We start from the raw sequence: 53,623 nt of genomic DNA, 5'->3' as shown, positions 1-53,623 counted from the left end.
CTGCCCTGAGGGATGTTGCGATGACCAAGCCGCGCCGTTCCCGTGGGGCCGACAGACTCGTTCAAAGCCACGTCCGCGACCACCGGGCGATCGAGGCCCTGCACCACGTCCGCGACACCACCGTCGCCAACGACGCCTCCCAGGTACGGACCGGCAACGCACCCCGAGCGATGGCCACCTGGCGCAACCTCGCCATCGGAGCCCTCCGAGCAGCCGGCGCGAGGAACATCGCGGCCGGCCTCCGCCGCAACGCCCGCGAACCCCGTCGCCCCTCGCACTCCTCGGCTTCGGATAATCACAAACCGGGCGTCAGGCGACAACGCCGAAGCCCTGCCCCACACCGTGGCCGAGCGCCTGACAATCACCGTCAACTGGGACTTGCGAAGAGCCCGGTGCCCGGAGACGGGCACGCCGGGTTCGGGAGGCGGCTCGGGGAAGCCCACCGGTGGAGACACCGGCAGGGCGCCCCGAGCCGACCTCACACCTATTCGGTTCGCGAAATAGACCTTCGGCCGGACCAGCCGAAACTCCGCACCCCGAAGCCGCGGACCTCTTCCTGCGGTTGCGTATCCACAGATCGAGGGAACCTACGCGAGGCGCAGTCTTCCCATGCTGCGTCCGCGGTCCGCGGGATGGTGCCGGCGGAGCGTGCGCGACTGCCGCAATCGACCACCGCTGCGCCGCAACGACCTACAGTTCATCAGCCCGCACGAGCCGGGGCGACGGACCATGCCCGACGCCCATCGTCTGGCTCGAGGGTTGGCGATCACGGTCGACGTGGGCTTGTTCAGTTCGGGATGGCGGCGTCGACCAGGGTGGTGGCTACGGTGCGGCCCGATGTCTCGGCGCTGGGGTCGCGGTCCAGCCAAGCGCTTATTCCGGCGCCGTCGTAAGGACCACCAGTTGCTGGGCGAGTGACTTCGCGTCCTTGGCGCCTGCCTGCTGAGCGAGGTCGAAGAAGAGTTCGTGCGGCCAGGTGCGGTAGTCCTGCGCGGCCTGTTCGACGACGCCGCTGGGCGGGGCGGGGCGTCGGCGCTCGCGCTGATGAACGCGCAGCCACGGAATCCCGGCTCGGTGAACGACAGCCCCTGTACCTCGAACGCGCCGACCAGGCGCTCCTTCGGGGTGTCGTAACGCGCTTCGAGCTCGTGTGCCATGCGCTCGGCGGTCGCGGCATGCCGTGCCTGGAGGCAGGCCCGGACCAGGCCGTCCTTGCTGCCGAACGCGCTGCACAGCGTTGCCTTCGCGACTCCGGCGTGCTGGATGACTCGATCAATCCCGACCGATTGGACACCCTCGGCGTAGAACAGCTCGTTGGCGGCAGCCAGCAGCCGCGCCCGCGCGGCCACGCTGCGTTCCCGTGTGAGGGCACATTCGTGGACATGCGGAAGGTGCATCCGATGGCTGTGGAGCATGAAGACAACCGGTGCTACGTCCGGCATCGGCCGGGCGGTCGCCAAGCGGCTGGCCGCCGACGGAATGTCCGTCATCGTGACCGGGCGCAACGCCCACCGCGGAGCCGGGACCGTCAGTCGAGGCGGGTGGGTTCGCCGTGGAGGCAACCTGTGATTGAAAGCGGGACCGCCCTCAGCTGCGCGAGGTGGCGCGCAGGCGCAGGCCGACAGTTGCGAGACCTTCGAAGGTGGCGAGCCGGTAGCTGGGTTCTGGTCCGGGCGGCTCGCTCAAGTGGTAGCGGCGGGCGGTCTGCGCAGTCAGGAGCGTCAGCATCGCCATGGCCAGAGCGGCTCCCTCGCAGCCATGCGGCCCGGTGCCGAAGGAGAGGAAGACCCCGGGTTTCGCCGGCGAGCCCGAATCATCGAGCCAGCGCTCGGGCTGGAACTGGTCCGGCTCGGGGTGTTCCCGTGCGTCGCGGTGGGCGGTGTAGGGGCAGACGAGAACGGTGGACCCGGCGTCGATGGTGTAGTCGGCGAGCTGAGTCTGTCGCCTGGCGCGCCGGGTCAGTAGCCAGCTCGGGGGGTGCAGTCGGAGCACCTCGCGTACCAGTGCCTGGGTGTATTGCAGGCTGTCGAGGTGGGTGCTGGTCGTCGCGGCCGGGTCTGCGGGCAGCAAGGCGGCTTCGGCCGCGACGCGGCCCGCTGCCTGGGGGTACCGGGCCAGGTGGAGCAGAATCCATCCGGCTGCCCGGGAAGGTGTCTCGAAGGTGGCGACGGTGATTCCGGGGAGAGGGTCGAGGACGGCCTCTTCCGGCAGTAGGCCATAGCGGGAGGAGGGCCGGAGCATCTGTCCCAGCACGTCGTCACCGAGCCGGCCCGATGAACGGCGTCGGCGGACGATGGGCCGCAAAGCGTCAACGAAGGCGATTTGCTGCCGTGTGCGGAACCGCCGTGCCGGTGTGGGGACCCAGGGCGGCCATACCCAGCGCGAGGGGCGTACGAGCACCTCCCGGGCCAGGAAGAGCTGTGAGGCAAAGGGCAGCAGGGTGGGAGCGTCTTCGGAGAAGAGGTAGCGCACGCCGATCTCCGCCAGGGCGTGCCGGACCGGGGGCAGAATCTCGACGTCCTGGCCCGTGGGCCACTGGTCAGCAAATTGAGCGGTCCTGGGCGCGATCTCACCGATCCGGGCTGCAACCGCCTGCGGGCGTAGTCCGCGCATGCGGGCGGCGTGAGCGTGCGCACGCTCCTCGGGCGTCGGTGCTCCGCTCGACCGCTTCAACGGCGGGAAGAGAGGCGAGGGTGGCTTGGGGAAGTCCTGCGCGCGGTGCAGGACTGCTTCACACGGCCCGGCCGTAGCGGCTACGTAGACACCCGGCTCCAGCTGCCAGACGTCCCCGCACTCCTCGGCGCCACGGCGCGCCAGCCCTAGCCGGTCGCGGCTCCAGGCCGCGAAGCTGCCTTCGGGCAACCGCGGCGGCTCATTCATTCGGCCCATGAGATCGCCCCTGACTCTCGTACCTGGCCAGGCCGAAATCGTCGGCAGCGTGACTAGGAGCCGGCGGGCGCCCGGGGGCTCCCGTCGGCAGTGCGGTCAGACCCGGTCGTCGCGGCCTTACGCACCCCAGTCGTGTTCCCCGTACGCACCGTAGTGGCGGGTGAAGGACAGCTTGCCGAGCAGCTTGGCGATCATGATGCACTCCTCTCGTCTGGTTCGAGCCCTCCCAGCCGAGGGTTCAGCAAAGAAGTTCTCGCCAGGACCAACGACCATGCATCCCATTTTTCCACGCATGCCATATGTGTCATATTCAGAGCATCAGTCGCACGCGTGGATATGAGGCGCGTGCTTGCGGGCTGGGCCTGCAGCCGGCCATCGTCGCCCCGGTGCTGGAGGTCAGTGCCGCCCCGGCCGCGAGGTGTGGCGACGCCGGTCACTTCAAGACCGGGGGCACCAACGCCCCGCACGGCGGCCGACCCCCTGTCATCACCGACGACATGCTGCACACCGTGCTCCGCCGCCGCTCCGGCGGCGAGTCCGTCGAGCAGATCCGGCCCGACCTGATCATCCCCACTTGCAAGCGCAAGGGGAAGAGTCCCGGCGTCGCCGGCATCTGCCGTGCCCTCGCCGAACACGAGCAAAGCCCAGGCCCACCCCGAAGCGATCGAGACAGCGCACAACGACTTCGTCGCCCTTCGCCGGCACCCCCACCAGGACGCCGCCCTGGCCCGCTTCCGCACCTGACCCGGGCAAGTCGGCAGCGCAGGCAAGCCCAAGGGAGCCTTGGGAAAGCCCGCGCTGTCGCCGGCGTCCGGGAGTCTGGACGGATGAACGTGGATGAGCAGTTGCTGCGCGGCCGGGTCTACGGCCACGACTACGACGACCCCGACCCGGGCCCCGGGGTGCGCTGGATGCAGACCATGGCGGCATCGTCGCCCAGGTGCCCGCCCACATGGGCCAGAAGGTCGGCGCGCAGGTGGTGGATCAGGGCCCGGGGGCTGTCGGGTGCCTGGGAGGCTGCACGTTCGGCCAGCGGGTAGAAGACTCTGCCGGAGTCCCGGGCTTCTATCACGCCGCCGGTGTAGAGCAGCAGCAGGTCTGCGGGCTCCAGGGCGAAGGTGTCCACCTGGTACTGGGGTGTGGTCAGCTCGCCCAGGCCCAGTGGCAGCGCGGGGCGGGTGGCGTCGAGTGCGATGACCTGTCCGTCGCGTAGGAGCAAGGGGGGCGGGTGACCGCAGCTGATCATCTCCACCCTCTCACCTGCGTCGGGGATGTCGATGATTGCGGCGGTGATGAAGCACTCCCCTTCCTGCTCCGACTCGGTGGGTTCGACCATGCTCCAGCACACGCTGTTCTCCAGGTAGGCCATGAGGTCGGGCAAGGAGGACTGCCGGTGTGCAGCCGCCCGGAATGCACCCAGCAGCAGCGCGGCATCTCCGATCGCGGTCAGGCCCTTGCCCCTCGCGCCCCCGATGATCAGCCTGGTTCCGGCCGAGGTGCGGGTGGCCGCGTACAGATCGCCGCCGATCTGTGCCTGTTCCTCCGCCGCGGTGTAGTACGGCTCTCAGCTGCTATGCCCGAGCGGGAGCCAGATGCGGGCGGCGTGCGCGTCCCGGCCCCGAGCGACGAGCGCCGCCAACGGAACGCCGGGCGGCGTCCACTACTTCGTACGAAACGCTCGGTCCGGCAGCTTCAATGGGCTGTTGATCCAGTCAACAATGATGGGCGGGGGCAGCCGAGGTCTGGCTCGCCCCTCAGGAGGTCCGGCTCAAGCGTCCGGCAGCCGTGCGGGCAGCATCGAGGGCTTCGGCCAGGGCGGCTCGGGTGTCCAGGTTGCGTGTGGAGCCTGCGTCGAGCGAGTGCGCATGGTTGTTTCCAGAAATACGGCTCAGTGCATCCAGGGCGCTGTCGTCGGAAGCCAAGCGGTGGAGTGCCTCAGCTTCAGCGAGTGCGGCGTCCACTGCACGCACCCGGCGCGCGCAGGCCTCCAGCGCTTCCACCCGTGCCACGAGGCTGCGTTGAGCGACGTCCAGCGGCTCCCGGCGGCGCTGGAGAGCGCCGTGGCCCTCCGGACTGGATACGTCGTGTGCCACGCTTGACAGGAGGTCCAGCGGCTTCTGGAGGGCGGCCAGGTCGGAGGCGATCATCCATACCCCGTTGGAAAGTTCCGTCGCGTCCCGGGTCAGATCGAGGAGCTCGCGCGCGTGCGCCTGGCGGGGCCGGAGGCGATGGTCGAGCCGACCCGGGAAATGGAGATCGCCCTCCACCACATCCCTGGGGACCTTGGTGCCTTTCCTGATTACGAGGACTTCGAGGGGGTCTGCGAGTACCGGAACCGAGTCACGGTGGCAGTAAGGCAGTTCGTCGAGGCCGCGCGCACCGTGCTCAACGATGACGACCTCGACGTCCCTTCGCCCGCGTAGTGATGCTCAGCTGTGGTGTCCCACGCGCGCAAGGTGCGCAGGCCGGGGGTGGCGGGGCACTTTCTCGGTCAGCCGCTCGCGTGCCGCCCAGGGACGGCGTGTGCGCGCTTCGGCGACGACCGTGACGGTTGGGGGGCTCACCTGCGGGCGGCCCGCCGCCGGGTCATCCGCCCCTTCGCCGAGTGGTCCGTGCTCCGTGAGGCACGTCGGGAGGCCGCGCAAGGCCGATACAGCGCCAACTCGGCTTCCGCCAACCGCAACGACGTCCGACCGCGCAGTGACCGCTCCTGTCAGCCTCCGTTTCCGGTGCTGACTGTACCCACGGCATGGCTCAGCACGAAGTCGCGCGCCAGGCGTGCGGCCTGCTCACGGGCCTCGAAGGTGATGCCGTGCCGAGTACGCGGCAGGATCACCAGACGTGCGCCAGGGATCTCCGATGCCATGAGTTCGGCGACCTGAGCCCGGACGATGGGGTCCTCCGCGCCATGCAGCACGAGAGTAGGAGCCGTGATTTCATGCAGCCGGGCAGTGCAGTTGTGGTTCTGAATCGCTGTCATGCGGCGTGCGTCGGCGTCTACGGGACGCCCCCGCAGGGCGCGCTTGGTGTCGGCGACGAGCTGCGGGTCGTTCGCCTGCCCCTCGGGTGTGAGGAGCAGGTCCAGCACGAACTGCGCCCGCGCGTCCGGCCCCATGGCGGCGATGCGGTCACCAAGGCTCTCGGTCATGGTCCAGCTCGGGGTGGCGCCTGACAGTATGAGAGACGCGACCCGCTGGGGGTAGTGGATCGCCAGCTGCATGGCGATCGCTCCGCCGTACGACACTCCCATAACATGCGCGCGCTCAAATCCCAGCGCGGCAAGGAAGTCGGCGCAGTCAGCAGCTTGCCGAACGATGTCGTACGGCTCGGGCCCGTTGAGTGTGTCGCCGGTGTCACGCTGGTCGAAGCCGATGGCCAGGATTCCAGCGCCTAACAGGGGGCGGAAGGCATCAAACTGCCCCCTATGGCTCTCCCCGCCATGCAACAGAACCAGCGGTTCACCCTGGCCGGACTCAACGTAGGCAATATCGATGTCGCCGACTTTGACGTGCTGAAACCCCTCAGAACTCACGCGCTCACCTCCACAGGCGTGCATCCATCGCCTCGGCGAAGACGGGATCGGCACAGGACGGCGGACTCGCTGCCACCGAGCGGTGGGAACGCTCGATCATCTGGTCACTCACTCTCCGATCGCCTCAAAGCTGAGTACAGCATGGGAACCGGGTATCGCCCAGTCGCTGGTTCACCTCTGCCCCGACCACTACTCCACAAACAAAGGCACCCTCAAGTGATCAACGCACCACCCCCGGTGATCACGTGGTCGTGGAGGCACAGGTGCGTGACTACGGGTTCTCGCCGGCTCAACAGGATGAGATCTGGCGACGCTGGCGCGAGGGGCAGTCGTTCAGCTTGATGGGGCGGGCGCTTGGTGCGCCGATGCACCATGTCCGCCCGGTTTCTGTACCAGAGCGGCGGGGTTCGCCTCACTCCGCAGCAGCGGTCAGAGCTCCATCTGACCAGCAGCGAGCGCGAGGAGATATCCCGAGGGCTTTGTCAGGTTGAGCGAGTGCTCGAGGGTGTGAGCCGGTTCGACGCGTTTCGGCTTCGGTGGTGACAGCGGCTCAGGCTACGGCGGGCAGGCTGGCGACGTGCCGGTGATCTGGTCCCAGATCACGAAGCGGTTGATCATCTCGGCGCGGTAGTTCGGGGCGGTGAGGAGGTGACGGCGGGGTCGGAAGTGGGGTGAGATGCCGCTGAACGCGGCCAGGAACCGTTGTGCGGCACCCACCGATCGGAAGCCTTTCATCGCGCGCTCGCGTTGCCTCGTCGGCTGGCGGGAGTTCTCGGCCCGGTTGTTCAGGCCCTTGTGCGAGCGGTGCTCGACCGACGGCATCTCGTGGCGGTGGGCGGCGCCGTAGGAGCGGAGCTTGTCGGTGACGATCACCCGGGGCACCGACCGGGTCTTCTTCATCAGCTTCCGGAAGAAACGCCTGGCCGCGGCCTCGTCCCGCCGGTTCTGCAGCAGGATGTCGAGCACGTTCCCGTGCTGGCCCACGGCCCGCCACAGGTACCGCTGCACGCCGTTGATTTTGACGAACACCTCGTCCAAGTGCCACTTGTCACCAGGCCCCGGACGGCGCCGACGTAGAGCAGCGGCATAAGCCGGGCCGAACCGGCGCGTCCACTGGTGGACTGTCTCGTGGCTGACCTCGATGCCGCGCTCGAGCATCAGCTCCTCGATGTCGCGCAGGCTCAGGTTGAAGCGGTGGTACAGCCACACGCAGTGGGAGATGACCTCCGGAGGGAAGCGGAAACCCCGGTACGACGGCGTCACCACGGACAGCCCCTCCAGCGATTCGACCAGACGGTGATCACGCCGCCTGAGAAGGCCACCAATCAACCTGACAACGCCACCTGACGGGCCGTGAGCCGCTGTACGACGACCTGCAGGCCGAACACGAACCGCCCCGGGCCCGGACCCGCGGTGGCTGACGTGCGCTCAGATCGGCGTACAGACGGCCGTCAACACCACCCCCGACGACTGACCGGGGCGGCGTGCGCGTTCGGGGGCGATATCAAGTTGGACGGCGCCGGGCAGGTAGGGGCCGGAGAGCCGCCCGGTTCAACGGTTGTGGTGTGAGATACGCGACTCTTCCGGGCGGAACCGGCACCGTGTTCCCAATGCACCGTCAGGTGACTTTGCAGGCAGGGGCCTTGCCGCCCCGTGACGGTGACTCATTTGATCTTGTTGTTCTACTCAGAGTGGCACTGCGTGTCGCGTGTGGGGTGCTTCGGCAGCGATTGGAGGGAGCGGCACCCCGGTCCGAGCGCGGGCACTCTGTCGCCTACCCCTGGGGTCCAAGCCCCCTCGTTGGCCTCCGCGGAGTTCGCGAAGGTCGCGGACCCAGAGAGGGGCAGCCCCATGACTCACAAGCCTGACGGGTACTGCTGCTGCAGCACGAAGGCGGATCGCCACTACAGGTGGATCCGCTGGCTCGGTCCGATCGGCTCGCTCATCAAACACGGATGAGACTTGCTGGGCTGACAACGCGAAGGCCCCGACCTAAAGGCCGGGGCCACGCTGCAGACGGTGCAGAGAAGGCCTCGCCCCAAGCGTCGCGAGCGGTGGGTGGGGCCTTCGCCTTGCCGTTGCTTATTACTGTCGCGTACACAAGCTAAACGTCGCTATGTGACGTGCGCCACATCTCCCGTAGTGCGACGTTGCCCATCTTGCCTGCCATGACTCAAGAACGCGACCAGCGCCCACATGTTGATCTGCGCAGTTTTCCGGCGAGAACGTGCAAGGTGGCAGCTCACCCCCCTAATTCATGACTCAACAAGTGGCGGATATCACACTCAAGAGTGAGGGTTGGCACACCCGAGTGAGTGTCAAATAGGCCGCCTTTGTCGCGACTTCACATGCGGCGAACACGCACGGACAGCGGCAGCCTCCGTGAGCGGAGGTACTTTACCGCCCCCTACTGACAATCCACGGTGAGCGCCCTTCTCTGACGAAGTCGGTCACGAGCAGTCGATGTCGGTGAACTCCACCGTTCTCCTGGTTCGTTGCTGGTGGGGGTGTACGGCGGGTTGACCGCTACCGGACGATCGTCCGTGCTGGCCGCTGGGCGCCGATCTCCACCCCGGACGACCGGGATGGACTCCGGAGTGGCAGATCGTCAGCGAGAGAACCCCTCAGGGGCTTCATGGGCTACTGGTCGCGGCGAGGCCGGATCGGTCATGTAGGGTCTCGCCGCCGATGACATGTCGATCTTCTGTGACCTGCTGGTTCTCTGTTGTCTCACCGCGATGCCACCCAAGATCAATCTCAGATCGCTGCCATTTCCTCGGCGGAACGATGAGTCTGCGGCTGAGCCACCGAGCACGAGGACTACATGTGGGCTCAGATCGCGCACCGATGAGTTTCCCGCGCCGCGCCGGTCTGTACGCGTGAGACCGTCTCACGGAAGGCTGGCGCCATGCGGAAACTGATCTACGGCATGAACCTGACCCTGGACGGCTACATCGCCGCGCCCGGCGACGACATCGGCTGGAGCGTGCCGAGCGACGAGCTGTTCCAGTTTTGGTCCGACCAGTTGCAGGCGACCGACCTGTCGCTGTACGGGCGCAAACTGTGGCAGACAATGAGCTCCTACTGGCCGACCGGCGACCAGCAGCCAAACGCCACCCCGGCGGAGATCGAGTTCGCCCGCCGCTGGCGGGACATGTCGAAGGTGGTGTTCTCCTCGACGATCGACAAGGTCGACTGGAACACCCGCCTGGTCACCAGCGACGCGGTCGCCGAGATCACCCGGCTCAAGGCCGAGGACGGCGGCCCGATGGACATCGGCGGCGCGACGCTCGCCGGGGCGGCCATGCGGGCCGGGCTGATTGACGAGTACGTGCTGGCCACCGCGCCGGTCCTGGTGGGCGGCGGCACGCCGTTCTTCACCGCGCTGGACAACTGGGTGAACCTGAACCTGGTGGAGACGCGGACGCTTCCCTGCGGGGTGATCCTGACCAGGTACGAGACGAGGCGCTGAGCGCCCGTCCGGGAGTCACGGGCCATATGCTCCGCGGGTGACACCCCCTGGGTGACCCGGACTACCGCCCGAGCCACCCAAACGAGTGAAGCCCCTGAACTGCAAGTCTCATGGCAGTGGCATTTCTGCCATCCATCTGCCAACTGCCGTGAGATTCTGCCAAGGCTTTTGAGACCCTACAGGTCAGTCGTTCTCCGGGGTCATGTCGCGCAGGCGCGAGCAGTGGAACTGGTGGGCGACGGTGATCGTGCAGGTAGGCCCGTTGCGGTTCTTGCTGAGGATGAGGTCGCTCTCGCCGGCCCGAGGGCTCTCGGGGTCGTAGGCGTCTTCGCGGTGCAGCAGGATGATGCCGCTCGCGTCCTGCTCCAGTTGCCCGGAGTCGCGCAGGTCGGATGTCTGCGGGCGCTTGCCTTCCCGGTGCTCGGAGCCGCGGTTGAGCTGTGCGCAGCAGATGATGACCGCGCCGGTCTCCTCGGCGATGATTTTCAGTTCGCGGCTGACCTCACTGACGCGCTCGTACGGGCTTTGCCGGGAGTTGCGCTGGTCGGTGTACATGAGCTGGACGTAGTCGGTGATCACCAGCAGGGCCTGGCCGGTCTGGCGGATCAGAGCCTTGATGCGGGTGCGGACGAGTCCCGGAGTGACACGGGGGGGGTAGTCCATCCACAGCAGCAGGGCTGTGAGGTCGGGCAGGCGGCGGGCGATGCGGATCCAGTCGTCGTCGGTGAGGACGATGTCGGCCTGGGCGGCTGCCCGAACTTCGGGCGGATCCTCGGCGAGCTTGGTCATGTTCGGCTTCGGGCGCAGCATCGCGATCACGGTCTCGTTGACGGCCATGGGGTGGGAGGCGCCGGAGGAGCCGGCGCCGCGTGCGGTGGAGCCCCATCTCCGTCACCGGACGCCCCAACTCGCAGGAGGCGGCCTCCAAGCCCTTGGCGGTCAGGTTCCGCAGCCTCTCCCCCGTCTCGGTGGAACCGCCGTTCTCAGCGAGAGCGTGCTTGCGCATGACCGGATGGTGTCCCGCCATGGGTGCAGCCGATCTTGCAACCGAAGGGCTGCGGATCACGACGACCCAGGCTGGGGCTCCTCGCCGTCGTAGGCCGCCAGCGCAGCCTGGCGGCATTCCAGCAGGTCGCCAAGGGCCTCGTGGGACACGTGCTCCTGGGTCAGTGCCACCATGGCCCTGGCCTCGACCGAGGCCCATGCGTGCCGGGCGCGTTTGTTGGCGCGGCGCCTGGCGTCGCTGCGCAGGAAGCCCGCTCCCGCCGCGAACCCGGCAGAGGCCAGAGCGGCGAGGGCGGCGGGAACGCGCACGTCCGCCGAGGCCATTCCTGCCGCTCCCGCCGCTCCCGCGAGCAGGGCCGCGGGTAAACCGAGGGCGATGTCCGCCTTGGCCCAGAACTCGGCCCGACGGTGGGCGATTTTCCTCTGGCGCGTCGCCTCGTCTCTCAGCCGCTCGATCTCGGCACGCAGGCGGTGCGCGAACTCGTCCGGGCTCAGGCGCGTGGTTCCGTCAGCGGAAGTGACCATAAAGGCATTCCAACACGCCTGCACCAGAAGGTACTTGGCGAGCCCAGACAGCCTTCGGGCGCGGCAGACGTGAGCTTCCCACAATGGTGTGCCCGGACGGCCCTGCTCGCACAGCGGGCACCCAGACAGCCCGCAGTACCCGGACCAGGCTTCCGATGAGACGGTTCCCGGAACAGACGACGACAGCCTCGCCGATCACATGACCTGGCGCAGCGTGACGCCGCCCTTGTAGCCCTCCACGATCTGGCGGGCGCGATCCACGACGGCGGGCCACCGAATCTGTTCACGTGCCATACGGGTGCATGTACCCGTTGCTGTGGCACTGGGTGCGGGGCCACGTCGTGCGTCGTCGTATCCGGGCCGGCACGGTGCCTGGGCGGCGGGCCGGTCCTGCAGGACCTTAAGCGAATGGGGACAGGTGTTCGGCGGCGAGGTCTTGGCCATGGCCATCCTCGACCGCCTCCTCCACCACTGCGGAGTCATTCCTGTCAACGGCCCAAGCTACCGCCTCAAGAACCGACTTACCGCGATCGAACGAGAGCGAGACGACGCAGCATGAGCTTGGTTCAAGCGGTCCTTGTCAGACCCCGCGTTTAGAGTTGGGCGAGATGGGGCCGGTTCCGAGGCCGTCAGCACTGGAGAACGGCAGCCTCCCTGGTCTGCGCGGGGGTGGTTTCGGCCCAACCGGCGTCCAGGCATGTTGAGGGCCACAAGCGCAGCCTGCCGGCCCGGCCCCATCTCAGCCGACCGCCTGTACTGTCCTTCGCGTCAAGACTGGTGCACATAACTCTGTACTCCGCGGAGCGCTTGCGGGGCTCCGGCAAGATTTTCGTAGCCGGAGATCATCTCGGTGTGAGGGTCGGCCGGTCCGCGTAGCGGGCAGCCTGTGGCTGTGCTCTGTTGAACTGGCAAGTCTGTTACCACAGTTGGCCGATGTGCTGGTGGTCTCGGCCGACGTCTCCGATGCTGTCGTGGCGGTCCGCGCCCGCACGAGATCCGGTGCTCCCGCGGGATGTACGGGCTGCGGCCAGCTCAGCGCGTGGTGTCACAGCCGTTATGTTCGGCGCCTCGCCGACGTCACTCTCGGAGGCCGGCCTCTGCGCATCGAGTTGTCCGTACGGCGCCTGTACTGCGAGAGCCCGACTTGCCCGAAGGTGACCTTTGCCGAGCAAGTGCCGGGGCTGACCGTGCGCTACCAGCGGCGCACACCCCAGTTGCAGGGCCGGGTGGAGGCTGTCGGCGTGGTGCTGGCCGGCCGCGGCGGTGCCCGGATGCTGCGGATCCTGAACGTCACGCTCTCACAGTGCACGGTCCTGTCCCAGCTGATGCGGGTGCCGCTTCCACTACTGGATACACCCCGAGTGCTGGGGGGGTGGACGACTTCGCGCTCTACAGCGGCACCTACGGCACCCTCCTGGTCGACGCCACCACCCGGCTCCCGCTCACCCTCCGGGAGGGACGCGACGCGGAACAGCTCAGCCGCTGGCTCCGTGAGCACCCGGGGGTCGAGGTCGCCTGCCGCGACGGCTCCCTCACCTACCGGCAGGGCATCACCGCTGGCGCACCCGACGCCGTGCAGGTCAGCGACCGCTTCCACCTCTGGCAGGCCCTCTCCCGCCGCGTTCAGGACATTGCCTCCGCCCACCGCGGCTGCCTGGCCGCAGCCCTGCCACCGGACAGGGAGACCGGTCCCGCACCGGTCGAGGAGGCCACCGGGAACACCGCGGCGGACACCCGGGCCGGGCGGCATGCCCGAAGGCTGTTCGAGGCCGTGCACGCCTTGGCCCGCAGCGGCCGGAGCCACAGTTCCGTGGCCCGGGAGCTCGGCCTGGACCGCCGCACCGTACGCAAGTACGCCCGAGCCCGTACCTGGCAGGAAGTGATGCGCCGCCCGCCCCACAAGCCCTCCACCCTGGACCCCTACCTCGACCACCTGCAACAACGCTGGGACGAGGGACAGCACAGCGCGAAGATCCTGCACGAGGAACTCCAGGGCAAGGGTTACCTCGGCCACTACCAGCGGGTGAAAATGGCCGTCGCACCCCTCCGACGGGGCCTGCCACTGGATGAGCCACGCGAGCGGCCGCCCTCCCCACGCGAAGCCGCCCGCTGGATCACCACCCACCCGCACCGCCGCAACCGCCACATCAACGACCGCCTGCCCCGGCTCCTCGATCACTGCCCCGAGCTCAGGCACACCCACGACCTGGTCCGCCGATTCGCCACCATGCTCGACAACCGCGACGCCACACCCATGCCAGGCTGGCTGAACGACCTCGCAAACAACGGACTGGCCCCTCTCGCCGGCCTCGCCCGAGCCCTGCGCGAAGACCGCCATGCTGTCGCCCAGGGCATCACCACCCTTTACAACTCCGGAGTCAACGAAGGACGCATCACCGACATCAAGCTGCAAAAACGCCTGATGGCCGGACGCGCCGGCATCCCACTACTCCGCCAACGCGTCGTCCTGATCGCCCAGCTCCGCCGCCGCTACGCGGACCGGCCGACCAGGAAGGTGGGCCCGTTTTGACCATTCACCCCGGGATAGCTCCCACCCAATGTTCCGCACGTGCAAAAAACGCGCACTGGCAACAGGGCGTGCAGGGATGAAGGGTGACTCGTTAGTTCGAGAACCCCAGACTGGCGCCGCGGAAGCTATTCTGAACATGTTCATTTCTGCTGGAGTGGCATCGAGCTGGGGGCATGATGGGCAATCGCAGGCGGGGAAGATGGTTGGCAATGGGCCCGGCGATGATTCTTGTCATGGTCGCCAGCGGCTGTGGGGCGCTCTTCTATCCCAGTCTGCCGACCGTCCATAACGTTTCGGCCAGAGAACTCGCTGGAGACTGGAGCGGCCCCGACGGCGCGGAGGTGGCCCTGGAGAGGGATGGCCGAGCCGTGGTGAGGAATCCCGGAGGCGAGGACTGGGATTTCGACGAAGGCTGGGGTCTGTCTGGTACCGGGACCTGGCAGCTGATCAAGGGGGCCAGCGGAGAGACGATTGGTGGTGCCCCGGCAGTCCAGATCTCCATCACCAATGTGACGGGGCAAATACAGCGTCCCCCCAGGGACATCGACGAGTGGACGACCACACCGCACACTCCGATAGGCCGTTACACCTGGAAGTTCTGCATGGAGCGGACCAAGAAAGGGCTTCAGCCCTACTACCTTGCTGGGGACCCGGACGCTCCCAACCTCTATCACCTCAAGCGAACGTGACCGGGTCGGCACCCAAGCCAAGGTGATCTCCGGCTACGAAAATCTTGCCAGAGCCCCGGATATGCCCGGACGTACAGCTGAGCGTGCCCAGGACGCCTGCACTGGATTCAGCTCCGCCGTCTGAACGTGCCGGGGGCTGTCCCGTGCGTGCGCTTGAACGCGTTGGCGAAGGCGAACTCGGAGGCGTAGCCCACCTGGGCGGCGACGGATTTCAATGGTGCGTCCGATGCCCGCAGCAGGCGCGCGGCCGTGGTCATCCGCCACCAGGTCAGGTAGCTGAGGGGTGGTTGGCCGATCAGTGTGGCGAAGCGCCTGGCGAACGGTGCGCGGGACAGCCCCGCTTCCGCGGCGAGTTTCGCCACTGTCCACGGTGCTGCCGGGGCCCGGTGGATGGCGTGGAGGGCGGCGGTGACCGGCGGGTCGTTGAGCGCGGCGGCCCAGCCGGTGGTGTTGCCCCGGGCGGGTTGTTCGTTGAACCAGATGCGCAGGATGTACAGCAGCAGTGTGTCCAGGAGCGCGGGGACGGCCGCGTCCGTGCCGAGGCGCGGGTGCTCCAGTTCGGCGGCCAGCAGCCCCACGGCCGAGCGCAGTTCCGGGTGGCGATCCGGGTGCGCGGGGAGGTGGATCCGGTCAGGCAGGTCGCGCAGCAGCGGGTGGGTGCGGGACGGGTCGAGCTGGTAGGTCCCGCAGAGCACGACGGTGACCGGACCGCCGTCTCCGGTCCGGTCGATGCTGTCCGACGCATAGGGCTCGGACAATCGGGGGTCGTCGGGGCCGCAGGCGGGGGCCGTCGCCAGGGTTTTGGGCCTGTCGGCCAGGGTGTGCCCACTGCCGTGGGGCAGGAACACCACGTCGCCCACGCCCAGCGGGACGGGCTCTGCGTCTGGAGGGAGCAGCCAGCAGGAGCCTTGCAGGATCACCTGAAAGCCCGCCGACCCCGGTACGGAGGCGAACTCCTGCCCCCACGGGGCATGCCACCGCACGTGCGCCGACCGAGGCCGGCCGGTCCGCATCACCGCGATGACGTCACTGAGCACATCCATGCGGTGAGACTACGCGGCGAGACGTACGCGCATGAACTGGGCACTCTGCCGCATGGATCGTCTCCAAGTGAGGTCGTAGATTCGCGGCATGAAGATGAAGACCGCACGTATCCACGAGTACGGCGACGCGTCGGTGATCCGCTACGACGACGTTCAGCGCCCTCAGCCTGCATCAGGTGAAGTGCTCATCCGTGTCGCCGCGACCTCGTTCAACCCCACCGAGGCCGCGTTGCGGGGCGGACTGCTGCGGGCGTTCTTTCCCTTGGACCTGCCCTACACGCTCGGATGGGACGTCGCCGGCACGGTCGCCGAGATCGGCGCGGGTGCGGAGGGGTTCACCGTCGGCGACCGGGTCATCGGGCGGCTCGACAGCGCGGGTGCGGCCGCCGAGTACGTACGGGCGCCCGTGGCCACGCTGATCGCGGCTCCCGCCTCCATCCCTCTTGCGAACGCTGCGGCCGTTCCCGTGGCCGGTCTCACGGCGTGGCAGGCGGTGTTCGAGCATGGGCAGGTAGCCGCCGGTCAGCGGGTACTGGTCAACGGTGCGGGCGGAGGCGTCGGTGGCTTCGTGACGCAGCTCGCCAAGTACGCGGGAGCCGAGGTGATCGCCACGGCCGGCGCCCGCAGCGCCGAGGCAGTCCGGCGGCAGGGGGCGGACCAAGTGATCGACTACACCGCCACGCCGGTGGTTGCCGCGCTCGATGGCCCAGTGGACACGCTGCTCAACCTGGTCCCGCTGAGCCGGCCGGACGCCACAGCTCTGGCGCCGCTAGTACGGCCGGGCGGGCGGATCGTCTCGATCGCCACCCCGATCGAGCCGCCTGCCGATGCCGAGGTGACTGCGATGCACATGGTCGCCCGCAATGATGTGGAGCATCTGTCGGCGCTGGTGGAGCTCATCGACGCGGCCGTGGTCACCATCGACATCAGCGAGTCACGCCCGCTGGCCGACCTCGGCGCCATCCACCGCCTCAGCGAGGCTGGCCGGATCCGAGGCAAGGTCATCATCCTTCCTTGAGCCGCCGACGGCCGGACCTTGCCTTCAGCCTCCACGCCCACTTCCCTGTGGGCACGTTTCCCGCGTACCTGGCCGAGCAACTTTGGCGAGTACGCCGACACCCTGCATGTGGTTCGTGATCATTGATGCGGGATGATGGCGGTATACGTGGTGGGGATGGGCTGTTCGAGGTCGAGCCGGTCGAGAAGAAGCAGCCGCAGGGCCGTCCGGCGGCGGTGGACAAGAGGTTCAGGGCGTTCGACCCGCACCAGGTCCTGCTGCTGCCCCCGTCGCTGGACGACTGGCTTCCCGAGGGCCGCCTGGCCCGGTTCGTCGCCGACCTGGTCGACGACGTGCTGGACCTGACGGCAATCCGGTCCGACTACACCGAGAAGCGCGGCTACCCGCCCTACGACCCACGCCTGATGCTGCGCCTGCTGATCTACGGCTACACCACCGGGGTGCGCTCCTCACGGGCGATCGAGCGCAAGTGCGTCGACGACATCGCGTTCCGGTTCCTGGCCGCCGACCAGGCCCCGGACTTCCGCTCCACGACTGCATGGACGACCCATTCGGCACGCTCGGCCTCAAAGGGGCAGACCCCTACCTGCTCCTCGGAACCGTCGAAGCCCACCTGACAGAAGTATCCGAGGAGCAAGTGAAAGCTGACCCCCGCTTCTGTGAACTGCTCAACGACCCCGAGCACGAAGGGCCCTGGCTCGTCTCGCTCACGGACACCCTCCGTGACGCCCTCGCAGCGGCCACCCCGGAGCGCCTGCTGGAAACCGCCACCGCATGGACCCACACCGAAGACGGTGGCGGGCAGGACCCAGGGCTCTTGGCCGACTTCCTGGAACGCCTCGGCGAACTCGCCCGCGACGACGCCTGTACTGCGGCATGTCCCTGTGGGGAACTGCACATCGGGAACAAAGTCGGCGGCATCAGTACCGCCTCGGTGATCAGGGACTCGACACCTCGTGATCACCCGGAGGCCGCGACTGCCTCCGTTCGATCCCGGTCGACGAACTCAACAACCACACCGGCTATCTGAACCAGTATCAACCCGGACAGATCCTCTGAACGACGCCGCCCTGGACCTGTACCCCCTCGCGTGTTGCCATGCACGGTCAGCGATCAGTGGCCGCCCAGTGGGCGACCGCTACCGCCGACCGCACCACCCGCGACCCGGGTCAGCCTGGTGTCCGGCTGCGCTGCTACGTAGACCTGCGCCAGGACGACACGCCTGGCAGAGGACCAGTGGCCGGGACCGCCTAGAGAATGCTGATCAGCTGCGCGCTGCCGGAGCCGAGCTCTAGAGTCCCGGAGCAACGCGCCTTCTCGCGGTAGAGAGCTCCTGGGATGCGGGCCTCGGAGCGAGTCAGCAGCTCGACTACGCGGTCGTGGTCCGTGTCGAAGTGAGCATCCCAGATGAGCCGGTCCGGGCGTGTGGGGTGGCCTGTGACCCAGGCAGGCTGAAGGTCGAAGCGATACCACAGTGGCATGGAGCGCATCAGCAGTGCGCTGCGCAGCGGCGTGCTGGCGGTGTACGCCCACCACGCAGGGTGCGCGGCTTCCTCGTCGGTGAGGCCGTTGTGACGCCACAGCGGCGAGCGCCCGTCTTTCTGATGCCAGTCGGTCTCCTGCATGAAGACCATGCGTGCGATGTCCATGCCGTGCCAGCGCTGTGAGTCCACGAGGTCGAGGCGCCCTCCTGTGGGGACGTGGATCAGGCGCATCCGTCGGCAGGTGAAGTCGATCAGCCGGAGGCCGGGGATCCCACACACCGTGGTCTTCGTGGAGGAAAGGCAGGATGCGGCTGGCGACGCGGTAGGCCGTGTTGGTGTGGATCTCCAGATGGCCGGGCTGGTGGCAGATGACGTTCAGGTAGCCGCTGGTGCTGGCCATCGCGCTCTTTCGCGGCTGTTCCAGGGGGTGCGGGTGCTCACGGTTGCTCATCAGGCACTCGAAGAGGAGGGCCTGGAAGGCGAGTTGCCCGCGGTCGGTGGGATCCAGGATGGGACGGCCGCCCTTCGCCTGGAGTCGTCCCAGGTACAGAAGGCGCGCGAGTTCCTTACTGATCCGCTTGTCAGTCGTGTGCGGCATGGGGGTTCCTGCTCCGGCTGCCCCCGGGCGGCAGCCGTGGAGGAAGGGCATGCGCGGACACCGAGAAACGCACGCTGCGGGACCGGGCATCCCACCCGTGAGACATCTGCGACTCCACCCGGGCGGATCGCTCGCCTCCAGACCGTCCCTGGCCTGTCAGGTTGACGGTACCGGACCACGCGCGGCAGACCACGCGACGCGCCGGGCGACGCGCGGCACCATGCCCTCGCGCGGATCGGCGGTGACCTGGTCGTGGACGACGTCGGCGTACGACTGGGAGCAGAAGCCGCGGACCACCAGGACCGGGATGCCCGCGTGTCCGAGCCATCCGGTCAGCTGCTGGCGCAGGGTGTCCTTCTCCGCGGCGACGTATAGGGCGTGCTCCGCAGCACTTGAGAGTGGTGATTCCGGTCGGGAATCGCGTCCCGCCAAGCGGTGTAGGCCGTGAAGATCTGTGCCGCGGGGCTGGCATTGGCGGGCAGCGTGAGGTCGCCGCGCGGATGATTCGTTTCGCGGGGTTCATGGCCGCCGGCACCCCGGCCGTCGGCCAGCGGTCCGGGCTCAGGTTCAGGCCCGCAACCGGGGTGTCTGCCGTTTGTGGATCACGGGCGCCGATGCGTGTTGTTGCCGGCGCGTGCCTCTGTCCGTGGCTGCGGGTGAAGGGTGCACGGGTGTGGTGTCGCGGTCGGCCGGCAGGTGTTGCCCGGCCTTGGTTCCGAGCGGAGAGGCCGGGTAGCAGAAGGCCTCAGACTGCGACGGAGAGCAGGTCCACCACGAAGACGAGTGTCGAGCCCGCCGGGATCAACGGCGAGGGTGACTGGTTGCCGTAGCCGAGGCGCGGGGGAACGATGATCTCGCGGCGGCCGCCGACCTTCATCCCTCTGACCCCGCGGTCCCAGCCCTTGATGACCTTGCCACCGCCCACGGCGAACTTGAACGTCTGGCCCCGGTCCCAGGAGGTGTCGAATTCCCTTCCGGACTCGAAGGTGACCCCGACGTAGTGAACCTGGACAACCCTGCCCGGCTTCGCCTCAAGCCCGCCCCCGACGACGAGGTCACGGATTGTCAGCTCGGTGGGAGCGTCACCCTCCGGAAGGTCGATCTCGGGCTTCGTCAGTTCACTCATTGCAGCCTCATTCGCTCGCCGCCGGAAGCCCTCATACAGACCAGCCAGGCGCATGGTCACTCCATGCAGTAGATCATCATGCTGCCGTGAACGCTGATCTCCTGGAGTGCATCAAGCCCAACGAAGCACGACGCTCAGCGTGACTGGGCGTGCTACGTCATCGGAACGCTGCCCCCGTACTCGATGATGGCGAGGCCCTGCTCCCCGCGTCCGCGGGTATGGCCCCTGGGCGTCGCCTGGTGGCGCGTGGCCCGCTGCGCGGAAGGTCCTTCAGCCTGCGCTGATAACGGTCGTGGACTCGGTCCGAGAAGCGCCCGCAGCCCGGACACGCCGCCCGGGCCGCGCGGCCTCTCGCCACCACCTCGACCGTGCCGAACGCAGCCGTAACCGCCTCGACGTCCACAGCGTCGATCCCCTCGAACACCAGCGAGTCCCAGAACGGTGCACCGGTCTGCATGACCAGCACCATCACCGCTCACAACCGGCCGCAGCAGAGACCAGAGAGAGCGTCACTTCCGAACGTCAACGGACAAGGCGTACGCCGCCTCACACGAGCCAGTCCCTCGCAATCGAACGTCGGGGTAACGCTCCGCAACGGCTCCCCAAGATCTGTGCCAGAACCCAAAACTCGGCGACACCACTCTCCATGCGAAGCGGGTGCTCTCGCGGCTGAGCTACAGGCGCTCTCGTAACTCGGTTCTGGCACAGATCTTGGGGAGCGGTCGCGGAGGGTGACGATGTTGTTCGATTGAGGGTGGTCACGAACCCCGGCTGCCCGATTCAGCCGCTCACCTCGTAGCCTCCGCACATGACTGATGATTCGTTCCAGTGCCGCTGTGTCCTCTGCCATGACTACGGTGACCGAGACGAGGCGGACCGCGCGGATCTGACGATCATCGAGAATGTGCAGCAGCACGGATGGCACGTCCAGATGGTTCCCGAGGACGAGATCGGTCCTGGATTCGCCTACACGGTCGGCCTCGCGCACACTCACGGCGGTCCTGAACTCGCCATGTTCGGACTCGATATCCACGCTATGCACCGCATGCTGAACAGGCTCGGAGCGAAGTCCGCCGCGGGTGCTGTAATGGCTGAAGGCCAGAGGCATCCTGAGGTTGTCGACGGTCACCAAGTCGCGCTCAGGCAGGTCGATGTCCGCTGGTACCGAACCTTCTTCGGGCGGGCTATGGGGTTCTACCGGCGGCCTCCGTTGCCTGTGCTGCAAGTTGCGTGGCCCGATGTGGATGACCGTTTCCACTGGGAAGATCAGGCTGAGGAGAGGCATCGGGAGTCGCAGCCTCAGTTGTGGCTGCCGCCGAGGGAGCACCCTGTCGGGGTCTGGACGACCGAACTCTGACCTCTAACGTGCCAACCAGCGACAGACCAACACTGTCGCGCAAGCTACTGAAGCAAGATCATTTTGCGGAGCAGTTCGAATCCGGCTCGGCCGTAGAGCTGCCGCTTGATCTTCTTGATGCGGTTGACGGCGCCCTCGATGCTGCCGGAGCTCCAGTTGAGAGTGAGCCCGGCTGTCACGGCGTCGAGGTCTCGGAGCAGGTGGAGTGCGAAGCCTGTGACGCCGGGTAGCTGGCTGGCGTCGACTGCGTCGATCCAGGTGGGGAGTGTGGAGCCGAGGCGGTCGGTGAGTATCTCGCCGAAGTCGCGGACGTGTCCGGCCGCCTTGTCCAGTTCGGGGCAGCGGGCCAGGATCTCCTTCAGGCTGGCCCGGTCTTCCTCGGTCAGGGTCGCGGGGTGCCTGGTGAGCCAGCCGGTCACCTGCCGCACCGTTGGTGGCCGGGGCGTTGCGGCGGACGGAGCCCCGCGCAAGGTGGCGATGTGGGCGCGGACCATGGCGTAGGTGACGGGAGCGTGCTCGGCAACCAGCTCGCTGTGCAGTCGGGTGACGCTTGTGCATCCCTCGGCGAATCGCCGCTCCAGGTAAGGCTTGTAGGGGTCCAGCCTGCTGGGCCGGGGCCGGTTCTCGCGGATGGTGTCCTGCCAGCGTGCGGCGTTCGCGTACCGGAGCACGGTGTTGAGGCCCCAGCCCAGGTGCCGGGCGATCGCCCGGCGTGAGTGGCCTTGGGCAAGCAGCTCGTGGACCAGGGCGTGTGCGGCCTTCTTCCGCTCGGCCCGTCGGCCGACGGGCTCCAAGTTGTCCTGCGGCCGACCGGAAGCCGGTCGGGTGGCCTGTGGCAGCATGCCGCTGGGCGAGGGCCCACGCAGGCAGTCGCGGTGGTCGGCGACGCAGGTCTCCACCGCCCGACCGAGGCCCTGCCACAGATGGAACCGGTCGGCGACCTGCAGAGCGCCGGGGGCACCGCGCCGGGCCCCCTCGGCGTAGGCGCCCGCCCGGTCCCGGCAGATGATCTCCACGCCGGGGTGGCGGATCAGCCAGGCGGCCAGCGGCCCGGCTTCACGCGTCGGGAGCACATCGACCACGCGATGGTCTTCGACGCTGGTCAAGACGGTGGAGTAGGTCTGGCCGCGACGGATCGCGAAGTCGTCCACACCCAGCACACGCGGAGTACTGAACCGTGGATCGGGCAATGCCATGACCCTGCGTAGCAAGGTCATCCTTCCCGCGCCGAAGCCCAGCCGGGCCGCCAGCCGAGCGCCGGCCCGCCCGGCCAGGGCGAGCCCTACTCGCTCCAGGGCGTGGTTGAGCCGAGTGGTGAACCGTGCGTGCGGGGCGGCCAGCCGGGAAAACGGATCGGCGAACGTCCGGCGCCGACAGTCCGCCGACCCGCAGATGAAGCGCCGGACCGTCAGCCGGATCACAAAGCCCTGATCAACGAGCGGAAGGTCCTTCAGCCTGCGCTGGTAACGGTCGTGGACTCGGTCTGAGAAGCGGCCGCAGTCCGGACATGCAGCCCCGGCCACGCGGCCTCTCGCCACCGCCTCGACCGTGCCGAACACGGCCGTGACCGCCTCGACATCCACCTCGTCGATCCCGTCGAACACCAGCGAGTCCCAGAACGATGCATCGGCCTGCATGAACAGCACCATCACCGTCCACAGCCGACCACGGCATCGACCGACAAGCACCTGAGGGAGCGTCAATTCCGGCTGTGAGGCGACGGGCGTACGCCGTCTCACATGAGCCAGTCCCTCGCAATCGAACATCGAGGTAACGATCCGCGACGGCTCCCCAAGATCTGTGCCAGAACCCGTAACTCGCTGACAAAGCCACCCGGGCGGACTGCACACGCGGCCTGTATGCGGCCCGTGGTTCAGCCGACGTCGGGATCGAATCCGATACTCGTAAAGGTGGGATGCGCAGCGCTGGCGAACCGGTGAGAAGACGACCGCGTCAGGATGAGGCATGGAACGGATCAACGCGCAGCACGTCAGCGAGCCCGGTCTGGTGGTCCTGGACATCACCGCCGCCGATGAGGCAACCGCCCAAGCGGTGATGGCTGACCTGGAGCAGCGGTGGGCCACCTCCGGCATCATGCCCGTACAACGCGAACCCGGAACGCCGGGCGTGAAGGCCCGTATACGCGGACACACGCCGCAGCCCCGCCACCTCCGCATGAGAATCAGCGGCCGCGTGCTGGAGATCGGGACGGCCCGATCTCCAGGGTCAGCGGCGGAGGGCATAGTGGGTCAGGCGGGAGCGGGCTGCCTGTTCGCTGATCCCGAGCGCCTGGGCGATGGTGTCCCACTGTGGTCCGTCCGCGGTGTCGACGCTGAACGAGGCGTCGGTTGCCACCCGTTCGGTGAGGCGCTTAAGGGCGGCGACGGCGCGGAGTGCGGCCAGTGGTTCGTCGGCGACCAGAGCAGTGAGGCGTTCCTCGACCTGGTCGAGGAGGGCGGTGAGGTCGGCGGGCACGGGCACGGTGCGGGCCTGTACTTCGGTGACTCTGCTCCAGGAAAGAGGACACAGGCAGGGCGGGAGCGGGGCCAGGTAGAAACGGACCCCGGTACTGCCACGGCCGGTCCGTCCGCCTGCACGACTGGACCCTCCCGTAAGGGGAGGCCCTACGGTCCCAGGTCATGAGGATTGTTGTCCATGACACGGCGTCCGCCATGCTCGATCTCCTGCAGGGCCCGTTGGAGGAGCGGCCCGACGCCCTACGAGAAATGCTCGGCCCTCTACAGAGCGTGATGTCCATGATTGGCGATATGGACATGGTCCACATGCACCAGATGGGCAGTGGCTTCAGGATCGACGTCGAGGACCCGCGCTACCTGACAGCCTTGAGGCAGATGCGGGACGCGGAGGTGTGGAGCCAGATCGAGAACTGTCTCGCCGCGGCGTGGAAGCGACTGAGCGGAGCGGTGCCCGGGGTCCGGACCGCCGAGACCGTGCATGTCGTCCTGGCGCTCGGCGACCCCGACGACGACCTCCTGACGGTCCGTAACGCCGGCTACTTCGGCATGGGCGGCATTCCCGGGGCGATCCAGCTGACGATGTGGCCAACCGAAACCAGCCTCGCGAAGATCGGTTACGCCGCCGCGCACGAGCTTCACCACAACGTGCGTTACGCCAATGTGGTCTGGAATCCGACGACGGTCACAGTCGGCGAGCAGGTCGTGGCCGAAGGGCTGGCCGAGGCGTTCGTACGCGAGCTGGCGGGCGAGCGGGCCATGGGGCCCTGGTCGACGGCACTGTCCGGCGCGGAACTGGACGACGTCTACGAGAAGGTCGCGGCCGGGATCGACGTGGCCGGGATGCAGAACCTCCCCGCGTACGTGTACGGCGACGCCACCGCGCAGCGCATGGGGCAGCAGCCCGTCGGACTGCCAGACTCGGCCGGATACGCGGCCGGCCTACGGATCGTGGATGCCCACCTGGCGGCCTCCGGTCTGACCGCCGCCCAGAGCACCGCGCTGCCGGCACGCGACATCCTTGCGAATGCGGGCGTGCCGACCAGCGCGTGACTCCCCCGCGGATCGCCCGCAGCGAGGCCACGGAGGACGACTGGTGCATCCCGGGTATCCGCAGGGCCCGGACCGGAGTATTGAGGGACACCGCCCCGAGATTCGAGACTGGAGCATTACGCTGAGCCACTTTTCACATCGCGGCAGCTGCGGGGATACGGGGCAAAGATCCGAGCCTGGCAAGGTGAGCGACACTGAGCTGATGACGAGTGTTGCCCGCGAGCAGGAACCGATTATCACCGGGGAGAGCGCCGAACCGCTCGCTCCCAACGGCCTTACCGTTGGCCGAGCGGCTGCGCTCGTAGGGGTCAGTGTGAAGACGCTCCACCACTGGGACGCGATCAGCCTCGTGCGCCCGAGTGGGCGCACCTGGGCCGGGTACCGGGTGTACTCGGACGACGACGTCGCCCGGATACACAGGGTCCTTGTCTACAGGGAGCTTGGGTTTCCGCTCGCCGAGATCAGCCGGATCCTCGATGACCCGGACACCGACGCACGCGGCCACCTGCGTCGGCAGCGGTCGCAGCTTGTGGACCGCATCTCCCGCTTGCAGAACATGGTCTGCGCAGTCGATCGCATGATGGAGGCATCGAAACCAGGGATGCGGTTGACTCCGGAAGAGCAGGTCGAGATTTTCGGTGCCGACTGGCAGCCCGTCTGGGGCGAGGAGGCCGAGGAGCGCTGGGGCGACAGCGCACAGTGGGCGCAGTACGCCGAGCGGGCCGCCAGGATGACGCCGGAGGACTGGAAGGAGGTCGCGGCCACCACCGATGCCCTGAACGTCGACCTCGCTACTGCGAAGCGCGCCGGCGTCGCGCCCGGTTCCGATGAGGCGAACGCCCTCGCGGAGCGGCACCGCGTGTTGCTCTCGAGGTACTTCGACTGCACGCACTCGATGCAAGCGTGCCTTGGGCGGATGTACGTCAGCGATCCCGGGTATGCCGACTCCTATGAGGCAGTCGCCCCGGGCCTACCCGGCTGGCTGCGCGACGTGATCTTCGCGAACGCCGAGGCCCAAGGCGTCGACCCGGAGTCCGCGATGTGGGAGTGATCGCGGAGGCCAACCAGTTCTCACAAACGACCATCCGTGAGAGTTCCGCGACAGCCCTCGGAGCGATCGCGTTTCCGCAGGTCGCCGTTCTCAAAAGCCCTCTCGAAACCCGCATGTTGTGCGAGGCCACTTCTGAGGGCATGCCGCGATGGATCTCACGCCCGATCAGGCTGCACTGGCGCGGTCTCGCGGAAGCTTTCGCGGATTCCGTGAGCTCGTCCGGGCGGCCGTTCACGCGCGTTGGTTCAGGGCCCGTGTCAGCTCGCGGTTGGCGGAGCGGGCGGCCTCCAGCTCTTCGGTCCGTTCCTCGAGTTGGCCGCGTGTGGTCACGAGTTCCTGGTCGAGCGTCGTGATGTGTTGCTGGAGCTGGTCGATGTCGGCCGCGGCCCCGAGGCCGGAGTCGGTCCAGGCGGCCTCGCCGAGCATGGCGGATAGGCGCTTCTCCAGTTGCCGCACTTTGGACGACAAGCGGCTGTTGCGCTCCAGCGCGTTGGCCAGGTCGGTTTGCATCGAGACTCGGCTGACCGTCGCGATCCGCCCCTCTTGTGGTGGGGTGATGGCGGCGGCGTGGACGCGTTCGAGCAGGTCACGGTGGCGGTAGAGGAAGGTGCGGTCGACGCGTGCCGCGCGGGCGAGACTGGAGACGGTGATGTCCTGGTTGTTTCGCAGGAGGGTGTCGAGGGCGGTGAGGACGCGTTCGCGGCGGCGGGCCGAGTCGGCCCGTCGGCCGTTGGTCATGGGGTTGGTCATGCGGTCCTTCCGGGACGCAGGTCGGGCAGTGGCTGGCGGATGCGGGGCATGCCGAGGGAGACGGTGCGGGTGCGGCGGACCACCTTGATCGCTTTCTGGATCTGGGAGCGGTCCTCGTCGGTGAGGTCTTCGAGGTCTTGGCGGACACGTTGCACCAGTCGGCGGACGCGGGTGATTTCGTCGTCCTACGGCATCACTTCGCTTCTCGCCCAGCTGTCGGTGTCGGCAAAGGCTGCCAGGCGTTCGCGGTTGCGCAGCAGGTCCGCGAGGTATGCCTCCAGGTCGGGGAGGTAGGAGACGTCAGTGCGGAAGTGTCCGCAGCCCACGCAGCGAAAGCGCACGGGCAGTCGTGGCCGGCGGCGGCCACGTTCGAGGGTTCGGTGCACGTGCCGTAGGGGACTTGGACCGAGCCCATGGCGCGGCGTGCGTGTTCGGAGTCTAGGAGGGTTTTGGCCTGGCGCCAGATGCGTGTGCCGTGCCGGTCGAACTGCATGGTGGTGACGCGGTCGACGGCTTCGCGGCGGCGTTGCTCGCCGACACGTAATGGTGCACTCGGGTATTGGAACTCTCGGAATGCCTGCCTCACGCCCTGTGCCGTTGAAGGTTAAATCGTTGCTGCTGAAGGCTGATGATCAGTAGGTTTGCGCCATCATGAGGACGCGAATTCTGAAGTTCGGCTTGTATGCAGACGAGCAGGGGCTGGCATGGGTCAGGGAACTCGTCGACCGGACTGCAGATTCCCGGTGCGCCCGGATCGTCAAGGCCGACGTTGAACGCATCTATCCCGATAGCGACCTGACGACCGCTGAAATGTACGAGTTTCTGGCGGAACAGTGGGACTTCGAACATCCTGGCCAGAACAGCGGCGAGCGGGAAGCGGTTGAGCTGCGCGTCCACCTGGCGTGTTCCCTGCGGACATGGCGAGCAATCCGCAAGGCAGTGATCAAGGCTTTGTGTCCTGAAGGAATGGCGCCCCACGCTTGTCGTGTTCCGTGGTGCGCTGCCTGAGCTGGTGCACGGTTCGGCGCTGGCCACAGGCCACCAACCCGCATCTGCTCATCACCCACCTCCCAGACCTACCGCCACCCGGCATCCCCGCCGATCAGCTACTGCGCGCGCAGGACCGCCTTCGACCAGATCGGGCTGCTGCCCCGCCAGGTGTGGGCCGACCGCATCCTCTACGAGGCCCAGGAGACCGCCGACCCGGTCCACCTCGCCCGGCTCTTCGGCATCCACCCCGGTGTCGCGGTGAAGTACGTGCAGGCCGCACACCCGGACAAGGCCCTGCCACCAATCCGCTGACCGGGCGACACCCCCGACGCCGCCTACTCACGGTGGAACACCTTCGACCATGTCCTCGACCTGGTCCCTGCCTGAGCCGATACTCGCCACCCCCACACCCGATCCCACGCTCCACCCGGGGCACGCGGCCGAACCCAAATGGGACGGCTACCGGGCACTGCTGGGCCGGTGGCCCAGCGACCGGGTCCTGATCCGTTCCCGCCGCGGCGGGAACCTGACGGCGGCCTTTCCCGAGATTGTCGCCGCGGCCTCACACTTGCCCGACGACACCGCGCTCGACGGGGAACTGGTGGTCTGGGAGGACGGCCGGCTGGCCTTCGAGCGCCTTCAGCAACGTGCGCACCGCAGGGCGGCGACCGCCGTCCGCGCGGCCGAGCAGTGGCCGGCCCACTTTGTCGCCTTCGACCCGCTCCGGGCGGGCACAGACCTGACCGCGCAGCCCTACCGGACTCGCCGCGCGGCACTGGAACGGCTCTTCGCCGACCACAACCTGCAAGCTCCATGGACTCTGTGCCCCTCCACCACCGACCCCAAGCAGGCCGCCGAGTGGCTGGAGTGGTCGGCGGTTGGGCTGGAGGGGCTCGTCTTCAAGCGCCTTGACCAGCGGTACGTGCCCGCGTTCAGAGCTTGGCGCAAGTACCGGTCCCGGCACACGACCGAGGCCGTGGTCGGCGCGGTCACCGGCACACTGTCCGTCCCGATCACGGCCCTGCTCGGACGCTTCGATGCGAGCGGTCGGTTGCGATACATCGGCCACACCACCGTCTTGAACCGAGCCGCCCGCCGAGCCCTGGCCTCCGAGCTCCAGCCCGGCCACCCCGGTCATCCATGGACCGGATGGACCTTCTCTGCCGGATGGGGCTCGCGGCAGCGACTCCAAGTCCAGTTGACCGAACCGGCCATCGTCGCCGAGATCGCCGTGGACGTATCCCTCGACTCATCGGGACGATGGAGGCACCCTGTCCGACTGATCCGGGTACGCACTGACCTGACACCTTCCGAGATCCCCTTGTTCGGTGAGGGCACCTAGCTGCGGTGCCGGTCCACTAGACACTGACACCGACGCCGGCGATCCGTGAGGTCCAAACCTCGGGGCGGCCAGTGGCTCATGTGGCCCGTGACCTCGGAATTCACAAGGAAGCCCTGCGGAACTGGGTCCGCCAGGCCGAGGCCGACCAGGGCAGCCGGCCCGACCTGCTGACCAGCACCGAGCGAAGCGAGCTGACTCAACTCCGCAAGGAGATAGCCGAGTTGCGGCGGACGAACGAGATCCTGAAGGCCGCCTCGGTGTTTTTCGCGAAGGAGCTCGACCAGCCCCGCACGAGGCTGACGCGGTGATCAACCACCTCCGCGATGACTTCGGGGTCGAGCCCGTATGCCGGGAACTGGACCTGTCGGTCTCGGCATTCAACGCTCGCCGCAAGCGGCCCAAGTCCGCCCGGCGACTGCGCGACGAACAGCTCATCGAGCACATCCACCGCATCCACGTGGCTTCCGGCGAAACCTATGGAGCCCGGCGGATTCACCGCCAGCTGCGGCGCGAGGGCATCGCCGCGGCCCGCTGCACCATCGAGCGGCTGATGCGCGAGGACAGCCTGGACGGTGTGATCCGCGGGCAGCGGCGCCGCACCACCATCCCCGAGCCATCCGCCCCCAGGCCGCCGGACCTGGTCAACCGGCGCTTCACCGCCCATCGCCCCAACCAGCTGTGGGTCGCCGACCTCACCTACATCCGCACCTGGTCAGGCTGGGTCTACGTCGCCTTCGTCCTGGACGTCTACTCGCGGTGATCGTCGGGTGGCAGCTCGCCGCGCACATGCGAACCGATCTCCCCCTGGACGCCCTGGAGATGGCGCTCTGGCGGCGTGGAATCAAGAAGGGCTCGGGCCTGATTCATCACAGCGACCGCGACTCGCAATACGTGTCGATTCGCTACGGCGAGCGACTGTTGGAGGCTGGCGCGGCAGCGTCCGTCGGCTCCGTCGCAGACAGCTACGACAACGCCATGGCCGAGGCCCTCAACGGCCCGTTCAAGGCTGAGCCGATCGAGCACCAAGGACCCTGGCAGGACGCTGACCAGGTCGAACGTGCCGTCGTCCAATGGGTCGGCTGGTACAACACCGAGAGACTTCACTCCGCCCTCGATTACCTCCCACCCGAGGAATTCGAGGCCCAGCACTACCGATCCCAGGCGACCACGAACGCCGCCTGAAACCACACAAACCGGCCGTTACGAGACTCGGTACAGCTCAATCAGCCCCACGCCGGCATTCGTGTCACCACTCGAATCACCAACCACAACAAGCTGAACAGAAGAAACCCCCTACCTGACGCACTGACATCACGATGCCGAACCACCACCGACAAAACCCCGCAGATCATCACACGCGCAAGACCCGCCTTGGGAGGGGCGGGTCTTCGGTGCACGGAGGCGGGGCGAAGGCGTGCCTACGCCTCGGCGACGGCATCCATGGCGGCGGACAGCTGCTCCAACACCCGTACGGTCTCCGCGAATTGCTCCTTGCCCAGCTCGGCGGCGAGCCGGGCGGCTAGCGCGGCGTGGCCGGGATCGATGCGCCGGACCGCGGCGCGCCCCTCGTCGGTGGGGCGCAGCAGCTTGGCGCGGCGGTGGGCGGGGTTGGGCGCGTACTCGGCGAGGCCCTTGCCGACCAGCAGGTCGGCGACGCGCTGCACGCCCTGCCGGGTCATGCCCATGGCGCGGGCGATCCCGGAGGCGGACAGGGGCTCGCGGAGCACGGCCCCGAGGACCTGCCACCAGGAGGCGGTGAGTCCGGCGGGCTTGGCCAATCGCTCCGAGACGGAGAGGAATTGGCCATTGAGCCGGAAGACGCCGAGCGCGGTACGGCTCAGCAGTTCCCCGTTCGCGGGCTCCGGGGCGGTGGGTTGCTGGTTCGCGGGTTCCCCGTTCGCGGGTTCCTGGCTCATGAGTCGGCGTTCAGGATCTCGTAGGCGGCCAGGTCCGAGTCGTGGAACAGCCGGTACCAGGCGTCGAGCTTCTCGCCCTCGTACACCCCGAGCCGTGCGAAGACCTCGCGGGCGAACGCGACCGGTTCGGTCGGCCCGGCCGTGATGAGGTCGCCGTCCGTCACCGCGTCCGCGTCGACGTAACGCTCGCCGCCCTTGTACCCCGTGGCGGCGAGGTAGAAGGAGACCGCGCTCGTGTGCGCGCGGTCGTCGAGCAGACCCTCGCGGGCCAGGCCCGCCGTCGCACCGCAGATCGCGGCAACCGGCACCCCGGCGTCCAGGAAGCCGCGCGCCGCCCGGGCGAAGGGGGCGAGCGTGTCACCGGTGTCCCAGAGCCCGGCACCGGGGAGCACCAGGAGCGCACTGTCCTCGGGGCGCAGGTCCGCGAGCGCGAGGTCGGGCAGGATGCGCAGCCCGCCCATGGTGGTGACGGGGCCGGTGGTGGGGCCGACCGTCCGTACGGTGAAACTGGCCTGCGCGAGATGGGCGGTGGTGTGCCCCGTCTCCCAGTCGGCGAGGGTGTCGTACACGGCCAGGTGCACGGTCCTGCGGATGTCGGTCATGACGCCTCCTCGGCGGAACTGTCCCGTCGGCCTCGCTCTCCGACGACGGCCACGAGTGACCGTCGAGAGCACGCCAACATGCTGTCATTATGACAGTTTGCTGTCAACTCATTCCGGCGGTCCGGCCGTGTGCCGACCCCGTGTGCCGACAACCCGACACCCTGCCCACCAAAGCGCCCCACGGGCGCTGTCACGTTGTTGAGTGTGTGCGTGCCTGACAGTGTGTCGGGTGTGGTGGGGCCAGGTCCCGGCTCCGTGCTCAGGCCACGGCAGGCAGGCCGGCGACGCCGGTGATCTGATCCCAGATGGCGAAGCGGGTGGTCATCTCGGTGCGGTAGTGGGCGGCTGTCATCAGGTGGCGGCGGGGCCTGAAGTGGGGTGAGATACCGCTGAACGCGGCCAGGAACTGCTGGGCTCTGCCGACGCTACGGAAGCCTTTCATGGCGCGTTCGCGCTGGCCCCGGGTGAGTAATTGTCAAGACCTGTGGATGGCCGCTCGACGATTGTCCCGATGACGGAGGTCGTGACCGCCGCGATCTGACGGGCTGTGGCTCGTTTTTAGCTGCTGCAGCGGTTGCCCCTGCGGTGATCGAAATTGGATCGTCTGCGGCTCGTGGTCAGTCGTAAGGTGCGGCAATGGACTGGAACGCCTGGCATGGCAAGTACGACGTAGCAGACTCCTGGATGGAACGGAGGCTGCGGACCGTTCAATCGCAGACCCGGGCTGCCCTGGACGATGCCCCGGCCGGGCCGCTGAAGCTGATCAGCCTGTGCGCCGGGGACGGTCGCGACCTCCTCCACGTCCTGTCTGATCATCCGCGCCGCCACGAGGTGCGGGCGCGGCTTGTCGAGTTGGACGCCCGCAACACCGCCGCGGCTTCGGAGACGGCCCGCCTGGCAAAGTTGGACCAAGTCGAGGTAGTTACGGGCGACGCCTCCCTCATCGACCAGTACCGGGATATGACCCCCGCGGACCTCGTTCTGGTCTGCGGTGTCTTCGGAAACATCACCGACAGCGACATCGAGGGCACCATCGGCGCCTGCAACCAGTTGTGCAAGACCGGTGGCAGCGTCATCTGGACTCGCAACCGTGCCGCCCCCGACCGAGTGCCCATGATCTGCGATTGGTTCGACGAGCAGGGTTTCGAACTGCAGTGGCTGTCCGAACCGGGTGCTGGCTACGGAGTCGGTGTGCACCGGTTCACCGGCACGCCTCGACCCCTGCGCACCAGCACCCGACTGTTCGAGTTCGTGGGCTACGACGTGCTCCGTCAGCGTGAGACTGCACAATCCAGCTGACCTCTGTCATGACAGCCCCACTCCTGTCTGAGTAATTGCCCTATCCGGCCAGCCGCCACAAGATCAGGCAGCGCCCCGCGAACGTTCGACCAGGACACCACTCTCGAACCGGGCGCCCGTGCGGACCAGCATGGACCCTCAGCAGCGCGCCCACTCTCCGCAGCGATGGATCACAGCGCATCTCCGGCTCGCTGACACCCACGCCACCTGGCGCACCGCGGTCGAGGAAGACGTTGCCGAGGCGAAACGCTGGGGGCTCCGGCTCGGGGCGTGGATCGGGAACCAGCGCTCGCGAGCAGCGACGCCGACCCCGGAGCGGATCGAGCAGCTGTCCACGATCGGCATGCGCTGGGCGTGAGCACAACGCCGCGACCAGGGCCGTCCCACTCGCGCCGTCTACCTACCCCAGGCACACGCAACCCGACGCGCCATGTCCATTCGGATTGACCCGGGCTCGATCACGCGGCTCCTCTGAACAGATACGCCCTCGCGGGACCTACTCTTGATCACCCATGGACGTTGTCCGGCCGCTAGGTGAAGCGCTCAAAGGCAGGCGAGCAGTGCAAGCCGAACGGCCGGCAGAGCGATCGGTAGGCAGAACGTGGCCAACGCCGACCTACGCAAAGCTCTTGTCCGCGGGCGTGAGGCCGTCGACGAGACCACCCGCTTCTGGCTAACCGTCAACGGGCGATGGGATGAGGAAGCCGCTACCGCTCGACTGTGCGAGCAGTCCGCGCCGTACCTTCAGCCCATCACCTTCAACAGGGCCCAGGAGGCTCGTCTCGGTGCGGACCGGCTGTGGTGGTTCATCGATCGCGAGAGTGAGACCTGCTTCGGAATGCTGTGCCAGGCCAAGAATCTGAAGAAGGACGGCTCTCGCTGGAAAATAGGCTTTGACCAGGCCAACAAGACCGGCGCACAGATGAAGCTGCTATCCCGGGCCGCTGAGAGCCTCGAGGTTCCCGCAGCGTACATCCTGTACTGCGGAGACGAGCAGTACAGAGGCGGGCTCGCGTGCCGGACGCATTCAGCGTTCGAGTGCGCGACTTGTCCCCGCGCGGGCGTCTCCGTGCTCAGCGCGCTTGGCGCCCAGTACCTCTGCGACAGCTACTCAACCGACACCAACGCGTGTGCCATAGCAGCCTTCCAACGATCCCAGCCCGTGGAAGACCTGGTCGCACCGGAGGCGCCCGATGGTGCCCTCTGGGACATGAACTTCCATGAATGTGTCGGCGCCCTCAAGACATTCCTCAGCCAGCCCCAGTACGGTGCAGCTCGCGTCGCAAAGCAACTCTTCGACCAGCTCTCGTCCCTGCGCGGAACCCAGTTCAGCCGGATGCCACCCGCGCTGGAACTCACCACACTCCCCAAGAACGAGTGGGTCCACCCCATCCTGCCAGCAGATCGAGGGCACCTTCCTCGCCCGTATTTTCGGGACGTCCTGCAAGGACTACGCAAGGCAGTACCCACATACGTACGCGACGCGGAAGCCGGCCGTTTCGATCGGCTGCCCGCCAAGGTCACTAGCGCCGTCAACGGAATCATCGTCACCTACGTTTGATCACTTCCTGTGCTCGGTGAAGGTCCTGGGCGAGGGCGTCGACACCAAGCACTGCGACTCCGTCTACTGGGCCGACGTGCGCGGCTCTTGCCCGACCTCGCCCAAGCCGTGGGCCGGGCACTGCGGATGCAGCCGGGCGAGGGGAAGATGGCCAGCCTGGTCGTGCCGGTCCTGCTCGGGCCGGGCAAGACGGCGGACGACATTCAATGACGCACCCACGATCGAGTGGCTGCTACTGGTAGTGCTTGGTCATGTTGGTGCGGGGTCTGGCATGGGGAGGTGACAGGTGGGGCAGGCGCCGGTCCAGATCACGAGGAGTATTTGCAGCTCGTGGACGACTCGGTAGAGGCTCAGGCCGACGCCGTCTCTTTTGGGGATCGGCTCAGTCGCTGCAGGGTGCAGAAGGCGTGGGCGACCGAGACGAGGGTGACGTGGTGGTGCCAGCCTGGCCAGGTTCGGCCTTCGAAGTGGGCCAGGCCCAGGGTCTGTCTCATCTCGCGGTAGTCGTTCTCGATGCGCCAGCGGAGCTTCGCGGTGCGCACAAGGACGGGCAGCGGGATGGTCTCAGGCAGGTTGGAGAGCCAGAACTGCACGGGCTCGTCCTGGTCGGCGGGCCATTCGGCCAGCAGCCAGCGGACCGGAAGCTCGGTGGCGGCCGTGGCCTTGCGGATCCCACGTCCGGCGGGCCGGATCCGCAGGGTCACGAAGCGCGAGTACATGCGCTTGTGCCCGCTGCGGCCACTGCCCGGCCGTGATCCCTCCCTCCACTGCACCGGCCGCGCGGAGGATTTACCGGCCGCGATGACCAGGCTCTTCACCCTCTGGGCCGGCTCGGGGTAGGCAGGAACCGGCCGTCTGCCCCGGCCGGGGTGGACCGGGGTGCACGGCTGTGCGTCCTCGGGTTGCGCGGTGGTCGTGGTCGAGATGCCCACCACGTAGTCGAGACCGCGTTCTTCCAGGCCAAGCCGGAAGGCGGCGGTGTCCCCGTAGCCGCCGTCGGCGATGACCTGGGGCACCTCGATGCCCCAGGACCGCGTCTCGTCGATCATGTCGAGGGCCAGCTGCCACTTCTCGACATGGCCCACCTGGGCGGGGATGGCGCACTTGTCACGACGGACCACTTTGACCGGGTCGGCCTTCGGCGAGGCGGGATCCCAGCTCTCGGGCAGGAACAGACGCCAGTTCACCGCCGCCGAGGCGCCGTTGGAAGCCAGGTGCAGCGAGACCCCGGCCTGGCAGTTGGTGACCTTGCCCGCGGTGCCGGTGTACTGCCGGGTCACGCACGCGGAGGCGTCCCCGTCCTTGAGGAACCCGGTGTCATCGATGATCAGCGCGGTGGGCTTGATGACCGGCTGCATGCGCCAGGCCAGACGGGCCCGCACATGCGCCGCATCCCACGGGCTGGAGGTGACGAAGTGGGCCAGCGCCTGCCGGTTCCCGTCCTCGCCCAGGCGGGCGGCCATCGGCTCCACGGACTTGCGTCCGCCGTCCAGCAGCAGGCCCCGCAGATAGACCCCACCCCACCGACGCTGATCCGCCCGCGCGAACGGCTCGAACATCTCCGCCGCGAAGTCCCCCAGATCACACCGGACCGCAGCCAACTCCTCACTCAGCACATCCGGTCAACGACACAGCCGATCAAGAAGACACGCCACCACAAACCGCACATGACCAAGCCCTACTAGTACCGATGCGGCGCATCGGCACGCTGGTCACGCCTCCCAGCCTGCCCCGGCCGGTTCGCGCGGCGAGTCGGCCAAAGAGGTCAGGGAGCTTCGCCGGTCCGGTCGAAGCGGGCCGGGTCGCCGGGGCGCGGAACATACATCCCCGGCCGCCAGCTCCGAACTGCCCCAGCTCGGCCTGGAGGGCGACGCCGGTGTCACCCAGGCCGAGAGATGGTCGCGGTCTTGTCCGTAGACCCGACCGCGCAGGGACCCCTCGTCCCTGCGTCCCAGCCGCCACCGACAACGCGGGCTTGCCCACGCAGTCGGCGGGCGGGTTGCCTGGGTCGGGTACGGAAGGCGCGAGATCCAGGTACCGCTGGCCTTCTGCTCGGGCACGGCCTGGTCCTGCTCTTGGTGCCCGTGCGCGGTGTGCTCGGCCTGGCGTTCGGCGGTGATGGCGTGCTGCTTGCAGTCGTCGGACAGGTGCGGATGGGTCCGCACGCCCGCCCGTTCAGCAGCCCTGCCTCGCCGAACGCCGCGGCCCCGCTGCACACCGACGCCATCCTGGCCCCCGCGTCGTACGCCGTACGCAGCCACCGCACGGCCGCTTCCGGCACCAGCTCCCCTCTTTCCGCCGCACCCCGCCCGGCTCCGGCCGCCGCAGCCGGGGACCCGGAACCAGTACCAGATCCCCCGGCCCCACGACCGCCCCGCCCAGCGGGCCGAGCCCTGCCAGTCGCAACCCTTGGGCCGACACCGTCTCCGGTGCGTCCGCCACATACTCCAGCCGGTAACCGGCGCCCAGATGCGCGGCCGCGTCGAAGACCTGCACCGGCCCCCCGAGGTCGAGCAGGTTCACCTCCGGCAGGACCAGCACCACGATCCGGCCGGTGCTCACCACGGCATGCTCGTTCACCTGCCCCACGATAGGAGGCATGGACGCCCCGGCATCAGGTCCGCAAAGGATCGCTGCCGGACGGATCAGGCACTCGGCGCCGCGAGGCGAGTTGTCGGGATGGGGAAGCCCAGCTCGGCCTTCACCGCGTTCGCCGAGTCCCCGGTCGACGCCCTCGAAGCCTCCGGCGCGCACCGGCTGTTCCAGGAGCAGATCAGCACCCGGGTCCGGAAACACCCCGAGATGAAGGCGGCCCTGGCGGCGGCCCGCGAGTACCGCTCGCTGGGCACGAAGGTCACCCTCGTGGTGCACGAGATGAAGCGTCTGGGCCGTGGCGCCCTGGAACTGCTGGAGGTCGCCGAGGAGCTGCGGGACGCGGAGATCGAGCTGGAGTTCCTCACCGGCCCCCTCGCCGGGAAGCACGACCCGGCCGGCCACGGGGCCGCCCTGTTCGCCTTCTTCGCCGCCATGGCCGAGTCCGAACGCGACTACATCCGCGACAAGACCCTCGAAGACCAGGAGACCGCACGCACAAAGGGCAAGGCGATCGGCGGCGTCAAGGACTCCAACGAGGACATGCACGCTCGCCGGCACGCACGGGACTTGCGAACGACTCGTCCAGCACTCCGAAACGTTGATCACGCGGGCCGACATCACACTCATGACCAGGCGGCCTTACTCGCAAGGCGGCCCGTCGGACCGGACCACCGGCAACCCGGCCAGACCGACTCGCGCGGACCACCTGATCTGCTCGCCGGGATCTTGCCGGGCCTCGCTCTCGCGGGACTCTCTCAGCATCTGCCGCTGAAGTTGAGAAGATGACGGTGCCTCACTATCTGCGTTGCAGGGACTTCCATGCCTCTGACCGAGACAATCACGGTGAGGGATCAAACCCACAGGCGGGAGACGACCGGATGAATGCATCGACGGCCACCCTCACTCGGGACAGCCTGCGAATGAAGATCACCGTCCAGCAGGTGCGACTCGGGGATGAGGAATACCGAGTGATCAGCCCATTCAAACCACTGAAGAACGGAGCCCTCTACAAATACAAATCTAACCAATACAACATGTATATGGACCGGACGGACGGCCGACGCATCGGCGCCCTGTGGCTGCTCGCGGCGCGATCCCCGCGGTCCTTGGTCTATCTGCCGATGCGCACCCCTGCAAAGGAGTTCGGGGGCGTCCACGACGACGAGACGCCGCTCGACCTCGTACTGGCCCACCGGGCATTACAGTTCCGGCCATCCCGATGGAAGAAGCTGCGGACGCATATTCGTGCAGGGAACGCTCCCCGTGAAATACGCACCGCAAGGCTGCCGGAGGGAGACCTGCCGGCCGACACCTGCGAGATCAATTACGCGGCACCAAGCGATCCGAAGAACAGGAACCTGCTCCACCAGCACGTCCACGCCGAGACCCTGTTCCTGACAGGCAGTACGGCGGCGTTTCGGGAAGCGGCCCCACACATATTCACCGTCACGAAGGAAGGTCCTCCCGCTGCCGCTACAGAGCTGTATATTTCCGGCGGATGCAACTACCACGTCTGCCGGAGCATCTACCACTGGCCAGATTTGGATGCACACGGGTGGGAACAAATCCACGTGGAGTTCTGCCCGCCGTGGTCGAGATGATCAGACGCGGACTGACCAGGCAGGAAGCCCCCCGAGGAACCCACTTCCGCCTCGTCCAGAACCACGTCCAGGCCGACGGCGTCTCCCCCGACAGCCGCGTCCGACGCCGTCGTCCAGAGCGAAGGCCCCGGACGGTGAGTGAGCGTGCAGCGGCACGGCTGGGATCAGCTCGTACCGGCCCAGTAGTGGCTCCTGGAGAACGGCCTGCAAGACCGTCAGGACGGCGCTGTCGGGCCTGTGGTGGTCAAGCTCGCGCACCTGGCTCGACAACGTCCGCAAACGCGCCGACAGACTCAGAGCGGAACGGCGTGCCGAACTCGACAAGCACGACATGCGGTGGGGCGGGACTGGTTGGGGCCGCTGGTAGCGACTGATTACGACGGTCCGCCGATCACGTGGATAGGGACCACCATCCGTCTACGCCGCCATCCTGAGGGCCGGTCCGGTCCGTTCGCGCGGTTCGACGAGGACCTGTGGTGGGTGCGGCAGGAACACCAGCCCGCCACTGTGGCGGCGCAGTTGCGGGTTCTGGGCAAGGAAAGTGCGTCGCCCGGTTCGGGGACCACGTGGCGCTCGGTGGTGCCGGCCGAGCGGCGAACGCTGATCACGGCCCTGGTCGACGAAGCTGAGGAGCAGCTGGTCCAGCTGCGCGGTGCCCAGTACGGCAAGACCGCCGATGCCGCACAGCAGTTACTGGGCGGTCTCGGTCAGGCCGCCACGCTGATCGACCGGGCCGTGCGGGAATCCGCAGCAGCGGCGTTGCGGGCCGGGGTGGCGTTGGAGGATCCGGCCCGGTGGACGGGCCTGCCTGCTGATGTCCTGGCCGAGTACTCGCGGATGACAACGAGCGGCCTGGTAGTGAGCGGTGAGACCGTGTCCGGCGGCGCAGCCGACACGGTCTGCGGTCTGCGGTCTGCGGTCTGCGGTCTGCGGTCTGCGGTCTGCGGTCTGCGGTCTGCGGTCTGCGGTCATCGTGCGGTGCTGTGTGATCGGAATGCCGAAACACAACCCGCACCACTTCGGGACCCACATCGTCTGCGACAGGGTGAGGCCTCCGGCCACGGTGCCGGAAGACGGTCTTCAGGGACCGATCGGGGGCCGTGCCGCTGTGACCAGGCCGCTCTCGTACGCGACGATCACCAACTGCGCGCGGTCGCGGCAGTCGAGCTTGGTGAGCAGATGGCCGACGTGGGTCTTCACGGTGGCGATGCCGAGGTACAGCCGTTCGGCGATCTCGGTGTTGGACAGGCCGCGGGCGATGAGGGTGATGACCTCGCGCTCGCGCCTGGTCACACCGTCCAGGGTGTGCGGCAGTGGTTGCGAGGGTTGTGGGCGACGGGTGAACTCTGCGATCAGGCGCCGCGTCACGGCCGGTGCCAGCAGCGCATCGCCTCCGGCGACGACCCGTATCGCCGCGATCAGTTCGCCGGGCGGCGTGTCCTTGAGCAGGAAGCCGCTCGCGCCGGCCCGTAGCGCGGCATAGACGTACTCGTCCAGGTCGAACATCGTCAGCATCAGCACCTTGACGTTCGCGGTGCTGGGAGAACCGCAGATCTGCCGGGTCGCCTCGATGCCGTCCGTCCCGGGCATCCGTACGTCCATCAGGACCACGTCCGGCGGATCCTGCCGGGCGCAGCGCACCGCCTCCGCCCCGTTCGCCGCCTCCGACGTGGCCACCAGGCCGGGTTCGGCATCGACGAGCACGCGGAGGCTGCCGCGAAGCAGCGCCTGGTCGTCGGCGATCAGGACCCGGACCGGATCGGACGGGGCGGCGGGCCGGGTCATGTGCTCTCCTCGTACGGCAGGGACGCGTGCACCGCGAAACCGCCATCCGGACGCGATCCGGCGCTGAAGGTGCCGCCGTACATGGCGACGCGTTCGCGCATACCGACGATGCCATGGCCGCCGGTCGTCTTCGCCAGGGGCGCCCGGCCGCCGCCGTCGTCGGTGATGTCGATCCGGACGTCGCGGCCGTTCGCGGCGACCTCCACCCGGCAACGGGAGTCCGGGTCGGCGTGCTTGGCAACGTTGGTGAGCGCCTCCTGGACTATTCGGTAGACGGCCAGAGCGACTCCGTCGGGCAGGTTCTCGACGCCGCGTGTCGTCAGCTGCGCACCGGCCTGCTCGACAAGTTCGGGAAGTGCGACGGCGCCGGGGACCGGGCCGAGGGAGGCCGGCTGCCGCTCGCCCTCGGGGGTGCGCAGCACACCGAGCATCCGGCGCATGTCGTTCAGCGCGGTGCGGCTCGTGCGTTCGATGACCTGCAACGCGTCGTGCGCCTCCTGCGGTCTGACGTGCAGGACATGGTTGGCGACACCGGCCTTGATCGCGATCAGGCCCATGCTGTGGGTGACGACGTCGTGCAGTTCGCGGGCGACCCGTAGGCGTTCCTCCGTGACGGCTCGCTGGGCGAGCTGCTCCGCCGCGCGGATGGCGAACGCGCGCCGCTGCCGCGCGGCCCGTCCCAGCTGCCAGGCGCCGAGCAGCGCGGTGAAGCCGAGCAGTAGCAGCCCCGGGCCGCCGCGCCACCAGTACGCGTCGCCCGCGTGCGTCGCTCCGGTGGCACCGGCCAGGGCCAGGGCCGCCAGCGCCAATCCGGGCAGCCATCGCTGCCACCAATGGTGTGACGGCACCGTGAGGGCGACGGTGTACATGGCGAACGCCGCCGCCAGGAACGGATCCCAGGTGGCGTCCCGTACGACGGCGACGACGGTCACCACCAGCACAAACACGAACACGGGCAACGGCCGGATCCGCCGTACGGCGACGGGCGCGGTGGCCGCGGCGATGAGCACGAGCCGCTCCCACGGCACCGGGGCCGGGGAGGGTGCCGTGGACGATGGCGCATCGGCTGTCGATCCGGTCAGCAACAGCGCGGCCGCGTAGACGAACACGAACGCGCAGTCCAGGGCGATGTGCTGGCGCCGGCTCAGCCGCCGGGCCAGGATCGGATGGGCGTCCGGGTCCACCTCAGTAGTACTTGCTCGCACCTCTCGACCCTATCCAGGCGCAGGGCCCGCCACCTCCGTCCGGCAGTTGAACCTGGCGCTCCCCCCAGGGTCGGAGGCGCGGGCTCCTGTGCCTGCCGTCTCCACCCGTGGGTGGAGGAAAGGCGGTGGGCCCCGAGCCGGATGTGGCGGGGGCCTCTCGTCCCGGACCATCGCCGACATGATCGAAGTGACCGACCTGACCAAGCGTTACGGGAACACCACGGCGGTGGACGGGCTCAGCTTCCGGGTGCGGCCCGGCCTGGTGACCGGGTTCCTGGGCCCCAACGGCGCCGGAAAGTCCACCACGATGCGCATGATGCTGGGCCTGGACCGGCCGACGTCCGGCGAGGTGCGGATCGACGGCGCACCGTACGGACAACTGCGCGATCCGCTGCGTACGGTGGGTGCGCTGCTCGACGCCGGGGCCGTGCACCCCGGCCGGACCGCGCTGAACCATCTGCGGTGCCTGGCCCGTAGCAACCGGATCCCGGCGCGCCGCGTCCATGAGGTGATCGAACTGGCCGGGCTGGAGGGCGTCGCGCGCCGGCGGGCGGGGACGTTCTCACTGGGCATGGGCCAACGGCTGGGAATCGCCGCGGCATTGCTCGGCAAGCCGGCCGTCCTGGTGCTCGACGAGCCGGTCAACGGGCTCGACCCGGAGGGTGTCCTGTGGATCCGGCGCCTCCTGCGGGACCTGGCGGCCGAGGGGCGCACCGTCCTGATCTCCAGCCATCTGATGAGCGAGGCGACACTCACCGTCGACCACCTGGTCGTGATCGGCCGCGGCCGGCTCCTCGCGGACACCGGCATGACCGCGTTCATCGACAAGTACACGGAAGCAGGGGTGCGGGTGCGCACACCGGAACCGAAGCGGCTGCGCGACGTGCTGGCCGGCGCGGGCATCGAGGTCACCGACTGCGCGGACGGGAGCCTGAGCGCGGCCGCCCGCCCGGAACGGATCGGCGAACTCGTCGCGGCCCACGCGGTGCCGGTGCACGAGGTGACACGGACCAACGCGTCGTTGGAAGAGGCGTTCATGCGGCTGACCGCCGACGCGGTCGAGTACCGGGCGGAGCAGCCGGGAGGAGCACAGCGATGACCAGCAACTCGCCCCGGGCGGTTCTCGCCGCCGAATGGACCAAGGTGTGGACCGTGCGCTCGACCGGTTTCACCCTGCTGCTGGCCTTCGTGCTCAGCACCGGCATCGGCACGCTCGTCGCATTCAACTGGCGCAACAACATCGAGCACGTCGTCAACTTCGATCCGCTGGTCGCCGCCCTGTACAGCGTGACCCTCGGGCAGCTCGCCCTCGTCGTGCTCGGCGCCCTGCTCGTCGGTGCCGAGTACTCGTCCGGATCGATCCGTACCTCGCTGACCGCGGTACCGGGGCGCGGCCTGCTCTACGGCGGCAAGGTGCTGGCCGGTACCCTGACCGCGCTCGCCGCCTCGACGGTGATCGTCGTCGTCACGTTCGTCGCGGCACAGGCGGCGCTCGGCCCGTACGGCACCGACCTCACCGCGGACGGAGTCCCGTCCGCACTCGGCGGGGCCGTCGTCTACCTGACCCTGATCTGCGCCTTCTCCATGGGGATCGCGACCGCCGTACGCAGTTCGGCGATCTCGATGGGCATCCTGCTCCCGCTGCTGTTCCTCGGTTCCCAGGGGCTCGGCAACATCCCCGCTCTGAAGCCCGTCCTGCAGTACCTGCCCGACCAGGCCGGCCTGGAACTGATGCACATCGCCGGGCCGTCCAGCGATGGACGCTACGGACCCGGTTATGGATCGGGGGCGGCTCTCGCTATCCTGCTGGCCTGGACGGCCGCCGCCCTGATCAGCGGCTGCCTGGTCCTGCGCCGACGGGACGTCTGACGGGACAAACGGACGGTCCCACGTGGCCAGGTCCTGTGGGGAAGCCCATCAGCAGGCCGGCCGATACGACCAGGCCATCACCGACCTCACCGCCGCACTCGACCTCGACCGGCACGAGGCCGGCCACGCGTCCGCCTCGATCGAGTACACGCCGATCGGGCGTACTCGTCCCGCAAGAACCGTGCCTACCTGCGCCGCCGTGGAATCCGCTGCACCATCTCCTACAAGGCTGACCAGGCCCGCAACCGCAGGAAGCTCGGCTCCCGTGGCGGCCGACCGCCGCGTTTCGACGCGGTGGATTACCCGCGAGCGCCATGCGGTCGAGTGCGGGATCAACCGCCTCAAAAGGCACAGAGCAGTGGCCACGAGGTACGACAGGCTCTCCGTCCGCTACGAGGCGACGGTGCTGGTCGCAGCCGTGAACGAGTGGCTGTGACCAGCACCGTCGCAACGGCCCTCAGACGACATCGAATTCGTTGCCCTCGGGGTCCTGCACGGCGGCGGCGTAGAGCCCCATGTCCGGGTCATCCTTGATCCGCAGCACGGTGGCACCAAGCTTTGACCAGCCGTTCCACCGTAGCCTTGACCCGCTGTGTGCGGACGTCCAGTGGGACGTCACGGCTCCCACCGACCTTCAGGTCGAAGTGCCACCGGTTCTTGGCGACCGATCGACTCCGGAATGTCCCCGGCACCGGCCGGCAACTCTGCCTCGGGCACCCCCATCGACGCCCAGTGAGCACGCCACGTGGCGTGCCCGCCCGGCACCGAGGGTCGGCGCCGGCCGCTTGCTTCCTTCGCGCGGCCGGGCAGGCGGGCTTGGAGTTCGGCCGCACGTATGCCGGTGCCGATGCGTCGCGCGGTGCCGCTACTCGGCCCTGCACGTGAGCGGGCGGTCGATCAGGTGATGGGAGCATCGGGATCGGGAGGAAGGACCTGGCGGTTACGGCCCCGGCGGGCGAGCGCGGCGGCCGTGCGCCAGATGTCGGCGCCGGCGAGCGCGCCGATCACCGGCGCGAGCAGGTAGATCCACAGATGTGTGGTGTTCCCGGACAGTAGCGCCGGGCCGAGTTGCCGTACCGGGTTGGCGGATCCGCCGCTGCGGGGACCGAGCAGCGCGATGATGAGTGCTGTGGCCAAGCCCACGGCGTACGGCAGGAGCCGTCGGGTGGAGGGGCGGCTGAGGACGGCGCCGAGCATGAGTGTCACGGCGACGATGGCTCCGGCCTCTGCCGTGAACACTACGGTGGCGTTCCATGTCGGTGCAGGTCGCACGACCGCGTAGGCGATGGGGGCGTGGCGGGCGGTGGTCCCCCAGGCAAGGCCGCCAAGTGCCGTGCCGGCCAGTGATCCGGCTGCCTGGGCGGTGATGTACGGGATGACGGCCCGTCCGGGAAATACCTTCAGGCGCCACAGGGCTACGGTGACGGCGGGGTTCAGATGTCCGCCGGAATACCGCCCGGAAGGCGACAGGATGAGCAAGGCGAGCAGCCCTCCCATGAGTGCGCCGAGTACGGCCAGGGCGAGGTCGGGGTTGGCGATGACCAGGGGTGAGTCGGGCGCAAGCAGCCATCGCACTGCAGTGACGACAAGGAGGAGCAGCAATCCGGTCAGACCGAACTCGTGGGCCGCGCGCCGCAGGACGCGCACAGGCAGGTCGGCGGTGGGGGTTCGACCGGCGGCGGTCGCTCGTATCGGGATGGTTGTCGTCGAGAGGGGTGTGCCCGGATCCGTGGGCGGCTTTCTGGTCCGCATGAGGGATGACCTCGATGGTGTGAGTGCGTGCCTTTGGGACCGCGGGTGGGGAACCCGGCAGCGCAAGGGGTTCCCCACCGCCGTTCGGCCGTCGTCACTGGGCTGCGTGTGCGGCTTCCAGCCAGTTGAGGAACTCACACGCGAAGTGCCACTTGTGGCCGGTGAAGACGTGCTCCGGCGCGCACGCGGGGAACTGGATCGTCAGCCGGATGCGCAGTCCGCGCGGACCGTCCCCGAACTCGTGCATGACGCGCGCGACCTCGGTGCCGTCGGCGAGCCTGCCGGTGCCGCCGATCCGGACGGGATACGTCTCGTGGCCTTCGCCCTCGATCGCGACGCCGTCGTGGAAGGTGAGGAAGAAGCGCAGCGGTCCGGAGCCGATGGTTTCGATGATCTCGACCACGCCGTCGGCGGAGTCTGCGAGGTAGTGCTCCGGGTTGGCCGCGAGCAGCGCACTCCGGTCGGCGCTCGCGAGCCGGCCCTGCCACCAGGTCAGGAATCCGTCGGCGTCGATCCCGTCGATTTCCATCTCGGTGACGGCGGACCGCCATGCTCCGTCCGAGGCGCCCGGCAGCGGTGTCATCGCCCGGTCCGCCGCCCGGAGGTCCTCGGTGAGCAGTTCCCGCATCAGCTCGTCCCCGATCCGGTTCTTGAGGAGGGTGAGCGCGGTGCGGGCGCGGTCCAGCTCCCATCGGCGGATGTCGTCCTGTGAGTACTCGGTGCCGTCGATCACGGTCCGGACAGTCAGCGCGCCGCTCATGGCGTGCCCCTTTCACGAAAACCTTAAGCGGAGAGCTCTTCTCCGTATTCAGGACGATAGCATAGCGGAGAGAAACTCTCCGATTAGGTTGGACGACGAAAGGTGGTGTGCCATGAGGGCGGATGCGGCACGAAGCAGGCGACGGATTCTCGACGCGGCCCGTGAGGTCTTCCTGGAACGCGGCCTCGACGCGCCACTGGATCTGATCGTGCGCCGGGCCGGAGTCGGACCCGCCACGCTCTACCGGCGCTACCCGGACCGGGAAGCGCTCGTCAGAGACCTGACCGGCGACCTGCTCACGCGACTGGAGAGTGCTGCGGAAACAGCCGCGGCAGTGGATGACGACGCCTTCGCGGCGGTACGCCGCTTCGTCCACGCGGCGGCGGACCTGCGGATGGGCGCGGCCATCCTCGTGCTCCTCGAAGGCCTTGTGGTCGACCAGGAGCTGGTACTCATCCGTACTCGGGCCGCGAACACCGTCGAAACCCTGATCCAGGCCGCACACGAGACCGGCCAGCTCCGCCGCGACGTAGGCATGGGCGACCTCGTCCTGCTCTCGATCCGGCTCTCCCGCCCCCTTCCGGGCGGCCTGGACCGCCTCGACCCGGACGGCGCCCTCCTCCACCGCCACCTCGACCTGGCCCTCGACGGCCTGACCACCGCACCCTCGGACGAGCCCGCAGCCACCACGGGACCGGGCGTCCCGCTGACGTTCGCCGACCTCATCACCGCCGCCGACCGCCCGACCACCACCGACTGAACAACGGCGGCACCTGCACCGCAAGATGATGAAGGTCGCGGCGGCCATCGGCCCGTGCCCGGTAGAGACGCCCGCTTCAAGCCCGTTCACGAACGGGCGCGTTGTCGAGAGAAGCGACCCGGGTTCGCCTACGCACCGCAGCTGGCCGACCTGCCGGACCAGAAGATGTGGCGCATCGACCGCGCCGCCGACCACGGCGCCTTCCAGGACGCGGCCCGCGGCCGGGGCGGCCTCACCCGGATCGAGCGGCACTGGGAGGACATCCTGCGGATCATCGGCTCCATCCACACCGGAGCCGTCCGCGCCTACGACGTCATCCGGATGCTCGCCCGGGGACGGACGCCTCACAGCGACTCGCCCTGCTTGCGGAGGTGGAGCAGGGCGGAGTGAGTCTGGCCCCGGCGGTTACGCCAGGCAAGCCTCGCAAGCAGATCGCCGGGGATCGGCATATCGAAGCGTACGGGCGTCGCGTCCACGTGCACCGCCACGGCGCCGCAGCCACCGGCATCGGCATCGGGCGGGGCGCGCTGTCAGCGGCGTCGTCACCCGTCGCCGGGTTGCACGGAAAACTGGTGCACATGAATCGAGGTGACATAGAGTCATCTGCGACGCATGGGGGGGTGGGTCGGTGATGACCGGGCGTGTGGATCCACAGCACATCGGTCCGTACACGGTGTTGCGCAGACTCGGCGGCGGCGGAATGGGCTTGGTGTATCTCGGCGTCGGAGGAACGGGGCGCGCCCACGGTCTCGCGGCTGTGAAGGTGATTCGCCCCGAGTACGCCGAGGACCGGCAGTTCCGGCGCCGGTTCGCCCACGAGGCGCGGACCTCGGCACGGGTCTCCGGCCCCGGTATCGCAGCGGTGCTGTCCGACGGAGTGGACGAAAACCCGCCATGGCTGGCCACCGAGTTCGTCCCCGGCCCTTCGCTGGGCGAGGCCGTCCGTACGTACGGGCCGCTGGACGTGCGCCGACTCGGCGTCCTCCTGGCGGCGGCCCTGCGGCAGATCCATGCGTCCGGGCTGGTGCACCGCGACCTCAAGCCGTCCAACGTGATGATGGGTAACAGCGGCCCGGTGATCATCGACTTCGGGATCGCCCGGGCCTACGAGGACACCCGGCTGACCCGGACCGGTGTCGTCGGTACGTCCGGATACATCGCTCCGGAGTACCTGCGGCACGGCCGGTTCGACGCCCGTTCCGACGTGTTCGCGCTCGGCGCGGTGCTGGCGTTCGCGGCGTCGGGGCGGTCACCGTACGGCACAGGCCACCCGGCGGCCGTCGATGTCCGGGTCCTGTCCGAGGACCCGGACCTGACGGGGATCGATCCGCCCGTGGCCGACCTGCTGCGTGCTTGTCTGGCCCGGGACCCCGCCGAACGCCCCACACCGGCGAGACTCGAGACTGCGCTGTCCAATCTGCCCGGTGGGGCCCCGCCCTGGCCGCCCCCCGCGCTCTTAGCGGAGATCGCCCGCCAGACCAGGGAGGCCGCCGAGCAAGTCAGTTATGTGCCGACGGTGGTGGACCCGGCCGCCGACCCTCTGCACGGCACCCGGACCCGTACCGCAGCACGGCCTGTGCCGCCGGTGTCGCAACCGCAGCCGTCGTCGCAGCGGAGTCTTCGGCCGGACCCGCCCGTGCTGCAGGGGTTTTCGCCGACCGCGGGCTCCGGTCGTCGGCGGCTGCCCCGCCGAAAGCTGCTGCTCGGCCTCGCGGCGTTGTCGGCGACCGGAGCCGGGGCCTACACATTGGCCGGAGTCTTCCAGGAGGAGCAACCGGACCCGAGGCAGAACTGGCACTTCGCACCAGGGAGCGAGATGGGCGAGGCGGTGATGGCGGACGGCACGCTCTATCTCGGGAGTTACAAGAACAACAACCTGTACGCGGTCGACGCGGCCACCGGCCGCCGACGGTGGGTCTACACCGCGAAGACCGGCATGGCCGACAAACCCGCGGTCCTCGGTACCACGGTCTTCGCGGCGAGTTCGGAGGGCAGGCTCCACGCGGTCGACATCGCCACCGGCCGCCGTCGCTGGTCCGTACCGCTGGCCAGTCTCGGAGGGGTCTCGGTGGCGGCGGGCGACAAGCTCGTCTACGCCCGCGCCACAGACGGCTACCTGTACGGCCTCGACCCCGCCACCGGCCGCCGGCGCTGGCGCTTCCAGACAGGGGAGGGCATGCCGACGGGCCGGACCCCCGTCGCGGAAGACACCGTTTTCGCCATGACGAACAGGGGCGTACTGCACGCCGTGGACGGCTCCACGGGCAGGCGCCGGTGGAAGTTCTCCGTCACCGGCGACACGACCAGCGGCTCGCCGGCCGTCCACGGCGGTACGGTCTGCCTGGGCACCCGGGAGCACTGGGTGCACGCCCTGGAAACCGCCTCGGGCAAGCAGCGCTGGAAGCGCCGGCTCGGGGGCAGCATCAATGACGTCCAGGTGCAGGGCGACGCCGTCTACGTCCACTGTCAGGACCAGTTCCTCTACGCCCTGGACGCGAGAACGGGCAAGCAGCGCTGGCGGTGCGAGATCGGTGCGGGCACCGAGGGAGTCGCAGTCGTCGGGGACACCGTCTACGCGGGGAGGTCCCATCCGAGTAAGCTCCTGGCTCTCGACTCCCGTACGGGAAAGCCGCGCTGGGAGGTGCCGCTGAGGGATCCGTCCGCCCTGCCGTGGAGTGAGGACGAGGCCCGGATCTCCTCAGAGATCCACATCAGCGGTCGCAACGCGTACTTCACCGCTCTCGGTCTGTACTCGTTCCGCATCGGTCCCTGACGCGCCGGCTCCGGGTCCCGGACGCTTGCTGTCACCCTTCGCACGGTGCACCGCGGGACCTGTGGGGATCGAAAAGTCGTCGTTGCAGGTCACGCGGCGTATCGATACTCGTTGATGAGGCCGCCGAGGACCCTGGTGCGGAGCAGGCTTCGGTCGTCGAGGTCGTGCACGAATGCGGGCTGCTCGGTCGCGCCGGGCGGTAACTGCTGCCGGGATCGGTGCGGCCGATGTCCGTTGTAGTGGTCCTGGTAGTCAGTCAGGACCTTCCTGGCGTGGCTCTCGCCCAGGATCAGGACGTGGTCGAGAGCCTCGCGGCGGATGGTGCCGATCACGCGTTCGCAATGCGCGTTCATGCGCGGTGCCCGGGGCGCGCTGAGCAGCACCTGAGTGTCCTCGGCGGTGAAGACGGCATCGAAGGCGTCGGCCGGCTCGTAGTACACCCTGCCCCTCACATGCCTGCGCAGGATGGCAATCTCGAGCCGCAGCACCAGCAGTTCGGCATCCTCGGCGGTGCCTCGGCACAGTAGGACCACAGGAACGGACAACAGCGCACGGGCGGTGCGGTAGAGCAGCGACACGATCATCAGGGCAGCACTACAAGTCCCCACCGACAAGCCTGGAAGCGGGTGCTGACCAGCAACAATGACTTTACGAGCCCCACACGCGTCACAGACGTTGAGCCAGAGCCTTTGAAGTGAACAAAGCCAGTGGGGGTCAGGTGTTGGCGCATTCGTCGATGACGGCGCAGGCGAGGCGGATGCCGCCCAGGTAGGTGGAGATGCCGTCATCGCCGTGCATGTGGGGCGCGTCCTGGAACCACTGCGGCCACAGGCCGCCTTCCTGAAGGAAGTGGCTGGCCCGGTCGCCGTGCAGGACGGAGTCGGTGTACGCGAGGGCGCCCATGGCTGTGGGCTGGTCGTAGGCGAGGTCGGGCAGACGCAGGTAGCGATCCAGGTAAGCGGCGAGCAGGTCGGCGTCCCGTGCGGTGCCGAAACTCGCCAGCGCCACGCAATAGGCCCCGCCCGCGCAGCAGACCTCGCTCTCCAGCAACAGTGCTCCCAGACGGTCGCGGAAGTGGTCACGGCGCGAGACGGCGGCGAGCCATGCCGCGGTCCGCCGCTCGCGCCAGCTGCCTTCGAAGAGGATGGTGAGCTCGGCGTCGGAGACAGCATTCGCATCAGCGGCCAGGGCATGAACGAACGGCTCGTACTCCTCGTGCGACATACGAAGTACCGCTCCGCCGAGCTTCAGGTAGCGGCGCGCGGGGGCGCAATAGCGGCGGAACAAAGCCTGTATCTCAGGGTCGTGGCGGATCACCACCTCATCCTCTCGCAACAAGCACGCAGATGAGGGCGTGGGGCGGAATACGCCTGCGGTGATCCCGGGACGGGCGGGACGCCACCTGGGACCCGGGGCGGGTGAGCGGGGTTCGGCAGCACTCAGCGTTACTGCTCCACAGAAGTTGAACATCCGCAGCGGCGGAGATCACCAACTGCTGCTGAAACTCAGCAACGAACGCTGTCCCTGAACGTGAACGAAGCCAGATGGGGAGGAGGGACGCGTCTGGTGCCCGGACCCGGTCAGTCCAGTTCGTGTTCGGGGCCTCCGAAGTCGGGGCTGGTGAAGTCCGGGCTGGTGAATGTCGGGCGGGGGCCCGCCGCCGGGCCGTCGTCCGGGCTGGTGAAGTCCGGTCGGCTGTAGCCGATCTTCGGGATGCGGTTCGCCGAACGATGCGGTGTGCGCGACGCGGGGCCGGCGCCGGGGTCGGCGAGCGCGTCCCGCAGGAACGGCAGGATGCCCCGTTCCAGCAGTGCGTGGCGCCATGCCTCTCTGGCGCGCGCCACGTCCTCTTGTAGATCCTCGTCCTGCTCCGCGGCCGCCACTGCCGTCCAGCCGTTGCGCGGGGCGGTGATGAGGAGATTGACGGCGGTGACGAGGATGGCTGCCGCAGTGACCGCCGCGAAGGACCAGCCCGCGCCCACCATGGTGCTCGCGAGCGATGGTGGCGGATTGAGCATCTTCAGGAGGTAGCCGACCAGCAGGAAGATCACCGCGGCGGTGCCCGCCAGCACCGGCACCAGGACGGCGACGACGGTGAGCGCACCGGCTCCGGCCGCCTCCGGAGCCGGTGTCTCGCGTCTGGCCCGCCGCGCGCGATCGGGCATGCGGCCGGCCAGACCCTGCTCGGACGTGCGCGGTGTCCGCGTCCCCGCCGCCTTCGGTGCCTCCGGGCGTACGCGTAGCCCAAGCAGCGCTGCCAGCAGACGACGGCCGAAGGACATCCCGGCCCACCGCCGCGGAACGACTCCGTCGCTGATCCGCCGGCCGCCGGGTTGTCCGGCACCCAGCACGGCAGCGCCGAACCGATGGCCCAGACCTTGCGAGGCATGGTGGTCGGTGGCCCGGGTACCGGAACCGGGGAAGGCGGACGAGCCAGAGGTGGACGCCGAGCCCGAGGACGAGGACACCATGCCTGAGGACTCGTATGTGGATGCCGAGCTACGGAGTTCCTCGCGGACCCGTACGTAGTGGTCGTACTCGCCGGCGGCCGCCGCCGTGATCAGCGCCGCGGCGTTCAGTGCCATGGTGCGCAGTTGCTCGGCATTGAGCCGCTCGCCGGCCCCGGCCAGTTCCGGTCGTTCATGGGCGTGACGCAGCACGTCGTCGAGGATCCGCTCGTACTCGGGGCGGTCCTCGGTCAGCAGGTGCGGAGCGCTGTTCACAGCCCCTCCTCCCCGAGCGCCGGCCCCTGCCGCAATCGTGGCGCGCTGCGACCATCGAAGCCAGACCCGGTTCCGTCGGACGGGTTCGCGGGGAAGGGAGTGTCCCTGGTGCGCGTGGGATCCGGGAGTTGTGTGCGGTCCGCGGGAAGCTCGCCGGATGCGGGCTCCGGCGTGCGAGCGTCCGCGGCTGTGGCGGGCCACCTTGGCGAAGGCATCGGACGCGCGGGGGACGGCGGTCCTTCTGCAGGGCCAGAGGGCTGGACCGGATGATCCGCGGAGGGCGTGGATGGCTGCGCCACTCGGGGCGGGGGGGGAAGTCCATGGCGCCCGAGTTGTCCGTACCGCCCACGCCCACGGCGTTGTCGGCCGCAGCCGGGGGCGACTCGGCTTCCGCGGCCGGTTGCCGTTCGCCCGTCACCGCCTCGTTCACCGTCTGGATGCGGCCGAGTTGGGTGAGCAGCATGGGCGCCGATATTCCGACGACTAGGGCGGCGTACCCACCGCTTATCTGTCCTGTGGTCCCGAACAGCACTGCGGCCCCGGCGCCCATCACGCTGTGCACGACGGCCGCGACGGTGTCGACGGCGGGGTCGAAGTATGCCTGGAACTGCGGGGCTACTCCCTGTGCCGTCCCTGCCGCGTCTAACTGCCGGTGGGTGTGGCGGTCGGCCTGCCAGGAGACGAATCGGGTGTACAGGTCCAGGGCCCCGCGCAGCAGACCACCCGCCGCCCCCAACAGGATCAACGTCGGGACGTCCACGGTCTCCCCTGGGTAATGGTGCTGTCACCTGATCGCGAGCTTCCGGCCACGGGATGAGCGTAGAGCCACTCGCCAGTCACGGGGAAGGGCTCGCTCGTGGAGGAGAGCGTGCTCGCGTATGTGGAACCCGGGGTGACCGTGCACGGGATGGACATCGGGCGGTGGCTCCAGAAGCAGCGTCAGCACACGGTCTGGGCAGGGCTGATGGACAGACAGCGCGAGCACCTGGAGCAGCTCGGTTCATGCCACTGCCCCCGGATCCGGCGGCGCCCGGGAAGCCGTCCAAGGCCGCCTCAGGTGCCTTCGAGCGAAGTGTGGCAGCCCTGGGGCGCGGTACAAGGCGCGTACGGGCTCTGTGGGACGCCCTGCTCGATCGGGAGGGCGGAGATCCTTACGACCTCGATCAGCACGGTGGCGGCGACGGCTTCGACGGGGAGCTGCATGTGCACAGTCTGCCCGCCGGGCCAGCCGCCAGCTATGGCATGTCGTGAGAGGCAATCCGCCGCGCGAAAGCCCGGAGCCAGAGGCCCAGCAGGCCAACTTCCTCGTTCGCGTGCCAACTGAAGCAGCCTCACCGGACACACCGTCAGCATTCGGAATGACTCATCTAGGGGCAATACCGGTGTTTTAGGGCTTCACTCGTGGGGTTGGGACTGTTTTGGTGGGCTCGGCGAGGGTGACGACGGGGGTGTCCGGGCGAGGCGGGTTGTTGTGTTCGGTGCGTTTGAGCGGCC

The 53,623-nt window shown here is 68.4% G+C and carries 59 protein-coding genes and 8 pseudogenes; 33 read left to right on the top strand and 34 right to left on the bottom strand.

Annotated features, from left to right (window positions below; translation table 11 throughout):
- Nucleotides 1–587: 587 nt before the first annotated feature.
- Nucleotides 588–1,397 (bottom strand): TetR/AcrR family transcriptional regulator, encoded by an 810-nt coding sequence (locus ACFVYE_RS35675; protein ID WP_389608245.1) that lies wholly within the window; start codon nucleotides 1,395–1,397, stop codon nucleotides 588–590.
- A gap of 16 nt (nucleotides 1,398–1,413) precedes the next feature.
- Here ACFVYE_RS35675 and ACFVYE_RS35670 point away from each other — a divergent pair, with 16 nt between their 5' ends.
- Complete coding sequence (locus ACFVYE_RS35670; protein ID WP_389608222.1) at nucleotides 1,414–1,569, top strand: SDR family NAD(P)-dependent oxidoreductase; 156 nt, start codon at nucleotides 1,414–1,416, stop codon at nucleotides 1,567–1,569.
- A gap of 18 nt (nucleotides 1,570–1,587) precedes the next feature.
- Here the strand turns inward: ACFVYE_RS35670 and ACFVYE_RS35665 are convergent, their stop codons facing one another.
- Nucleotides 1,588–2,880 (bottom strand): cytochrome P450, encoded by a 1,293-nt coding sequence (locus ACFVYE_RS35665; RefSeq protein ID WP_389608221.1) that lies wholly within the window; start codon nucleotides 2,878–2,880, stop codon nucleotides 1,588–1,590.
- A 627-nt stretch (nucleotides 2,881–3,507) separates the two neighbouring features.
- Here ACFVYE_RS35665 and ACFVYE_RS35660 point away from each other — a divergent pair.
- Nucleotides 3,508–3,633 (top strand): hypothetical protein, encoded by a 126-nt coding sequence (locus ACFVYE_RS35660; RefSeq protein WP_389608220.1) that lies wholly within the window; start codon nucleotides 3,508–3,510, stop codon nucleotides 3,631–3,633.
- Nucleotides 3,634–3,763: 130 nt separating this feature from the next.
- Here ACFVYE_RS35660 and ACFVYE_RS35655 read toward each other — a convergent pair whose 3' ends face one another.
- On the bottom strand, nucleotides 3,764–4,330 hold the full coding sequence (locus tag ACFVYE_RS35655; RefSeq protein WP_389608244.1) for a PP2C family protein-serine/threonine phosphatase: 567 nt from the start codon (nucleotides 4,328–4,330) through the stop codon (nucleotides 3,764–3,766).
- A gap of 313 nt (nucleotides 4,331–4,643) precedes the next feature.
- Nucleotides 4,644–5,036: a hypothetical protein gene (locus ACFVYE_RS35650; protein ID WP_389608219.1), complete on the bottom strand. Its 393-nt coding sequence runs from the start codon at nucleotides 5,034–5,036 to the stop codon at nucleotides 4,644–4,646.
- A gap of 57 nt (nucleotides 5,037–5,093) precedes the next feature.
- Here ACFVYE_RS35650 and ACFVYE_RS35645 point away from each other — a divergent pair, with 57 nt between their 5' ends.
- Nucleotides 5,094–5,312: a hypothetical protein gene (locus ACFVYE_RS35645; protein WP_389608218.1), complete on the top strand. Its 219-nt coding sequence runs from the start codon at nucleotides 5,094–5,096 to the stop codon at nucleotides 5,310–5,312.
- Nucleotides 5,313–5,602: 290 nt separating this feature from the next.
- On the opposite strand, the gene ACFVYE_RS35640 is transcribed toward ACFVYE_RS35645, so the two are convergent.
- Both ACFVYE_RS35640 and ACFVYE_RS35635 read right to left on the bottom strand, forming a co-directional pair.
- A complete protein-coding gene (locus ACFVYE_RS35640; protein ID WP_389608217.1) occupies nucleotides 5,603–6,421 on the bottom strand; it encodes an alpha/beta fold hydrolase in 819 nt (272 codons plus the stop codon).
- A gap of 555 nt (nucleotides 6,422–6,976) precedes the next feature.
- Complete coding sequence (locus ACFVYE_RS35635) at nucleotides 6,977–7,687, bottom strand: IS6 family transposase (RefSeq protein ID WP_389608216.1); 711 nt, start codon at nucleotides 7,685–7,687, stop codon at nucleotides 6,977–6,979.
- Between the two features lie 1,642 nt (nucleotides 7,688–9,329).
- Between ACFVYE_RS35635 and ACFVYE_RS35630 the strand changes: the two genes are divergently transcribed.
- Nucleotides 9,330–9,893: a dihydrofolate reductase family protein gene (locus ACFVYE_RS35630; RefSeq protein WP_389608215.1), complete on the top strand. Its 564-nt coding sequence runs from the start codon at nucleotides 9,330–9,332 to the stop codon at nucleotides 9,891–9,893.
- A gap of 183 nt (nucleotides 9,894–10,076) precedes the next feature.
- Here ACFVYE_RS35630 and ACFVYE_RS35625 read toward each other — a convergent pair whose 3' ends face one another.
- Both ACFVYE_RS35625 and ACFVYE_RS35620 read right to left on the bottom strand, forming a co-directional pair.
- Nucleotides 10,077–10,730: a DnaB-like helicase C-terminal domain-containing protein gene (locus ACFVYE_RS35625; RefSeq protein ID WP_389608214.1), complete on the bottom strand. Its 654-nt coding sequence runs from the start codon at nucleotides 10,728–10,730 to the stop codon at nucleotides 10,077–10,079.
- A 225-nt stretch (nucleotides 10,731–10,955) separates the two neighbouring features.
- A complete protein-coding gene (locus tag ACFVYE_RS35620) occupies nucleotides 10,956–11,423 on the bottom strand; it encodes a hypothetical protein (protein ID WP_389608213.1) in 468 nt (155 codons plus the stop codon).
- 388 nt (nucleotides 11,424–11,811) lie between these two features.
- Between ACFVYE_RS35620 and ACFVYE_RS35615 the strand changes: the two are divergent.
- The 4 genes and pseudogenes from ACFVYE_RS35615 to ACFVYE_RS35600 all read left to right on the top strand — a co-directional run.
- Nucleotides 11,812–11,982 (top strand): annotated as a pseudogene (locus ACFVYE_RS35615) (ATP-binding protein); the annotation flags it as partial.
- Between the two features lie 376 nt (nucleotides 11,983–12,358).
- Nucleotides 12,359–12,499, top strand: a pseudogene (locus ACFVYE_RS35610) (hypothetical protein); the annotation flags it as partial.
- A 296-nt stretch (nucleotides 12,500–12,795) separates the two neighbouring features.
- The gene (locus ACFVYE_RS35605) at nucleotides 12,796–13,953 is read left to right on the top strand and encodes a transposase (protein WP_389608212.1); all 1,158 of its coding nucleotides are present in this window, start codon (nucleotides 12,796–12,798) and stop codon (nucleotides 13,951–13,953) included.
- 233 nt (nucleotides 13,954–14,186) lie between these two features.
- Nucleotides 14,187–14,642 carry a hypothetical protein gene (locus ACFVYE_RS35600; protein WP_389608211.1) on the top strand — a complete coding sequence of 152 codons (456 nt, stop codon included), beginning with the start codon at nucleotides 14,187–14,189 and terminating at the stop codon, nucleotides 14,640–14,642.
- 107 nt (nucleotides 14,643–14,749) lie between these two features.
- On the opposite strand, the gene ACFVYE_RS35595 is transcribed toward ACFVYE_RS35600, so the two are convergent.
- Nucleotides 14,750–15,685 carry an AraC family transcriptional regulator gene (locus tag ACFVYE_RS35595; RefSeq protein ID WP_389608210.1) on the bottom strand — a complete coding sequence of 312 codons (936 nt, stop codon included), beginning with the start codon at nucleotides 15,683–15,685 and terminating at the stop codon, nucleotides 14,750–14,752.
- A gap of 88 nt (nucleotides 15,686–15,773) precedes the next feature.
- Between ACFVYE_RS35595 and ACFVYE_RS35590 the strand changes: the two genes are divergently transcribed.
- The 4 genes and pseudogenes from ACFVYE_RS35590 to ACFVYE_RS35575 all read left to right on the top strand — a co-directional run bounded on the left by ACFVYE_RS35590 (nucleotide 15,774) and on the right by ACFVYE_RS35575 (nucleotide 17,957).
- Nucleotides 15,774–16,703 (top strand): NADP-dependent oxidoreductase, encoded by a 930-nt coding sequence (locus ACFVYE_RS35590; RefSeq protein ID WP_389608209.1) that lies wholly within the window; start codon nucleotides 15,774–15,776, stop codon nucleotides 16,701–16,703.
- Nucleotides 16,704–16,864: 161 nt separating this feature from the next.
- Nucleotides 16,865–17,233: pseudogene (locus ACFVYE_RS35585) on the top strand (transposase); the annotation flags it as partial.
- A gap of 107 nt (nucleotides 17,234–17,340) precedes the next feature.
- Entirely contained in the window at nucleotides 17,341–17,733 is a 393-nt protein-coding gene (locus ACFVYE_RS35580; protein ID WP_389608208.1) for a hypothetical protein, read from the top strand.
- A gap of 68 nt (nucleotides 17,734–17,801) precedes the next feature.
- Nucleotides 17,802–17,957, top strand: a complete 156-nt coding sequence (locus tag ACFVYE_RS35575; protein ID WP_389608207.1) for a DUF6207 family protein — start codon at nucleotides 17,802–17,804, stop codon at nucleotides 17,955–17,957.
- On the opposite strand, the gene ACFVYE_RS35570 is transcribed toward ACFVYE_RS35575, so the two are convergent.
- From ACFVYE_RS35570 to ACFVYE_RS35555, 4 genes are all read right to left on the bottom strand, one after another.
- Nucleotides 17,954–18,376, bottom strand: coding sequence for a hypothetical protein (locus ACFVYE_RS35570; protein WP_389608206.1), 423 nt, complete (start codon nucleotides 18,374–18,376; stop codon nucleotides 17,954–17,956). The two genes, ACFVYE_RS35575 and ACFVYE_RS35570, sit on opposite strands and share 4 nt — an antisense overlap.
- Before the next feature lie 565 nt (nucleotides 18,377–18,941).
- Entirely contained in the window at nucleotides 18,942–19,217 is a 276-nt protein-coding gene (locus ACFVYE_RS35565; protein WP_389608205.1) for a hypothetical protein, read from the bottom strand.
- 313 nt (nucleotides 19,218–19,530) lie between these two features.
- A complete protein-coding gene (locus tag ACFVYE_RS35560; protein ID WP_389608204.1) occupies nucleotides 19,531–19,911 on the bottom strand; it encodes an FKBP-type peptidyl-prolyl cis-trans isomerase in 381 nt (126 codons plus the stop codon).
- 157 nt (nucleotides 19,912–20,068) lie between these two features.
- Nucleotides 20,069–20,368, bottom strand: a complete 300-nt coding sequence (locus ACFVYE_RS35555) for a transposase family protein (protein ID WP_389608203.1) — start codon at nucleotides 20,366–20,368, stop codon at nucleotides 20,069–20,071.
- 351 nt (nucleotides 20,369–20,719) lie between these two features.
- On the opposite strand from ACFVYE_RS35555, the gene ACFVYE_RS35550 reads away from it, so the two are divergent.
- Nucleotides 20,720–21,268 carry a DUF4262 domain-containing protein gene (locus ACFVYE_RS35550; protein ID WP_389608202.1) on the top strand — a complete coding sequence of 183 codons (549 nt, stop codon included), beginning with the start codon at nucleotides 20,720–20,722 and terminating at the stop codon, nucleotides 21,266–21,268.
- A 44-nt stretch (nucleotides 21,269–21,312) separates the two neighbouring features.
- Here ACFVYE_RS35550 and ACFVYE_RS35545 read toward each other — a convergent pair whose 3' ends face one another.
- On the bottom strand, nucleotides 21,313–22,905 hold the full coding sequence (locus tag ACFVYE_RS35545; protein ID WP_389608201.1) for an ISL3 family transposase: 1,593 nt from the start codon (nucleotides 22,903–22,905) through the stop codon (nucleotides 21,313–21,315).
- A 328-nt stretch (nucleotides 22,906–23,233) separates the two neighbouring features.
- Here ACFVYE_RS35545 and ACFVYE_RS35540 point away from each other — a divergent pair.
- Nucleotides 23,234–23,350, top strand: a pseudogene (locus tag ACFVYE_RS35540) (DUF6207 family protein); the annotation flags it as partial.
- Nucleotides 23,351–23,494: 144 nt separating this feature from the next.
- On the opposite strand, the gene ACFVYE_RS35535 reads toward ACFVYE_RS35540, so the two are convergent.
- Entirely contained in the window at nucleotides 23,495–23,749 is a 255-nt protein-coding gene (locus ACFVYE_RS35535) for a hypothetical protein (RefSeq protein WP_389608247.1), read from the bottom strand.
- A gap of 158 nt (nucleotides 23,750–23,907) precedes the next feature.
- On the opposite strand from ACFVYE_RS35535, the gene ACFVYE_RS35530 reads away from it, so the two are divergent.
- Nucleotides 23,908–24,795, top strand: a complete 888-nt coding sequence (locus tag ACFVYE_RS35530; protein WP_389608200.1) for a DUF2268 domain-containing protein — start codon at nucleotides 23,908–23,910, stop codon at nucleotides 24,793–24,795.
- 202 nt (nucleotides 24,796–24,997) lie between these two features.
- Entirely contained in the window at nucleotides 24,998–25,846 is an 849-nt protein-coding gene (locus tag ACFVYE_RS35525) for a MerR family transcriptional regulator (RefSeq protein WP_389608243.1), read from the top strand.
- A gap of 231 nt (nucleotides 25,847–26,077) precedes the next feature.
- Here the strand turns inward: ACFVYE_RS35525 and ACFVYE_RS35520 are convergent, their stop codons facing one another.
- The 4 genes from ACFVYE_RS35520 to ACFVYE_RS35505 form a co-directional block, all read right to left on the bottom strand.
- A complete protein-coding gene (locus ACFVYE_RS35520; RefSeq protein WP_389608199.1) occupies nucleotides 26,078–26,596 on the bottom strand; it encodes a DUF6262 family protein in 519 nt (172 codons plus the stop codon).
- Nucleotides 26,593–26,751, bottom strand: coding sequence for a hypothetical protein (locus ACFVYE_RS35515; protein ID WP_389608198.1), 159 nt, complete (start codon nucleotides 26,749–26,751; stop codon nucleotides 26,593–26,595). Before ACFVYE_RS35515 ends, ACFVYE_RS35520 begins: the two co-directional genes overlap by 4 nt.
- 30 nt (nucleotides 26,752–26,781) lie before the next feature.
- On the bottom strand, nucleotides 26,782–26,982 hold the full coding sequence (locus ACFVYE_RS35510; protein WP_389608197.1) for a hypothetical protein: 201 nt from the start codon (nucleotides 26,980–26,982) through the stop codon (nucleotides 26,782–26,784).
- Between the two features lie 196 nt (nucleotides 26,983–27,178).
- A complete protein-coding gene (locus tag ACFVYE_RS35505; RefSeq protein ID WP_389608196.1) occupies nucleotides 27,179–27,493 on the bottom strand; it encodes a hypothetical protein in 315 nt (104 codons plus the stop codon).
- Nucleotides 27,494–27,754: 261 nt separating this feature from the next.
- On the opposite strand from ACFVYE_RS35505, the gene ACFVYE_RS35500 reads away from it, so the two are divergent.
- From ACFVYE_RS35500 to ACFVYE_RS35480, 5 genes are read left to right on the top strand one after another with little or no spacing between them, the layout of a single operon-like run.
- Nucleotides 27,755–27,898, top strand: a complete 144-nt coding sequence (locus ACFVYE_RS35500) for a hypothetical protein (RefSeq protein ID WP_389608195.1) — start codon at nucleotides 27,755–27,757, stop codon at nucleotides 27,896–27,898.
- Nucleotides 27,899–27,947: 49 nt separating this feature from the next.
- Nucleotides 27,948–28,928, top strand: a complete 981-nt coding sequence (locus tag ACFVYE_RS35495) for an ATP-dependent DNA ligase (protein WP_389608194.1) — start codon at nucleotides 27,948–27,950, stop codon at nucleotides 28,926–28,928.
- Between the two features lie 23 nt (nucleotides 28,929–28,951).
- Nucleotides 28,952–29,236: a transposase gene (locus ACFVYE_RS35490; protein WP_389608242.1), complete on the top strand. Its 285-nt coding sequence runs from the start codon at nucleotides 28,952–28,954 to the stop codon at nucleotides 29,234–29,236.
- Nucleotides 29,233–29,688, top strand: a complete 456-nt coding sequence (locus tag ACFVYE_RS35485; protein ID WP_389608193.1) for an IS3 family transposase — start codon at nucleotides 29,233–29,235, stop codon at nucleotides 29,686–29,688. Before ACFVYE_RS35490 ends, ACFVYE_RS35485 begins: the two co-directional genes overlap by 4 nt.
- A 26-nt stretch (nucleotides 29,689–29,714) precedes the next feature.
- Nucleotides 29,715–30,110, top strand: a complete 396-nt coding sequence (locus ACFVYE_RS35480; protein WP_389608192.1) for a transposase — start codon at nucleotides 29,715–29,717, stop codon at nucleotides 30,108–30,110.
- A 236-nt stretch (nucleotides 30,111–30,346) separates the two neighbouring features.
- Here the strand turns inward: ACFVYE_RS35480 and ACFVYE_RS35475 are convergent, their stop codons facing one another.
- The 3 genes and pseudogenes from ACFVYE_RS35475 to ACFVYE_RS35465 all read right to left on the bottom strand — a co-directional run.
- Nucleotides 30,347–30,844, bottom strand: a complete 498-nt coding sequence (locus tag ACFVYE_RS35475; RefSeq protein WP_389608191.1) for a MarR family winged helix-turn-helix transcriptional regulator — start codon at nucleotides 30,842–30,844, stop codon at nucleotides 30,347–30,349.
- Nucleotides 30,841–31,446, bottom strand: a complete 606-nt coding sequence (locus tag ACFVYE_RS35470; protein WP_389608190.1) for a DJ-1/PfpI family protein — start codon at nucleotides 31,444–31,446, stop codon at nucleotides 30,841–30,843. Before ACFVYE_RS35470 ends, ACFVYE_RS35475 begins: the two co-directional genes overlap by 4 nt.
- 259 nt (nucleotides 31,447–31,705) lie before the next feature.
- A pseudogene (locus tag ACFVYE_RS35465) lies at nucleotides 31,706–31,903 on the bottom strand (IS6 family transposase); the annotation flags it as partial.
- 179 nt (nucleotides 31,904–32,082) lie between these two features.
- On the opposite strand from ACFVYE_RS35465, the gene ACFVYE_RS35460 reads away from it, so the two are divergent.
- The 4 genes and pseudogenes from ACFVYE_RS35460 to ACFVYE_RS35445 form a co-directional block, all read left to right on the top strand.
- Entirely contained in the window at nucleotides 32,083–32,745 is a 663-nt protein-coding gene (locus ACFVYE_RS35460; protein WP_389608189.1) for a class I SAM-dependent methyltransferase, read from the top strand.
- Nucleotides 32,746–32,875: 130 nt separating this feature from the next.
- Complete coding sequence (locus ACFVYE_RS35455) at nucleotides 32,876–33,103, top strand: helicase associated domain-containing protein (protein ID WP_389608188.1); 228 nt, start codon at nucleotides 32,876–32,878, stop codon at nucleotides 33,101–33,103.
- A 243-nt stretch (nucleotides 33,104–33,346) separates the two neighbouring features.
- Nucleotides 33,347–34,306: a hypothetical protein gene (locus ACFVYE_RS35450; protein ID WP_389608246.1), complete on the top strand. Its 960-nt coding sequence runs from the start codon at nucleotides 33,347–33,349 to the stop codon at nucleotides 34,304–34,306.
- 4 nt (nucleotides 34,307–34,310) lie between these two features.
- Nucleotides 34,311–34,510: pseudogene (locus ACFVYE_RS35445) on the top strand (helicase-related protein); the annotation flags it as partial.
- A 146-nt stretch (nucleotides 34,511–34,656) separates the two neighbouring features.
- On the opposite strand, the gene ACFVYE_RS35440 reads toward ACFVYE_RS35445, so the two are convergent.
- The gene (locus tag ACFVYE_RS35440; RefSeq protein WP_389608187.1) at nucleotides 34,657–35,922 is read right to left on the bottom strand and encodes an IS701 family transposase; all 1,266 of its coding nucleotides are present in this window, start codon (nucleotides 35,920–35,922) and stop codon (nucleotides 34,657–34,659) included.
- 559 nt (nucleotides 35,923–36,481) lie between these two features.
- Nucleotides 36,482–36,886: a hypothetical protein gene (locus tag ACFVYE_RS35435; RefSeq protein WP_389608186.1), complete on the bottom strand. Its 405-nt coding sequence runs from the start codon at nucleotides 36,884–36,886 to the stop codon at nucleotides 36,482–36,484.
- A 99-nt stretch (nucleotides 36,887–36,985) separates the two neighbouring features.
- Between ACFVYE_RS35435 and ACFVYE_RS35430 the strand changes: the two genes are divergently transcribed.
- A complete protein-coding gene (locus ACFVYE_RS35430; protein WP_389608185.1) occupies nucleotides 36,986–37,687 on the top strand; it encodes a recombinase family protein in 702 nt (233 codons plus the stop codon).
- Between the two features lie 134 nt (nucleotides 37,688–37,821).
- Entirely contained in the window at nucleotides 37,822–38,502 is a 681-nt protein-coding gene (locus tag ACFVYE_RS35425; protein WP_389608184.1) for a hypothetical protein, read from the top strand.
- A gap of 690 nt (nucleotides 38,503–39,192) precedes the next feature.
- Here the strand turns inward: ACFVYE_RS35425 and ACFVYE_RS35420 are convergent.
- The 3 genes from ACFVYE_RS35420 to ACFVYE_RS35410 form a co-directional block, all read right to left on the bottom strand.
- The gene (locus ACFVYE_RS35420) at nucleotides 39,193–39,474 is read right to left on the bottom strand and encodes a hypothetical protein (RefSeq protein WP_389608183.1); all 282 of its coding nucleotides are present in this window, start codon (nucleotides 39,472–39,474) and stop codon (nucleotides 39,193–39,195) included.
- A gap of 108 nt (nucleotides 39,475–39,582) precedes the next feature.
- Entirely contained in the window at nucleotides 39,583–40,287 is a 705-nt protein-coding gene (locus ACFVYE_RS35415) for a response regulator (RefSeq protein WP_389608182.1), read from the bottom strand.
- On the bottom strand, nucleotides 40,284–41,492 hold the full coding sequence (locus tag ACFVYE_RS35410) for a sensor histidine kinase (protein ID WP_389608181.1): 1,209 nt from the start codon (nucleotides 41,490–41,492) through the stop codon (nucleotides 40,284–40,286). The genes ACFVYE_RS35415 and ACFVYE_RS35410 overlap by 4 nt, the downstream gene beginning before the upstream one ends.
- 178 nt (nucleotides 41,493–41,670) lie before the next feature.
- Here ACFVYE_RS35410 and ACFVYE_RS35405 point away from each other — a divergent pair, with 178 nt between their 5' ends.
- The 3 genes from ACFVYE_RS35405 (at nucleotide 41,671) to ACFVYE_RS35395 (ending at nucleotide 43,797) form a co-directional block, all read left to right on the top strand.
- The gene (locus ACFVYE_RS35405; RefSeq protein ID WP_389608180.1) at nucleotides 41,671–42,591 is read left to right on the top strand and encodes an ABC transporter ATP-binding protein; all 921 of its coding nucleotides are present in this window, start codon (nucleotides 41,671–41,673) and stop codon (nucleotides 42,589–42,591) included.
- Nucleotides 42,588–43,361 carry an ABC transporter permease subunit gene (locus ACFVYE_RS35400; RefSeq protein ID WP_389608179.1) on the top strand — a complete coding sequence of 258 codons (774 nt, stop codon included), beginning with the start codon at nucleotides 42,588–42,590 and terminating at the stop codon, nucleotides 43,359–43,361. The genes ACFVYE_RS35405 and ACFVYE_RS35400 overlap by 4 nt, the downstream gene beginning before the upstream one ends.
- Before the next feature lie 265 nt (nucleotides 43,362–43,626).
- The gene (locus ACFVYE_RS35395) at nucleotides 43,627–43,797 is read left to right on the top strand and encodes a hypothetical protein (RefSeq protein WP_389608178.1); all 171 of its coding nucleotides are present in this window, start codon (nucleotides 43,627–43,629) and stop codon (nucleotides 43,795–43,797) included.
- 21 nt (nucleotides 43,798–43,818) lie between these two features.
- Here ACFVYE_RS35395 and ACFVYE_RS35390 read toward each other — a convergent pair.
- The 3 genes and pseudogenes from ACFVYE_RS35390 to ACFVYE_RS35380 form a co-directional block, all read right to left on the bottom strand.
- Nucleotides 43,819–44,171: pseudogene (locus tag ACFVYE_RS35390) on the bottom strand (VOC family protein).
- Nucleotides 44,172–44,258: 87 nt separating this feature from the next.
- Nucleotides 44,259–45,113 carry an MIP/aquaporin family protein gene (locus ACFVYE_RS35385; RefSeq protein ID WP_389608177.1) on the bottom strand — a complete coding sequence of 285 codons (855 nt, stop codon included), beginning with the start codon at nucleotides 45,111–45,113 and terminating at the stop codon, nucleotides 44,259–44,261.
- A 94-nt stretch (nucleotides 45,114–45,207) separates the two neighbouring features.
- Nucleotides 45,208–45,873 carry a hypothetical protein gene (locus ACFVYE_RS35380; protein WP_389608176.1) on the bottom strand — a complete coding sequence of 222 codons (666 nt, stop codon included), beginning with the start codon at nucleotides 45,871–45,873 and terminating at the stop codon, nucleotides 45,208–45,210.
- A 112-nt stretch (nucleotides 45,874–45,985) separates the two neighbouring features.
- Here ACFVYE_RS35380 and ACFVYE_RS35375 point away from each other — a divergent pair, with 112 nt between their 5' ends.
- From ACFVYE_RS35375 to ACFVYE_RS35365, 3 genes and pseudogenes are all read left to right on the top strand, one after another.
- Complete coding sequence (locus ACFVYE_RS35375; RefSeq protein ID WP_383979095.1) at nucleotides 45,986–46,633, top strand: helix-turn-helix domain-containing protein; 648 nt, start codon at nucleotides 45,986–45,988, stop codon at nucleotides 46,631–46,633.
- 120 nt (nucleotides 46,634–46,753) lie between these two features.
- A pseudogene (locus ACFVYE_RS35370) lies at nucleotides 46,754–46,978 on the top strand (Tn3 family transposase); the annotation flags it as partial.
- A 286-nt stretch (nucleotides 46,979–47,264) separates the two neighbouring features.
- Entirely contained in the window at nucleotides 47,265–49,406 is a 2,142-nt protein-coding gene (locus ACFVYE_RS35365) for a PQQ-binding-like beta-propeller repeat protein (RefSeq protein ID WP_389608175.1), read from the top strand.
- A gap of 89 nt (nucleotides 49,407–49,495) precedes the next feature.
- Here the strand turns inward: ACFVYE_RS35365 and ACFVYE_RS35360 are convergent, their stop codons facing one another.
- The 4 genes from ACFVYE_RS35360 to ACFVYE_RS35345 form a co-directional block, all read right to left on the bottom strand.
- Nucleotides 49,496–49,990: an integrase core domain-containing protein gene (locus ACFVYE_RS35360; protein WP_389608174.1), complete on the bottom strand. Its 495-nt coding sequence runs from the start codon at nucleotides 49,988–49,990 to the stop codon at nucleotides 49,496–49,498.
- A 130-nt stretch (nucleotides 49,991–50,120) separates the two neighbouring features.
- A complete protein-coding gene (locus tag ACFVYE_RS35355; RefSeq protein WP_389608173.1) occupies nucleotides 50,121–50,723 on the bottom strand; it encodes a DUF6000 family protein in 603 nt (200 codons plus the stop codon).
- A gap of 263 nt (nucleotides 50,724–50,986) precedes the next feature.
- Nucleotides 50,987–51,781, bottom strand: a complete 795-nt coding sequence (locus tag ACFVYE_RS35350) for a hypothetical protein (RefSeq protein WP_389608241.1) — start codon at nucleotides 51,779–51,781, stop codon at nucleotides 50,987–50,989.
- A 1,401-nt stretch (nucleotides 51,782–53,182) separates the two neighbouring features.
- Complete coding sequence (locus ACFVYE_RS35345; protein ID WP_389608172.1) at nucleotides 53,183–53,332, bottom strand: hypothetical protein; 150 nt, start codon at nucleotides 53,330–53,332, stop codon at nucleotides 53,183–53,185.
- Nucleotides 53,333–53,623 lie beyond the last annotated feature (291 nt).

This window comes from Streptomyces sp. NPDC058239, from assembly GCF_042882185.1.
Classification (GTDB): Bacteria; Actinomycetota; Actinomycetes; order Streptomycetales; family Streptomycetaceae; genus Streptomyces.
Note: the sequence above shows the minus strand (reverse complement) of the source record. Positions and strands in the feature narration are given on the sequence as shown.

Excerpts from the sequence above, each read along its gene's own strand:
- ACFVYE_RS35575 (WP_389608207.1), top strand. The coding sequence starts at position 17,802 with ATGCACGGTCAGCGATCAGTGGCCGCCCAGTGGGCGACCGCTACCGCC.
- ACFVYE_RS35520 (WP_389608199.1), bottom strand. The coding sequence starts at position 26,596 with ATGACCAACCCCATGACCAACGGCCGACGGGCCGACTCGGCCCGCCGC.
- ACFVYE_RS35415 (WP_389608182.1), bottom strand. The coding sequence starts at position 40,287 with ATGACCCGGCCCGCCGCCCCGTCCGATCCGGTCCGGGTCCTGATCGCC.
- ACFVYE_RS35670 (WP_389608222.1), top strand. The coding sequence starts at position 1,414 with ATGAAGACAACCGGTGCTACGTCCGGCATCGGCCGGGCGGTCGCCAAG.
- ACFVYE_RS35620 (WP_389608213.1), bottom strand. The coding sequence starts at position 11,423 with ATGGTCACTTCCGCTGACGGAACCACGCGCCTGAGCCCGGACGAGTTC.
- ACFVYE_RS35455 (WP_389608188.1), top strand. The coding sequence starts at position 32,876 with ATGGACCCTCAGCAGCGCGCCCACTCTCCGCAGCGATGGATCACAGCG.
- ACFVYE_RS35480 (WP_389608192.1), top strand. The coding sequence starts at position 29,715 with ATGCGAACCGATCTCCCCCTGGACGCCCTGGAGATGGCGCTCTGGCGG.
- ACFVYE_RS35420 (WP_389608183.1), bottom strand. The coding sequence starts at position 39,474 with ATGACCGCAGACCGCAGACCGCAGACCGCAGACCGCAGACCGCAGACC.
- ACFVYE_RS35425 (WP_389608184.1), top strand. The coding sequence starts at position 37,822 with ATGAAGATCACCGTCCAGCAGGTGCGACTCGGGGATGAGGAATACCGA.
- ACFVYE_RS35600 (WP_389608211.1), top strand. The coding sequence starts at position 14,187 with ATGGTCGCCAGCGGCTGTGGGGCGCTCTTCTATCCCAGTCTGCCGACC.
- ACFVYE_RS35405 (WP_389608180.1), top strand. The coding sequence starts at position 41,671 with ATGATCGAAGTGACCGACCTGACCAAGCGTTACGGGAACACCACGGCG.
- ACFVYE_RS35470 (WP_389608190.1), bottom strand. The coding sequence starts at position 31,446 with ATGACCGACATCCGCAGGACCGTGCACCTGGCCGTGTACGACACCCTC.
- ACFVYE_RS35345 (WP_389608172.1), bottom strand. The coding sequence starts at position 53,332 with ATGCAGCTCCCCGTCGAAGCCGTCGCCGCCACCGTGCTGATCGAGGTC.
- ACFVYE_RS35650 (WP_389608219.1), bottom strand. The coding sequence starts at position 5,036 with ATGATCGCCTCCGACCTGGCCGCCCTCCAGAAGCCGCTGGACCTCCTG.
- ACFVYE_RS35590 (WP_389608209.1), top strand. The coding sequence starts at position 15,774 with ATGAAGATGAAGACCGCACGTATCCACGAGTACGGCGACGCGTCGGTG.
- ACFVYE_RS35475 (WP_389608191.1), bottom strand. The coding sequence starts at position 30,844 with ATGAGCCAGGAACCCGCGAACGGGGAACCCGCGAACCAGCAACCCACC.
- ACFVYE_RS35530 (WP_389608200.1), top strand. The coding sequence starts at position 23,908 with ATGAGGATTGTTGTCCATGACACGGCGTCCGCCATGCTCGATCTCCTG.
- ACFVYE_RS35360 (WP_389608174.1), bottom strand. The coding sequence starts at position 49,990 with ATGATCGTGTCGCTGCTCTACCGCACCGCCCGTGCGCTGTTGTCCGTT.
- ACFVYE_RS35630 (WP_389608215.1), top strand. The coding sequence starts at position 9,330 with ATGCGGAAACTGATCTACGGCATGAACCTGACCCTGGACGGCTACATC.
- ACFVYE_RS35375 (WP_383979095.1), top strand. The coding sequence starts at position 45,986 with ATGAGGGCGGATGCGGCACGAAGCAGGCGACGGATTCTCGACGCGGCC.
- ACFVYE_RS35400 (WP_389608179.1), top strand. The coding sequence starts at position 42,588 with ATGACCAGCAACTCGCCCCGGGCGGTTCTCGCCGCCGAATGGACCAAG.
- ACFVYE_RS35555 (WP_389608203.1), bottom strand. The coding sequence starts at position 20,368 with ATGCAGACCGGTGCACCGTTCTGGGACTCGCTGGTGTTCGAGGGGATC.
- ACFVYE_RS35495 (WP_389608194.1), top strand. The coding sequence starts at position 27,948 with ATGTCCTCGACCTGGTCCCTGCCTGAGCCGATACTCGCCACCCCCACA.
- ACFVYE_RS35365 (WP_389608175.1), top strand. The coding sequence starts at position 47,265 with ATGACCGGGCGTGTGGATCCACAGCACATCGGTCCGTACACGGTGTTG.
- ACFVYE_RS35545 (WP_389608201.1), bottom strand. The coding sequence starts at position 22,905 with ATGCAGGCCGATGCATCGTTCTGGGACTCGCTGGTGTTCGACGGGATC.
- ACFVYE_RS35430 (WP_389608185.1), top strand. The coding sequence starts at position 36,986 with ATGGGGAAGCCCAGCTCGGCCTTCACCGCGTTCGCCGAGTCCCCGGTC.
- ACFVYE_RS35595 (WP_389608210.1), bottom strand. The coding sequence starts at position 15,685 with ATGGATGTGCTCAGTGACGTCATCGCGGTGATGCGGACCGGCCGGCCT.
- ACFVYE_RS35560 (WP_389608204.1), bottom strand. The coding sequence starts at position 19,911 with ATGAGTGAACTGACGAAGCCCGAGATCGACCTTCCGGAGGGTGACGCT.
- ACFVYE_RS35550 (WP_389608202.1), top strand. The coding sequence starts at position 20,720 with ATGACTGATGATTCGTTCCAGTGCCGCTGTGTCCTCTGCCATGACTAC.
- ACFVYE_RS35675 (WP_389608245.1), bottom strand. The coding sequence starts at position 1,397 with ATGCACCTTCCGCATGTCCACGAATGTGCCCTCACACGGGAACGCAGC.
- ACFVYE_RS35625 (WP_389608214.1), bottom strand. The coding sequence starts at position 10,730 with ATGGCCGTCAACGAGACCGTGATCGCGATGCTGCGCCCGAAGCCGAAC.
- ACFVYE_RS35525 (WP_389608243.1), top strand. The coding sequence starts at position 24,998 with ATGACGAGTGTTGCCCGCGAGCAGGAACCGATTATCACCGGGGAGAGC.
- ACFVYE_RS35460 (WP_389608189.1), top strand. The coding sequence starts at position 32,083 with ATGGACTGGAACGCCTGGCATGGCAAGTACGACGTAGCAGACTCCTGG.
- ACFVYE_RS35665 (WP_389608221.1), bottom strand. The coding sequence starts at position 2,880 with ATGAATGAGCCGCCGCGGTTGCCCGAAGGCAGCTTCGCGGCCTGGAGC.
- ACFVYE_RS35385 (WP_389608177.1), bottom strand. The coding sequence starts at position 45,113 with ATGCGGACCAGAAAGCCGCCCACGGATCCGGGCACACCCCTCTCGACG.
- ACFVYE_RS35380 (WP_389608176.1), bottom strand. The coding sequence starts at position 45,873 with ATGAGCGGCGCGCTGACTGTCCGGACCGTGATCGACGGCACCGAGTAC.